45 protein-coding genes, 1 tRNA gene and 12 pseudogenes (1 of these 58 running past the window's edge) are annotated in these 56414 nt (G+C 63.5%); 35 read left to right on the forward strand and 23 right to left on the reverse strand.

The features are described 5' to 3' along the window. Positions 1-12: 12 nt before the first annotated feature. Positions 13-168: a hypothetical protein gene (locus ACFQ4G_RS10925; protein WP_379040182.1), complete on the reverse strand. Its 156-nt coding sequence runs from the start codon at positions 166-168 to the stop codon at positions 13-15. A 147-nt stretch (positions 169-315) separates the two neighbouring features. Between ACFQ4G_RS10925 and ACFQ4G_RS10930 the strand changes: the two genes are divergently transcribed. The 8 genes and pseudogenes from ACFQ4G_RS10930 to tnpC all read left to right on the forward strand — a co-directional run bounded on the left by ACFQ4G_RS10930 (position 316) and on the right by tnpC (position 9152). Then, complete coding sequence (locus ACFQ4G_RS10930; RefSeq protein ID WP_379040184.1) at positions 316-1134, forward strand: DNA adenine methylase; 819 nt, start codon at positions 316-318, stop codon at positions 1132-1134. Continuing rightward, positions 1131-2369, forward strand: coding sequence for a metallophosphoesterase family protein (locus tag ACFQ4G_RS10935; protein WP_238207759.1), 1239 nt, complete (start codon positions 1131-1133; stop codon positions 2367-2369). The genes ACFQ4G_RS10930 and ACFQ4G_RS10935 overlap by 4 nt, the downstream gene beginning before the upstream one ends. Next, positions 2369-4240 carry an ORC-CDC6 family AAA ATPase gene (locus ACFQ4G_RS10940; protein WP_238207757.1) on the forward strand — a complete coding sequence of 624 codons (1872 nt, stop codon included), beginning with the start codon at positions 2369-2371 and terminating at the stop codon, positions 4238-4240. Before ACFQ4G_RS10935 ends, ACFQ4G_RS10940 begins: the two co-directional genes overlap by 1 nt. Next, positions 4233-5180, forward strand: coding sequence for a hypothetical protein (locus ACFQ4G_RS10945; RefSeq protein ID WP_238207755.1), 948 nt, complete (start codon positions 4233-4235; stop codon positions 5178-5180). The genes ACFQ4G_RS10940 and ACFQ4G_RS10945 overlap by 8 nt, the downstream gene beginning before the upstream one ends. A 353-nt stretch (positions 5181-5533) precedes the next feature. After that, a pseudogene (locus ACFQ4G_RS10950) lies at positions 5534-6709 on the forward strand (ISL3 family transposase); the annotation flags it as partial. Positions 6710-6821: 112 nt separating this feature from the next. After that, positions 6822-7196: an IS66-like element accessory protein TnpA gene (tnpA, locus tag ACFQ4G_RS10955; RefSeq protein WP_238207753.1), complete on the forward strand. Its 375-nt coding sequence runs from the start codon at positions 6822-6824 to the stop codon at positions 7194-7196. After that, positions 7193-7540 (forward strand): IS66 family insertion sequence element accessory protein TnpB, encoded by a 348-nt coding sequence (tnpB, locus tag ACFQ4G_RS10960; protein WP_238207751.1) that lies wholly within the window; start codon positions 7193-7195, stop codon positions 7538-7540. Before tnpA ends, tnpB begins: the two co-directional genes overlap by 4 nt. Before the next feature lie 106 nt (positions 7541-7646). Then, positions 7647-9152 (forward strand): IS66 family transposase, encoded by a 1506-nt coding sequence (tnpC, locus tag ACFQ4G_RS10965; protein ID WP_238207763.1) that lies wholly within the window; start codon positions 7647-7649, stop codon positions 9150-9152. Here the strand turns inward: tnpC and ACFQ4G_RS10970 are convergent. Further along, a pseudogene (locus tag ACFQ4G_RS10970) lies at positions 9140-9355 on the reverse strand (hypothetical protein); the annotation flags it as partial. The gene tnpC and the pseudogene ACFQ4G_RS10970 overlap by 13 nt on opposite strands. Before the next feature lie 14 nt (positions 9356-9369). After that, positions 9370-9798: pseudogene (locus tag ACFQ4G_RS10975) on the reverse strand (transposase); the annotation flags it as partial. A gap of 64 nt (positions 9799-9862) precedes the next feature. Between ACFQ4G_RS10975 and ACFQ4G_RS10980 the strand changes: the two are divergent. Continuing rightward, positions 9863-10888, forward strand: a complete 1026-nt coding sequence (locus ACFQ4G_RS10980) for an IS110 family transposase (protein WP_238207749.1) — start codon at positions 9863-9865, stop codon at positions 10886-10888. 260 nt (positions 10889-11148) lie between these two features. Here the strand turns inward: ACFQ4G_RS10980 and ACFQ4G_RS10985 are convergent. From ACFQ4G_RS10985 to ACFQ4G_RS11000, 4 genes and pseudogenes are all read right to left on the reverse strand, one after another. Next, positions 11149-11687: pseudogene (locus ACFQ4G_RS10985) on the reverse strand (IS630 family transposase); the annotation flags it as partial. Between the two features lie 92 nt (positions 11688-11779). Further along, positions 11780-12368: pseudogene (locus ACFQ4G_RS10990) on the reverse strand (transposase family protein); the annotation flags it as partial. A gap of 228 nt (positions 12369-12596) precedes the next feature. Next, the gene (locus tag ACFQ4G_RS10995; RefSeq protein WP_238207747.1) at positions 12597-14582 is read right to left on the reverse strand and encodes a CHAT domain-containing protein; all 1986 of its coding nucleotides are present in this window, start codon (positions 14580-14582) and stop codon (positions 12597-12599) included. Further along, on the reverse strand, positions 14582-16039 hold the full coding sequence (locus ACFQ4G_RS11000) for a metallophosphoesterase (protein ID WP_238207745.1): 1458 nt from the start codon (positions 16037-16039) through the stop codon (positions 14582-14584). The genes ACFQ4G_RS10995 and ACFQ4G_RS11000 overlap by 1 nt, the downstream gene beginning before the upstream one ends. A 1056-nt stretch (positions 16040-17095) precedes the next feature. Between ACFQ4G_RS11000 and ACFQ4G_RS11005 the strand changes: the two genes are divergently transcribed. The 7 genes and pseudogenes from ACFQ4G_RS11005 to ACFQ4G_RS11035 form a co-directional block, all read left to right on the forward strand. Next, complete coding sequence (locus ACFQ4G_RS11005) at positions 17096-17674, forward strand: recombinase family protein (RefSeq protein ID WP_238207743.1); 579 nt, start codon at positions 17096-17098, stop codon at positions 17672-17674. Between the two features lie 4 nt (positions 17675-17678). Then, positions 17679-18116, forward strand: a pseudogene (locus ACFQ4G_RS11010) (HNH endonuclease); the annotation flags it as partial. A gap of 80 nt (positions 18117-18196) precedes the next feature. Next, a complete protein-coding gene (locus tag ACFQ4G_RS11015) occupies positions 18197-19156 on the forward strand; it encodes a toll/interleukin-1 receptor domain-containing protein (protein ID WP_238207742.1) in 960 nt (319 codons plus the stop codon). A gap of 35 nt (positions 19157-19191) precedes the next feature. Beyond that, the gene (locus ACFQ4G_RS11020) at positions 19192-19890 is read left to right on the forward strand and encodes a hypothetical protein (RefSeq protein ID WP_238207741.1); all 699 of its coding nucleotides are present in this window, start codon (positions 19192-19194) and stop codon (positions 19888-19890) included. Between the two features lie 263 nt (positions 19891-20153). Next, positions 20154-20810 carry a hypothetical protein gene (locus ACFQ4G_RS11025; RefSeq protein WP_238207740.1) on the forward strand — a complete coding sequence of 219 codons (657 nt, stop codon included), beginning with the start codon at positions 20154-20156 and terminating at the stop codon, positions 20808-20810. 208 nt (positions 20811-21018) lie between these two features. Next, entirely contained in the window at positions 21019-22578 is a 1560-nt protein-coding gene (locus ACFQ4G_RS11030; protein WP_238207739.1) for an ISL3 family transposase, read from the forward strand. 126 nt (positions 22579-22704) lie between these two features. Next, positions 22705-23163: pseudogene (locus ACFQ4G_RS11035) on the forward strand (transposase); the annotation flags it as partial. Between the two features lie 66 nt (positions 23164-23229). Here ACFQ4G_RS11035 and ACFQ4G_RS11040 read toward each other — a convergent pair. Next, positions 23230-23397 (reverse strand): annotated as a pseudogene (locus ACFQ4G_RS11040) (transposase); the annotation flags it as partial. 201 nt (positions 23398-23598) lie between these two features. On the opposite strand from ACFQ4G_RS11040, the gene ACFQ4G_RS11045 reads away from it, so the two are divergent. Both ACFQ4G_RS11045 and ACFQ4G_RS11050 read left to right on the forward strand, forming a co-directional pair. Beyond that, entirely contained in the window at positions 23599-23808 is a 210-nt protein-coding gene (locus ACFQ4G_RS11045; RefSeq protein WP_238207738.1) for a hypothetical protein, read from the forward strand. After that, a complete protein-coding gene (locus ACFQ4G_RS11050; protein ID WP_238207737.1) occupies positions 23805-24047 on the forward strand; it encodes a hypothetical protein in 243 nt (80 codons plus the stop codon). Before ACFQ4G_RS11045 ends, ACFQ4G_RS11050 begins: the two co-directional genes overlap by 4 nt. A 71-nt stretch (positions 24048-24118) precedes the next feature. On the opposite strand, the pseudogene ACFQ4G_RS11055 reads toward ACFQ4G_RS11050, so the two are convergent. Then, positions 24119-24718: pseudogene (locus ACFQ4G_RS11055) on the reverse strand (EAL domain-containing protein); the annotation flags it as partial. A gap of 74 nt (positions 24719-24792) precedes the next feature. Here ACFQ4G_RS11055 and ACFQ4G_RS11060 point away from each other — a divergent pair. Continuing rightward, positions 24793-25602: pseudogene (locus ACFQ4G_RS11060) on the forward strand (IS5 family transposase). Between the two features lie 214 nt (positions 25603-25816). Here ACFQ4G_RS11060 and ACFQ4G_RS11065 read toward each other — a convergent pair. Next, positions 25817-26594, reverse strand: a pseudogene (locus ACFQ4G_RS11065) (transposase). Positions 26595-26930: 336 nt separating this feature from the next. Here ACFQ4G_RS11065 and ACFQ4G_RS11070 point away from each other — a divergent pair. From ACFQ4G_RS11070 to ACFQ4G_RS11085, 4 genes are all read left to right on the forward strand, one after another. Continuing rightward, positions 26931-27119 carry a hypothetical protein gene (locus ACFQ4G_RS11070; RefSeq protein ID WP_238207734.1) on the forward strand — a complete coding sequence of 63 codons (189 nt, stop codon included), beginning with the start codon at positions 26931-26933 and terminating at the stop codon, positions 27117-27119. 112 nt (positions 27120-27231) lie between these two features. Further along, the gene (locus ACFQ4G_RS11075) at positions 27232-27801 is read left to right on the forward strand and encodes a DUF3489 domain-containing protein (RefSeq protein ID WP_238207732.1); all 570 of its coding nucleotides are present in this window, start codon (positions 27232-27234) and stop codon (positions 27799-27801) included. Between the two features lie 32 nt (positions 27802-27833). After that, positions 27834-28433: a DUF2924 domain-containing protein gene (locus ACFQ4G_RS11080; protein WP_238207730.1), complete on the forward strand. Its 600-nt coding sequence runs from the start codon at positions 27834-27836 to the stop codon at positions 28431-28433. Between the two features lie 8 nt (positions 28434-28441). Beyond that, the gene (locus ACFQ4G_RS11085; RefSeq protein WP_238207729.1) at positions 28442-30049 is read left to right on the forward strand and encodes a recombinase family protein; all 1608 of its coding nucleotides are present in this window, start codon (positions 28442-28444) and stop codon (positions 30047-30049) included. A 334-nt stretch (positions 30050-30383) separates the two neighbouring features. Here ACFQ4G_RS11085 and ACFQ4G_RS11090 read toward each other — a convergent pair. Continuing rightward, positions 30384-30459, reverse strand: a tRNA-Ala gene (locus tag ACFQ4G_RS11090). Between the two features lie 112 nt (positions 30460-30571). Here ACFQ4G_RS11090 and ACFQ4G_RS11095 point away from each other — a divergent pair. Together ACFQ4G_RS11095 and ACFQ4G_RS11100 are read left to right on the forward strand one after the other, a co-directional pair. Then, on the forward strand, positions 30572-30874 hold the full coding sequence (locus tag ACFQ4G_RS11095; RefSeq protein WP_238207728.1) for a YggT family protein: 303 nt from the start codon (positions 30572-30574) through the stop codon (positions 30872-30874). 50 nt (positions 30875-30924) lie between these two features. Continuing rightward, entirely contained in the window at positions 30925-31971 is a 1047-nt protein-coding gene (locus ACFQ4G_RS11100) for a MaoC family dehydratase (RefSeq protein ID WP_238207727.1), read from the forward strand. Positions 31972-32090: 119 nt separating this feature from the next. Here the strand turns inward: ACFQ4G_RS11100 and ACFQ4G_RS11105 are convergent, their stop codons facing one another. From ACFQ4G_RS11105 to ACFQ4G_RS11115, 3 genes are all read right to left on the reverse strand, one after another. After that, on the reverse strand, positions 32091-32324 hold the full coding sequence (locus ACFQ4G_RS11105) for a hypothetical protein (protein WP_238207726.1): 234 nt from the start codon (positions 32322-32324) through the stop codon (positions 32091-32093). A 64-nt stretch (positions 32325-32388) separates the two neighbouring features. Further along, positions 32389-33192 (reverse strand): TSUP family transporter, encoded by an 804-nt coding sequence (locus ACFQ4G_RS11110; RefSeq protein ID WP_238207725.1) that lies wholly within the window; start codon positions 33190-33192, stop codon positions 32389-32391. Between the two features lie 61 nt (positions 33193-33253). Next, entirely contained in the window at positions 33254-33829 is a 576-nt protein-coding gene (locus tag ACFQ4G_RS11115; RefSeq protein ID WP_238207724.1) for a L,D-transpeptidase, read from the reverse strand. 230 nt (positions 33830-34059) lie between these two features. Between ACFQ4G_RS11115 and ACFQ4G_RS11120 the strand changes: the two genes are divergently transcribed. The 3 genes from ACFQ4G_RS11120 to ACFQ4G_RS11130 all read left to right on the forward strand — a co-directional run bounded on the left by ACFQ4G_RS11120 (position 34060) and on the right by ACFQ4G_RS11130 (position 39212). Further along, a complete protein-coding gene (locus ACFQ4G_RS11120) occupies positions 34060-34509 on the forward strand; it encodes a hypothetical protein (protein ID WP_238207723.1) in 450 nt (149 codons plus the stop codon). A 350-nt stretch (positions 34510-34859) separates the two neighbouring features. Next, positions 34860-36044: an efflux RND transporter periplasmic adaptor subunit gene (locus ACFQ4G_RS11125; protein ID WP_238207761.1), complete on the forward strand. Its 1185-nt coding sequence runs from the start codon at positions 34860-34862 to the stop codon at positions 36042-36044. 3 nt (positions 36045-36047) lie between these two features. Next, the gene (locus ACFQ4G_RS11130; RefSeq protein ID WP_238207722.1) at positions 36048-39212 is read left to right on the forward strand and encodes a multidrug efflux RND transporter permease subunit; all 3165 of its coding nucleotides are present in this window, start codon (positions 36048-36050) and stop codon (positions 39210-39212) included. 332 nt (positions 39213-39544) lie between these two features. On the opposite strand, the gene ACFQ4G_RS11135 is transcribed toward ACFQ4G_RS11130, so the two are convergent. Further along, positions 39545-41227 (reverse strand): acyl-CoA dehydrogenase family protein, encoded by a 1683-nt coding sequence (locus ACFQ4G_RS11135; protein ID WP_238206287.1) that lies wholly within the window; start codon positions 41225-41227, stop codon positions 39545-39547. A 190-nt stretch (positions 41228-41417) separates the two neighbouring features. Further along, a complete protein-coding gene (locus ACFQ4G_RS11140; protein ID WP_238206414.1) occupies positions 41418-42281 on the reverse strand; it encodes a DMT family transporter in 864 nt (287 codons plus the stop codon). Between the two features lie 210 nt (positions 42282-42491). Between ACFQ4G_RS11140 and ACFQ4G_RS11145 the strand changes: the two genes are divergently transcribed. Both ACFQ4G_RS11145 and ACFQ4G_RS11150 read left to right on the forward strand, forming a co-directional pair. Beyond that, positions 42492-43376: a YihY/virulence factor BrkB family protein gene (locus tag ACFQ4G_RS11145; RefSeq protein ID WP_238206289.1), complete on the forward strand. Its 885-nt coding sequence runs from the start codon at positions 42492-42494 to the stop codon at positions 43374-43376. A gap of 121 nt (positions 43377-43497) precedes the next feature. Beyond that, positions 43498-44325 carry a transglutaminase-like domain-containing protein gene (locus ACFQ4G_RS11150; RefSeq protein WP_238206291.1) on the forward strand — a complete coding sequence of 276 codons (828 nt, stop codon included), beginning with the start codon at positions 43498-43500 and terminating at the stop codon, positions 44323-44325. Between the two features lie 154 nt (positions 44326-44479). On the opposite strand, the gene ACFQ4G_RS11155 is transcribed toward ACFQ4G_RS11150, so the two are convergent. Continuing rightward, the gene (locus ACFQ4G_RS11155) at positions 44480-46261 is read right to left on the reverse strand and encodes a glucan ABC transporter ATP-binding protein/ permease (RefSeq protein WP_238206293.1); all 1782 of its coding nucleotides are present in this window, start codon (positions 46259-46261) and stop codon (positions 44480-44482) included. Between the two features lie 275 nt (positions 46262-46536). On the opposite strand from ACFQ4G_RS11155, the gene ACFQ4G_RS11160 reads away from it, so the two are divergent. The 4 genes from ACFQ4G_RS11160 to ACFQ4G_RS11175 all read left to right on the forward strand — a co-directional run bounded on the left by ACFQ4G_RS11160 (position 46537) and on the right by ACFQ4G_RS11175 (position 49172). Beyond that, positions 46537-47310 carry a motility protein A gene (locus tag ACFQ4G_RS11160; RefSeq protein WP_238206295.1) on the forward strand — a complete coding sequence of 258 codons (774 nt, stop codon included), beginning with the start codon at positions 46537-46539 and terminating at the stop codon, positions 47308-47310. Positions 47311-47330: 20 nt separating this feature from the next. Further along, entirely contained in the window at positions 47331-48161 is an 831-nt protein-coding gene (locus ACFQ4G_RS11165; protein WP_238206297.1) for an OmpA/MotB family protein, read from the forward strand. Positions 48162-48419: 258 nt separating this feature from the next. Further along, the gene (locus ACFQ4G_RS11170) at positions 48420-48632 is read left to right on the forward strand and encodes a type II toxin-antitoxin system HicA family toxin (RefSeq protein ID WP_238206299.1); all 213 of its coding nucleotides are present in this window, start codon (positions 48420-48422) and stop codon (positions 48630-48632) included. A gap of 135 nt (positions 48633-48767) precedes the next feature. Next, positions 48768-49172 (forward strand): type II toxin-antitoxin system HicB family antitoxin, encoded by a 405-nt coding sequence (locus ACFQ4G_RS11175; RefSeq protein WP_238206301.1) that lies wholly within the window; start codon positions 48768-48770, stop codon positions 49170-49172. An 81-nt stretch (positions 49173-49253) separates the two neighbouring features. Here ACFQ4G_RS11175 and ACFQ4G_RS11180 read toward each other — a convergent pair whose 3' ends face one another. After that, on the reverse strand, positions 49254-49751 hold the full coding sequence (locus tag ACFQ4G_RS11180) for a CAP domain-containing protein (protein ID WP_238206303.1): 498 nt from the start codon (positions 49749-49751) through the stop codon (positions 49254-49256). A 36-nt stretch (positions 49752-49787) separates the two neighbouring features. Beyond that, positions 49788-52466, reverse strand: a complete 2679-nt coding sequence (locus ACFQ4G_RS11185; RefSeq protein ID WP_379040199.1) for a DUF3772 domain-containing protein — start codon at positions 52464-52466, stop codon at positions 49788-49790. A gap of 647 nt (positions 52467-53113) precedes the next feature. On the opposite strand from ACFQ4G_RS11185, the gene ACFQ4G_RS11190 reads away from it, so the two are divergent. Beyond that, the gene (locus tag ACFQ4G_RS11190; protein WP_238206307.1) at positions 53114-53662 is read left to right on the forward strand and encodes an HNH endonuclease; all 549 of its coding nucleotides are present in this window, start codon (positions 53114-53116) and stop codon (positions 53660-53662) included. A gap of 6 nt (positions 53663-53668) precedes the next feature. Here ACFQ4G_RS11190 and ACFQ4G_RS11195 read toward each other — a convergent pair whose 3' ends face one another. The 4 genes and pseudogenes from ACFQ4G_RS11195 to ACFQ4G_RS11210 all read right to left on the reverse strand — a co-directional run. Further along, the gene (locus ACFQ4G_RS11195; protein ID WP_238206309.1) at positions 53669-53971 is read right to left on the reverse strand and encodes a hypothetical protein; all 303 of its coding nucleotides are present in this window, start codon (positions 53969-53971) and stop codon (positions 53669-53671) included. Positions 53972-54073: 102 nt separating this feature from the next. Further along, positions 54074-54973, reverse strand: coding sequence for an outer membrane protein (locus ACFQ4G_RS11200; protein WP_238206311.1), 900 nt, complete (start codon positions 54971-54973; stop codon positions 54074-54076). A gap of 218 nt (positions 54974-55191) precedes the next feature. Beyond that, positions 55192-56052 carry an outer membrane protein gene (locus ACFQ4G_RS11205; protein ID WP_379040202.1) on the reverse strand — a complete coding sequence of 287 codons (861 nt, stop codon included), beginning with the start codon at positions 56050-56052 and terminating at the stop codon, positions 55192-55194. Between the two features lie 258 nt (positions 56053-56310). Beyond that, positions 56311-56414: pseudogene (locus ACFQ4G_RS11210) on the reverse strand (outer membrane protein) (it continues 764 nt past the right edge of the window).

Genomic DNA, 56414 nt, shown 5'->3' on the forward strand with positions numbered 1-56414 from the left:
ATGATCTGCTCTTCACTGAACCGGCTCTTCTTCATCGTCCGTCTCCTGATCGACGGACCCTAGCTTCAGAACGAGGGCAATCCAGGGGGCAAGGTCAGCACCTTCACAAGCATCGTAGCCGGACTCATCATCCTCAGCCAGATCAAACGGTTCGGTCAGGCGCTCCAAGCTACAGCGTCGATCATCGCGTCGAGGAGTGGCACTTCGACCATATGACGCATTAAAATGGAGTCTAGGGCTTGTTCGGCGGCTCCAACTCCTTAACCATAGCGCGCTCAAACCCCAGGATGGTTTGCCAAACTGATCACGAGAACAATGAGCGAACCCTCTCTACTCCGGTGGGCTGGCAGCAAAAGAAAGTCGCTTCCCCATCTCTTTCGATACTGGCGCGGCTCGGAGCGTACGCACTACCTAGAGCCGTTCTGCGGTTCGGCTGCGCTATTCTTTGCCTCAGAAGCTGAAGCTGCTACGCTTTGCGATAAGAACGAATGGCTTATAAATTTCTATAGAGTTGTCGCAGAAGATCCCATTGCAGTATATGAACTTTCGAACTCCATACCCCGTTGTAAAGATACTTATATGTTCATTCGAGCGACCGCAAAGGCTAATAGAACGATAGAGTCTGCAGCTCATTTCGTCTATCTGAACAGAAATTGTTTCAACGGAATTTATAGGACGAACAAGAGCGGAAGATTCAATGTGCCATTTTCCGCAGCGAGGACCGGAGAGCACCCATCGGGTCGGACGTTCCTACTTGCTGCATCCAAACTTCGGGATGCTCAACTGTTAAGCGGTGATTTTGAAGAATTAGTCCAGAACAACTCTACCGCATCGTCATTTGTGTATTTAGACCCGCCATTCGCAACGAAAAATGCAAGAGTATTCACGCAATATGATTCACACTCCTTCGGAACGTCAGATATAAATAGACTTTCTCGATTACTGGATTACCTTGACGAAATAAACGCCAGGTTTCTGGTTAGCTATGCCGACGTCCCCGAAATTTACTCGTTACGAAATAAATGGCAATGGGAGTCGATTCAAGTGCAGCGCCATATCTCGGGTTTCACAGCCCACCGACGGAATGCAAGTGAAGTCCTAATCTCGAATTTTGAACCTGGACAGGCACAATGAACCTGCTCGTTCTGAGCGACTTGCACATAGGACCAGCTGCGCGCTGCCGATCAATGGTTCCAGCGAATGAGCCGTCCATAACCAACTCTGATGAAACAAAACTTACCGATGAAAAATTATTCTCAAATCTAATTCAACACATAAAATCACAAGGTTTAACAATAGATTACATCCTGTACCCTGGCGATATTGCAGACGGTGGTCAACTAGAGCAATACGACCACTTTGACATAATCGCGAATAGACTCCACGCAGAACTGAAAGTCGAAATAGAAAATATTTTTTTCACGCCAGGCAATCATGACGTCGATTGGACCGATCAGAAAGCCGGAACTACCCAAGATCGAAATCCCTCGCGTTGGAATCAGAGATTTCAACCAATGATGTTGTCGAAGGCACTACCGCGGACCGCGATAGGTGCGCTTTATACCGAGCCCTTTTGGACTCTGTGGCAACAAGATGCAATCAGTGTCATATCTGTAAACACAGCAGCTGCGGATGGGCCAAGCACGCAAAATCACCCGGGTACGATTTCTTCCTCAACCTTTGCAGATCTAGATAACCATTTGTCTTCGATAAAAATTGCAGAGAACAATTTGAAAGTGTTATTAATTCACCACCACCCGTTGCAGTACGCCAATTTGTTCACTGGATGGAAAGACTTTAGCGTCGTCCAAATGGAAAATGATCTATTTGATTTCTGTGGTCGGCACAGGGTTGATTTTATTGTGCATGGTCACCGTCACCAGCCGCATTTCACCAAAAATATTTGCGCGAACGGCCACGAAGTATCCGTACTATCAGCCGGCTCGGTGTCCCATAATTTTCCGGCCTACGTCTACGGAAATATCAGCAATCAATACCACATTATTAAAATACGAGATCGGGATCCAAATGTAGGAATTATTCGAGGCGAACTGAACAGTTATTCATTTTCACAGATCCGAAAATGGCAGCCGAGCGTTGAAAGACACGACGGAATACCTGGCGTTATCCCTTTCGGGCCGCACATTGCGCTTCAACAAGTGCTTACGGACTCAAAGAAAATCATATTAAAAGAAATAGCCAATAAAAATTACTGCACTCACGCCGACTTGCTAGCCAAAATTTCATATTACGAATATCTTAATCCATCCGTAATAATTCACGCTATCGACAGTATCTGCAATCAGGAAAATTTGCACAAATTTGGAGCTGAGATATCAAAGATGGTCATTGTGCGGGAGATGAAGTAATGGTGTCCGTATCATCACTCTCGAGCGCCTTCTTAAGCGACAACGCCCGGAACGAAACAGACGAGAACATTGTCAATTGCTTCATCCAGACCGAAGTATTTTGGTCTCTGTTCAACGTCGGCCATACCATTCTGTATGGTTCGCGAGGCGCAGGAAAGACTTTTATCTCGCGTATGGCCTCCTTTCCCTTATTGCGCCAAAGCCCTCACGAGTATGCCAAGGAAATCATTCAAGAAAAGAATTATATCGGAGTATTCGTAAATACGGATATACGCTTCGTTGGATCGGCTCGCTCCGCCATGTGGACTGAAAGCGAATTTAGCGATCTGTATTTCATCTGGAAATTCAACTTAAATTGTTTGAAATCCCTATGTGTTACTATTGAAAGCGTCCTAGAGCACCGCTTCGGTGATACTGCTGCACGTTTTGCTTGTGAATTAGAGATTTGCTCCACCGTCGCGTCGATGCTGAGGATGAAAGAACGACCGCGACTCCTAGAATTTCCGCAAATCATCTCAGCATACGAAAGTGCATTGCGGGAAAAGATGGCGGCAGCTTTTTTATCCCGGGAACCAGTTGAGCGACACCTTATTGGACCATTCTCGATTGAACTGTTGGAGCCGATTCAAGTTCTAATTGACGTTTTCACCAAGTTATGCCCAGATTATTGTAATACAAAGTGGCTGTTCTTCATTGATGAGGCCGAGTTCCTCACAGTTCCACAGCTTAAAGTAATTAACTCTTTTATTCGAACGCATACAGGGAGAATTTCGCTCAAAGTTGCAACTTTACCGTACCACTACCGAACGTTTGAGACAAATATCTCAACAACACTTCAAGAGGGAGACGATTATGGCGTCGAGATTCTTGATGCTAGTCCAATCTATGCCCTCAACTCTGATAATGCCAAATCAATCTATGAATTTGCACGATTACTATACGAAAGACGCGTCCGGCATTTACAAACTCGACGGCTATTACCTTCAGACGACTCGACAAGCATAAATCTCTCTAGTTTGGATTCGGTCTTAGGTGGCTCGCGCTTATTGGCTAAAAAGCCTCGTATCGCTGATAAGAACTTGGCAATGGAGAAACTTAAAGACCATCTTGACTCAACTACTTGCGTACGTGCCGAACGCCTCCTCAATGAGGCCGCTAGCTTCGACGACCAAATTTGGAGAAAAATCTCGGGGCCTATCGCCCTTCGAGAAGAATTTCAGGAAAGCCGCCGAGGCCACAGAGCGACAGATCTATATTCCGGCGTCGAACTTCTTGTTCGATGTACAGATGGCGTTCCTAGACGGATGATCAACGTGTTTCACCTGATCGCTCGAGAGGCTGCAAGAGCAGGCGGTAGGATTGGAGGCGTACAGGGTCAATTTGGCAGTCGCCGTCATCGATCAATTCTGTCGTATCGCGCCCAAAACCGTATACTCAGTAGCTTCGGGGCGAGGCGGCATGCGAATTCTCTTTCTGTCCCGCAACGCGGACCTGAGTTGAATAAATTAATCGAGAGGTTGGGCATGTATTTCCACGAACGGCTGCACTCTGGCCTGATATCAACCGATTTAGTCATATCATTTTCCGTTGAAGATAGCTGTCCTGAAAAGCTTTGGGATACGGTACTTCATGGCGTAGCCTATGGACATCTCTTTCCTAATTGGCTTTCAGGGAGGCCAGATACGTTGTCTAAGATTGGTACATACCGATTGTCATTTTGCTATGCTCCTCACTTTTATCTATATCCAACAAAGGGAAAAGCTCACAGCCTGACCCGCATCATGCATAATCAACCACTGAATGAGCGGAGAGAACACACACCGATCAGCAAAGGGCAACTCGATTTCTTTTTGGACGGTCGACGTGTTTGACATCATCGATATCGAGGAAGACACACTTTTTAGCACGCAATATGACGCGGTACTGTGCTGCTCAGGATACGAACAAAGAGCACGTTTCCTGCCAAAACAGCTATTAAAACGCAAGGCATATGGCGATTCCAAACGCCTGCTTATTTCATTCAACGACTTTCTGGATCACCCAGAAAGAACTGCAAACGATGGATTTTTTGAGAGATTTGGTTTCATTAAATTTTGCGAAAATTGGCAAGTTTATGGAAATATAAGCGAACGCCTTGTTCAATTATGCAGTGAAAAGGACGGGACTTTCAGGCTGCTCGTGGATTATTCTGCAATGCGAAGAACTATATATTCTGAAATTATATATCTTATGAAAGCATTAAAAAATAGGATAAATCTGGAAGTTACGTTTTCATACTCCGTTGGCGTCCCGTCAGGGAGTCACAGACCAAAGGTTATATCAGATTATCTTTTGCTTCCTGGTTTCGAAGGCAATACCGATTCGCAGCGGGAAAAATTCGCAATTTACTGCTTGGGCTTTGAACCCATCATTCTTCGAAGCATTCACGAGTGGATTGAGCCGTCTGCGTCCATAGCATTTTATGCTGAACCAGGCATGGGTCCTAGGTCTGGTTCGAGGTGCCTACAGCTGAATAAGCGCTTTCTCGAGGAAAGTGACTGCCCAGCTTACCCAGCGCCTTTATGGAGCGTTCGCCACTTTGTTCGCCTATTTGTCGAAGCGACGAAACACGCCATCATTGATCGGGATGTAATGGTTTTTTCATGCGGTCCGAAGCCGTTCGTGCTCGCTACACTTCTTGGTAGTTCTCACTTGCTTTCCCCTTCTCATGTATATGCGCGCGGCGTTGAATCACAGGCAGTCGACAGCCGTTCGACTGGAAAGATCGTGGCGACACGGGTTGTCGTCGCTTTGGATCGAGGTTTGCTGTAGCGTCATGATGACATGTTACACTATGCACATATACAGGATCTAATTTTCAGTTTGATCAAGTGTTTGCTTAATTAATCTCATCGATACCCATTGATTAAAAAATATTATTGTAGTATAATTACCAACATCCGACGAGATAGCGTCGTTTTGCATGGTCCATCTCTACAAGCTTGGTAGATCTGATTGACAGATATACGCGAGAGTGACGTGACTGGTATTTTGGACCGAGCCGATTGAGCGATGACCCTGCCCCAGCAAACTGGCTCTTCGCCAAGTTTGGTGGATTGGGTTGGTGGGAGGGATGCCGGAAGGCAGCTCCTGGCTGAACCGGGCGGGGATTCTCAGATCAGGGTATGACCCTTCTCTGTCACATCCCCGGTTGTCGCCTTCTCCACGTCACGCGTGAGGAGAGCACTGCCCTTCGCATTTCCGCTCAAGCGAGGCGCGATCATGCCCGTTACCCACGCTGTCGTACGGTCAGCCGGTCGGTGCATAGTCGCTATCACCGGCGTCCCGCCGACCTGGCGACGAGCGGTCAGGAGGTACGTCTGACCCTGACGATCCGACGTTTTTACTGCCACGACCCTGCTTGCGCCCGCCGAACCTTTGCCGAGCGTCTGCCGGGCCTCCTCGATCACTACGCTCAGAGAACCTGCCGGCTGGCCGATGCCCAGGTTCGGACCGCGCTGGCGCTCGGTGCCACAACCGCCGCCCGGCTGCTGCCGCACCTGGCGATGCCCACCAGTGCCACGACGCTGCTGCGGGGTATCCGCAAATGTACGCTGCCGACCGGATCCAAACCGATCATCTTCGGTGTCGACGACTGGGCTCTGCGCAAGGGCCGAACCTATGGCACCATCCTTGTCGACCTCGAACGCCGCCGTCCCATCGATCTGCTGCCGGATCGTTCGGCCTCGACGCTGGCGGCCTGGCTCCCGCGCGACCCACAGATCCAGGTCGTGGCACGGGACCGCTCGACCGAATATGCGCGTGGGACCGCCATGGGTGCGCCCGATGCAGTTCAGATCGCGGATCGGTGGCATCTCCTGCTCAATACCCGACAGATGGTCGAGCGCTGGCTCGCCCGCGTCCATCCGCGTCTGAAGCTGTTGCCGGTCGCGGCCCCGTCATCGCCATCGATTCGGCGTGTCACGCCCTACCCGCGCGCACCGTCGGAGATGCTCGCGCGGGCCGCGGCCCGCGGTCGATGGGAAGCGGCATATGACGACGTGCGCCGCCGCCATGCGGAAGGACACTCGCTTCGGCGCATAAATCGCGAGACGGGCTTGGCCCGGGCCACGGTGCGCAAGTACGCCTTCGCCGCGAGCTTTCCCCGGAACGGCATGCGCGAGCCGAAGCCGAGCATGCTCGATCCTTATCTCGGGCATCTGCATGGCCGCCTCGATGAGGGCTGCTAGAACGCTGCGCAGCTTTGGCGCGAACTTCAGGGTATCGGCTTTGCCGGCACCTCGAAGCAGGTGCATCGCTGGTTGTCCGAGCGGCGCGCAGGCCCGGCCGGAACGACTATCCGGTCGTCGCCAGCGTAAGCGCTCGGTGACGGCTGCCTTGTGCGGATAGGGCTCGGGTCTGGATACAGGTGATGGCGCCGGATGGCGCTGTATCGGCCCTGTGTCTGGACCTATGACGAACACGCCTCACATCGTCGTCGCGGGAACGCGACGGACTTGGTCGGCCGAGCAGAAGCGCGCGATCCTCGCCGAGGCGGACGATCCGACGACGACGGCCTCCGAGGTGGCACGCCGGCACGGGCTTCATTCGAGCCCGCTGTTCCGCTGGCGGCGCGCGCTCCGGGGCGGAGCGCCTGCACCGACGGCGGCGTCCCGCCCGCGCTTCATCCCGCTTGCGCTGCCGGCTCCACCCTCCAGCGTCCAGGACGAGCCGCTCCGTCCCGGCGCCATCGAGATCGAGCTGGCCGGCGGCCACCGGTTGCGGGCCGAGGCGGGCGCGGACGTCGCTCTCTTGCAGGGCGTGATCGCGGCGTTGCTGGGACGATGATCCCGGTCCCCTCCGGTTCCCGGGTCTGGCTGGCGACCGGCCACACCGACATGCGCAAGGGCTTCGACGGCTTGGCCAGCCTCGTGCAGGATCACCTCGCGCGTGATCCGTTCTCGGGACAGGCCTTCGTCTTCCGTGGTCGGCAGGGGCATCTGATCAAGGTGCTGTGGTGGGACGGCCAGGGTCTGTGCCTGTTCGCCGAGCGCCTGGAGAAGGGTCGCTTCGTCTGGCCGGCGACGGCAGGAGCAGCTGCCGCACTGACGCCGGCGCAACTCGCCATGCTGCTGGAGGGCATCGACTGGCGTGCCCCGGTGCGTACGGACCGGCCTCGTATCGCGGGCTGACGTACTGCTGTCGGAACGGGCTTGCGCGCCGGGCGGCACGGCTTACGCTGTTGGTGTGGCTCTCGATCCTGGCTCACTCCCCGATGACGTCGATGCGCTCAAGCGCATGATCGTCGGCATGGCGCGGGAGGCCGTCCACGCCAACACCCTCATCGAGAAGTTGCGCAGCGAACTCGCCCGGCTCAAGCGGGCGCAGTTCGGCGTCTCGTCCGAGAAGCTGAAGGCGCGCGTCGAGCAACTCGAGCTCGCCATCGAGGCGCTGGAGGTCGACGAGGCCGAGCGCCTGGCCGCCGCTCCGGTCGTGGCCGACGCCGTCGAGGCTGCCCGAACCAGGCCGGCCCGGCGTCCCTTGCCCGATCATCTGCCGTGCCAGAGCGTGATCCATCCCGGTCCCTGCGCCTGCCCATCGTGTGGCGAGACCCTGCGCCGGATCGGCGAGGACGTGACGGAGACCCTCGATTACGTGCCCGGCCGCTTCAAGGTCGTCCGGCACGTGCGCGAGTCGTTCGCGTGCCGATCCTGCGAAGGCATGGTGCAGGCGCCCGCCCCGCATCATGCGATCGCCCGCGGGCGGGCCGGAGCCGGGCTTCTCGCCCATATCGCGGTGGCGAAGTTCGACGACCATCTGACGCTTTACCGCCAGGCCGAGATCTATGCCCGGGACGGCGTGGACCTGGCCACCTCGACCCTGTCGGGCTGGGTGGGTGCGACGGCCGCCGCCCTCTCGCCGCTGGTCGACCTGCTCCGCCACGACGTGCTGGCGGGCTCGGACGTCCTCTACGACGACGACACCCCCGTCCCGGTACTGGCGCCTGGTCTGGGCCGGACGAAGACCGGACGGCTCTGGGTCTATGTGCGCGACGAGCGGCCCCACGGCGGCGTGCGTCCGCCGGCCGCCATGTTCCTGGCCTCCCCCGATCGCAAGGGCGAGCGACCGCTGACGCATCTGGCCGGGTTCCAGGGCGTGCTGCACGCCGACGGCTATGCCGGCTTCAACCGCCTCTACGAGGGCGGCCGCCCAGGCGGTGCCCTGATCGAGGCGGCCTGCTGGGCCCACACCCGGCGCAAGTTCTTCGAGGTGTACGCCAAGACCGGCTCGGCCATTGCCGGGGAGGCGCTGGCGCGCATCGGCGCCCTCTACGCGGTCGAACGCGAGATCGCCGGCCAGCCGCCCGATGAGCGACAGCGGCGGCGACAGGATCGATCCCGCCCGCTGGCCGACGCCTTGAGAGTCTGGGCCGAGACGATCCTGCCGCAGCTCTCCGGCCCCTCGGATCTGGCCAAGGCGTTCCGCTACATGCTCACCCGCTGGCGCGCGCTGACCCGGGTGTTCGACGACGGCCGGATCGGGCTCGATAACAACCCGGCCGAGCGGGCGCTGCGCGGCGTCGCGGTCGGGCGCAAGAACTACCTGTTCGCCGGCTCGGAACGGGGCGCCGAGCGGGCGGCCACCTTCTACACCCTGATCGATACGGCCAAGCTGAACGGCCTCGACACCGAGGCCTACCTGCGGGACGTCCTCACCCGCATCGCCGAATATCCGGCCCGACGCCTCGGCAACCTGCTGCCGTGGAATTGGGTCCCGCTTACAGCGCTCGATCAGGCCGCCTGACCCAGAAGGCCCTTCACCGAGCGCTTACCGATCAACCGAGCTTCGAGCAAGTCGAGCTTGGCCCGGCCGAACATCTGCCGCTTCACGAGCTTCAAGCGGGTGATCTGCCACTCGCTTTGGCCGTTCGACCACGGCTGCGTCAGCGCCGCGGCGACGGCCGCTTTGTCTTTCGACAGGCCGCTGGCGAAGGATGCCAGGAGGCTAGAGCCGTGCCCGCTCAGGTTGGATCATAGGCATCGTATCCAGCGGCGGTGAGATAGTTGCGGCACTCGTCCGGTCGGACGGCGGCGAACGCCTCCGCGATGGCGAGGATCAGGTCCGCTGCGGTTCGCGCTGCAGCCGCTCGGAGAAGGGCTTTGATCTTGGCAAAGACCTGCTCGATCGGATTGAAGTCGGGACTGTAGGGCGGGAGGTAGAGAACTCGTGCGCCAACCGCCTCGATGGCGTCGCGCACGCCGGCGACCTTGTGGGCGTTCAGGTTGTCGAGGATGACGGTGTCACCGGGCCTGAGCACCGGAGCCAGGGTGTTGGTGACGTAGGCGCGGAAGCGCATGCCATTCGTCGCTCCATCGAAGACGGTCCTGGCGATCAGTCCCGTGGCGCGCAGGGCGGCGGTGATGGTCGTGGTCTTGTAGTGATGGGGTGGACGCTCTCCGACGGCATCGATGTGCCAGAGTGGTGGTGTTGTGAACCACCCGAGGGAGGCGTCCGTGACAGAGGTTAGCACCATCGGCCTAGATCTGGCCAAAAACGTCTTTCAGGCGCACGGCGCGAATGCTGCCGGTGCCCCGATTTTCCGCAAGAAGCTACGGCGTGATCAGGTACTCGCCTTCTTTGCGGCCCAACCACCCTGCCTCGTGGCGATGGAAGCCTGCCCCGGCGCGCATCATTGGGGCCGCGAGATCGGCAAGCTCGGTCACACGGTCAAGCTGATCGCGCCTGCCTACGTGAAGCCCTTCGTCAAGCGCCAGAAGAACGACGCGGCCGATGCCGAGGCGATCTGCGAGGCCGCGCAGCGCCCGACCATGCGCTTCGTTGCAGTGAAGAGCGAAGCCAAGCAGGCCTCCGCGGTGATCTTCCGGACCCGCGACGTGCTGGTCGGCCAGCGCACTCAGCTCATCAACGCGATCCGCGGCCATCTTGCCGAGTACGGCCTGATCGCGCCGCAGGGGCCCGCCCACATCGAGCGGTTGATCGGGCAGATCGAGGATTCCGCTTCGGACATTCCTCCAGCCGCCCGCGCCAGCCTTGCCGTGCTCGTCTGTGCGTTCCGCCACCTGCAGGAACAGACCGCAGCCCTTGATGCCGAGATCGCCACACGCGCGAAGGCCTACGATACGGCTCGGCGGCTGATGAGCGTGCCGGGCATCGGCCCGCTGATCGCCACTGCCATCGAGGCCCTGGCCCCGCCCGTAGAGACGTTCCGTTCGGGGCGCGACTTCGCCGCCTGGGTCGGGCTGACACCAGTACAACGCTCGACCGGCGGCAAGGAGCGCCTCGGCCGCACCTCGCGCATGGGCGAGCGGACGCTGCGACGCCTGCTCATCATCGCGGCCAGCGCGGTCGTACGCTGGGCCAAGCGCAAGGGCGTGCCGGCCGACTCATGGCTCGGCCAAATGCTCGCGCGCAAGCCGCCGATGCTGGTCATCGTGGCCGTGGCGAACAAGAACGCGCGCATCGCGTGGGCCCTTCTGACGAAGGGTGGGATCTACCGAGCTCCGGCCGTCACCGCGTAGGCGGGGCGGACGCGAGGCTGTCGGAGGGCGTGAGGAGGTCGACGGACAGGTATGGCGCAACGTCGGTGAGACGGAGTTGAGAGAACCAGGCGCATGGGGAGCGCTTCGAGCGCGCTGTAGTGATGTGGTCCCGACTCTCGCACTCCCATACGGGCCCGCGGCATGTGATCCGCCGCATCAGAGGCCGGACACATGGCAGCACCCGATCACGCGCAGCGCCCGTCCAGAGATTTTACTTGCACCCGAGGGGGCGTCCACACATGCCCATGAGGCACGGTGATCCGGCAGCGCTGACCGCGCGGCGCACGACCATAGCGGCGGACCATCTTCGTCGTGGCAGCCGTCTCGTCGAGGAAGACCAGGCGATCCGGATCGAGGTCGGGTTGCCCATCGAACCAGTCCTCGCGCGCGGCCCTCACATCCGGCCGCTCCTGCTCGGCCGCGTGGACAGCCCCTTTTTACGGGTGATCCCATGCCGGGCGAAGAAGCGCGACAGGCTGCTCGTGCTCGCCTGGACGCCGCGGTCCTGGAGCCTGTCGCGGAGTTCTCGCAAAAATGAGAGCGGGTGTTCTTCGTGGATCCGAAGGATTAGAGCCGCCTGCGCTTCAAGGCGCTGCGAGCTGCGGTCCCCGCCCATGCGCTTGGGCGCGATCTGCCCGTCCTGTCGGAAGCGCTCATGCCAACGGACCGCGCTGGCCGCCCCGACCCCGAAGCGTTTGGCCGCCTGACGCCGTGATGCGCCCGCTTCAATCGCGGCCACCACACGCTCGCGCAGATCGACCGACAGGGCTGAAGGCATCGCACTCCTCCCTCGTAAGCCCATCCAGTGAATCACACGCGATCCAGACCGCCTACCCCAAACGATTCAACCAGCTAGGGCACGGCTCTAGAGGCCGCCGCCTCTATCCAGACATCGACATCGGGTCGCCGCCGCTCGCGGATCATGGTTTGGAAACGCGACAGCAGGGAGCGAGCCTCGTCGAGCGTCGGCACCTCCGCCTCGATCGTCGCCACGGTCCTGGCCTCCGCCTTCGTCAGGCTGTCCCGCCCGGTCGTCATCAGCCGGGAGAGGATGCGCGCCGAGGGGACCTTGCCCGATGCTCCTTCAGGAGCCCGTTCGCTGCGTCGGCGGCGTGTCGCCCATTCCCCGACTGCATTCGAGCCGGGCATTACGCCGGGCATAGGGAGCGGCGAGGTCCGGCCCGAGACGTTCTGCGAAGATCTTGGTCCGGCAGTCCGCTCCGGCGCAACGGAAGCGGCAGACGCGGATATCGATGACGATACGCCGCCCGGCGACCGGCAGATCCGACACGGTGCGCGTGTACCGACTGTGGACGCGTGAGGAGGGCTGACCGCAGCCCGGACATCGAGCCGAGGAGGCGATCGGCCGGGTGGTTAGGGTCAGGCCGGCTCCAGCCTGGACATGATCGACGACGAGCCCGCCCGGGACGACGGAGCTCGAATGCAGGCTGCGAGGCATGGAAGGATCTCCGAAGGCCGAAGCCGAGATCCATCAACCCGCCGGCACCGAAAGTGAGTCAGACCCCTGCTTCAACGCCGAGACACACAGGAGGCGCGCATGACGCGGTGCGGGACCGACCGTGTCAGCTTGCCCAGTCGCTTTCGAAGAGATTTCCGTCCCAATCATCGCATCGAGAAGGGCTCTGCCCCGTCAACCGATCCACAGCTCCCAAAGGCCGACCGTTTCTCAATCGGCGCGCGCTGGCTTGAGCCAATCCTGAATCCTCCGTGCGAACGCCTCGGCCTCGGGCGATACCATCCCCGACGCCAACTTAGCGTACCAATCGGTGTAACGACGCATCTGCCGGCGGGTGGCGTAGACCTCGATGCTGCTGGCTCCGGCGGCCCGCAGGAATTGACGGCACGTTTCCTCCGCGGAGGGGAAAGGCTGGGGATCCGTCGTGATAGCCTGCATCATGGCGAGAAGATTGAGTTCCAAAATGTTCGCGAGCGCCCAGGTGCGGGATTTTCTATCGCATTGCCGACAGTCGATCTCGGATAGGCCGCGGGCGAGCTTCCAGAGATCAGGCAACGAACTCGGAGTGAACGTCGGTTCGGGGCCAATGCCGCAGCGTAGAAGTATCCAGGCCAAGGAGATGTACTGGACGATCCCCCAATGGCTATTGCGATCGCCCTCGAACGACATCCAGTAGAGGTCGCGCGCTTCCGTCATCAACCCGAGCACCTCCTCCGAGGCCTCGCCCAGTTCGGAGCCGGCGAAGGCTATCTCTGCCTGCCGTTTCTTCACGCTGGCAAGCAAGCCAAGGATCCGGGGGCGGTGCCGTTCCAAGTCGTCGACCTCGAGCAGGGCACGCAAGTGTCCAAGAGCCGCGGCGACGCGGGCCATCGCCCAGTCGATGTCTGGTTCGCCGTTTCGGGCGGGAGCCCCGGCCCGACGGGACCGATCCGGCGCGGATAGGCCGTCGATTAGCCTGTCGGCGGTATCCAGCGCGGTTCCGACGGCGGCGAATGCCCGCTCGATGCGGGTATTAGCGAGATCACCTGCGAACCCCTCAGGAAAGGACGCGTAGACGACTAGACCGGCCCAGTCGTGATGGAAGGGTACCTCGGCATGCAGCCGCTTGCGCAACTCGTGCACCGCCCTACGGGGATCGCGGCCCCACAGGAACGCCTCGTAGAGGGTTTCGGCCAACCCCACCGAGCCCTCGAACGAGAAGGGGAACTGGCTCGCGACAACCACGGGTACACCGGCGTCATGCAACGCATGGGCGATGCTGGCGCCGACACCAGCGACGCTTCCTACGTTACCAGAGTCGCAGGCCGCCAGCGTGACGACTTGGGGACGCGCCAAGCCGGGGCGTCCGTCGGGGTCAGCCGAGCAGATGATCGTCGCCAACCGCTCCCCATCGACGACATCGACGCCTCCGTTCTCTCCATGCAGCGCGAGGCCGTACCGCAGGGCGTTGTCTGGTCCGGCCGCTACGCCATGGGCCAGGATGTGGACATGGGTGAATCGACCGGTGGCACAGGCCTCTCTAAGGCTACGCGCGCTGGCAGCGGGCATGAAATGGAGGTGACGCTCGACGGCGACCCGTCGACCGGCCTCGTCATGCGCCGAGCCATCGCGGCCCAGATGGTTGACCCAAGGGTCGATTGCCCGACGGAGCACAAGCAGGTGCGCTTCAGTCGGCACCATCTCAATCCCGGACGGAGCGGCGGCGGCGAAGAGGATGCATGGGTTCCGGGACCGTTCAACTGCGGTCTCGGACACGCGACGCGTCTCCCGCGTCAGGCACAGAGGGGCCTGGGGCTGCAGCAGCAGCGATTGTCCGGCCCCTGGGAAGCCGTCGGGCGCCAAAGCTAACTCGTACGGAAGCAACGCCAGCTCTGAAGCGGACACGACGAGCCGCACGTGAACGAGCGCCCCGTCGGAGGGACCGGCGCCCCGGCCGAGCTCGGCCGTCAGCCCAGGGATCCGGCCGAGGAGGTCGGCGAGCACACGCGCGGTATCTTTGAGCTGGAACGCGCGGGCATCCGGAGCGACTTCGTACCCCAGCGCACGCAGCCTGTAGAGCATCTGGTCGTGCTCGAACGGCATATGGACGGTCGTTGCCGCATGGTTCTCACAGAGGGCGAGGTAAGGCGTGAGGGGCGAGAGGAGCTGGTTGTGCGATGGACCGTGCCGCAGGAGTTCGAGTGTGATCGTGCGCATCAGGTTCCAGCCACCTCGAACTCACCGCCGACGACCTCGAAGGGTTTTGAGGCAGTTCCCACGTGCCGAAGCCCAGCGACGACCCGTCCCCCCTCTTCCCTGACAGAGACCACCGCCGGGCGGGAGATCAGTAGGCCGTCCGCGTCCAATTGATCGAGATCGCGTCCCGCCAGCTTGCCAAGGAATTCCTCGAACGCGGCTGGATCGCGTCGGACCGGTGGTTCGATCTGCATCAGCGAGGCCCAAGTCCCACTGTTGAAATAATATCCCTTTCCATTTCGCCGCCGAAGCACGCGCTCCAGATGCGTGTGCCCCGTCACGACGACGTCGACGTCAGATGGAACTTCCTGATCCGCCCTCCGGAAAGTCGTATCGATCTCTGTACGATCAAAACTGCGGTCGGCGTCCAGGTAATTAATGGCTTCACGCAGCACCTCGGATCGGGGGGCACGCTCGACGAGCCTCCGCAGAGCTCCTCCTATGCCGAGGAGATCGGTCCCCTGTTCGGCCGATGCGAGCGAGCGAGCGTCGACCCCGTCGCGCATGCGGTCTTCGGTTCGGTCGAGAAGCCTCGCAGCGACCTCGCGTCGCTCCCGATCGGTTAAGGGGCCACCCGAGATGTGGGGGCGGGCTTGAAGACTGACGTCGGGGGCTGTACCGGCTCCGGGATCACCGAGGTAGCCGGCCCTCCAGCGCACGGCGTCCCGGGCGAGCCTGGGGATCGTCCCGGCAGCAGCTGAGATGCGTCGTGCCACGGACGGATCCAGCGCCAGGAGTAGTGGGAGGACGGCGCCCGACTCGGGCTTCAGGAGGTCGACGAAGGGATACCGCGTCTTCACCGCGTTCATCACGTCGACGACGAGCCTGGTGCCGGCGTTCGCCGCGTATGGTTCGGTGGCCGCGCCCCATCTTTTGGCGCGTGCCGACCGTCGAAGTGCCTCGTAATCGGTGACGTTCCACTCGTCGAACTCGTTGCCGTGAAGGCACAGGACCTTCGCGGACCCGACACGGGCCGAGATGCCTAAGCCGGCCGTTTCGAGCGTCAGCCGCGATCGTGCCTCCCGATCATGCCCGGATAGCGCCTCCATGAGCACTTCCGCGACCCATGGAAGGGCAAGCTCGACGTCATGGTTTCCGAGCGCTATCGCGACGGAGACGTTCGGCGAGGCTAGCAGCTCGCGAATCCCCGTCGCCACACCCGCGAATGAAGGGTCGGTTAGTATCCGCCGCAGCTTATCCGAGGCGTGCACAGCGTCGAAGTATGCTGCGGGTTCCTCAGCTAGAAAATCAACGAAGTCACCGTTGATGACGAAGCCGACCCTTCTCTCCTTCGCTTCATCCAGCAGGGCCCCGACCAGCACCTCAAATTTAGCTTTCGATCTGAAGATCTGAAAGCCGGCCTTCCCGCCGAGATGAAAGTCAGATACAACGTGGAGGGCGTCAACGACTAGGTTCACCTGCATACGATCGCCCCAGATATAACACACGGTACGATCGCACCCTTGGCGCGCAATCGAAATGACAGCTCACCATCCACATCGCCGAAGACGGATGTCGGCGCAACTTTCCTACCGTTGCGACCGAGCATGCGGCGACGAACCCGAGATGTCCATCGCTGTCGGCGAAGGGCTTGTCGCAAACGCGATAGCGCCTGCTTTTGGCCCGCATTGACTATATAGCCTATACGCTAGGTGCTCCTCTACGCCGATGGTGTCATAAATTTCGTTCAAGGGCGCGGCCCTACCGCGTGCCTGACCGGGCAGATTTCGGAACGATTGGCGAGGACTGGACGCCATCAATGGATCTAATCACCTGAATTATCGCGAGACGCGTGTTCGATAGTTTTCCTTATGGTTTGGCCAATTTTTCGCGGGCAAATTTCATCGCCCCAAGACAAAACTCGACATTCTCAGCTACTGCCATAACACTATCACGTTCTTTGTCAGCAAGTGGGCGCGTATGTATGTGAGACCAAATCTTGTCTATCATTGCCTCTAATACGATCCGGTAGTCTTTACACTCACCCGCAAAAGTTATTCACCTTTTAGCTCAACGTTCCAAATTTAGATCAATCATGGGCAGCGTAAGAACTATTTTTCTAAGAGACGCATCGTATCTGAGTCCAGCATTATTGTAAAAATAGTTGAAAGATTTTCAGTTCACAGCTGTACGCTTATCATTATACCGTATTTGCAAGAAAGATGGCTTGGTTCTGCAGTTTGCATTCCACTTTTACAAAATTTGGCATATTGTTAGGACACGCCCTAATGAGACAGACACCTCAAACGTTCTTAGCGTCTCAACAGGATCGCAACCAAGACTTTAAGACAGCCGACAACGTCACTCTACTTAAAAAGACAGCTGTCCTATTTTTATGCATGTCGGGTATCCGATCGTTTAGGTGACATACCGAGGAGCGCCCTCATCAGCCAGCTCAGCCTTGGCCGTTTTTGTCACCTAAATATGTAACCTTTTCTATTGTTACGAAAACGTAGTTATGCAACTATCGTGACATGTTGATCGGCTACGCCCGCGTCTCGACTGAGGACCAGAACCTGGACCTGCAGCGCGATACCCTGACGGCGGCCGGGTGTCAGAAGGTGTTTGAGGAGAAGGAGAGCGGCCGAGCCGGTACCAAGCGGCCGGCGCTCGACGCCGCTCTCGCCTATCTGCGCGCCGAGGATCAGCTGGTGGTGTGGAAGATCGACCGCCTCGGCCGCTCGCTGCGCGAAATGCTCGACACCGCCCACATGCTCCAGGAGCGCGGGGTACGGCTGCGCTCGCTAACCGAGCAGGTGGACACGGAAACCGCGACCGGCCGGATGATGTTCAACTTCCTCGGCACGATCGCCGAGTACTTCCTCGACCTCAACCGCGAACGCACCCTCGCCGGGCTTAAGGCTGCGGTGGCGCGGGGTCGCAAGGGCGGCCGACCCCGCAAGATCACCGATTCGGACCTGGAGGCCGGACGTGCCCTGCTCGGCGCCGGCACCATCCCGGTGGCCGAGATCGCCAAGCGCCTCGGTGTTAGCCGTAAGACGTTCTACCTCTATTTCCCGCAGGCACGCGCCCGCAGTCAGGCGAAGGTCTGACCCCATGCCGATCAAACCGGAGAACCGCTGGCTCTATCCAATCGACTGGCCGCAGTTGTCCGATGTGATCCGGTTCGAGCGCGCCGGTGGGCGCTGTGAGGGCTGCGGCCGACCGCACGGCCAGATGGTCTGCCACCTCGGTGACGGGCGTTGGTGGGACGAGGCGGCGCAGACTTGGCGCAGTGGCCGGGGCCGGGCCCTGAAACTCGCACTGCCGACTGCCCTCCACGCCTCCGTCAAGATCCGTAGCACGCAGGTGGTGCTGGCCTGCGCCCATCTCGATCACAACCCGCAGAACAACGACCCGAAGAACCTCAAGGCGCTCTGCCAGCGCTGCCACATCATCCAAGACAAGGACGAGCACCTGCGTCAGCGCTGGTTCACCTACCGGCTCAGGAAAGCTGTTGGGGACCTGTTTATGGGACCATATCCGTTCCGCTATATTGCCGTACAAAAGCGTCCACGAGGCTCGCCGAGCGCTGACCGCGAACCAGAAAATGACAAGGCCAGGATTACAACGCCATGATCGATTTTTTCATTAGTTATAATTCAGCAGACGTTCAGTGGGCGGAGTGGATCGGATTTGCGCTTGAAGAGAAGGGTTTTACTACAATCATACAGGCTTGGGATTTTCGGCCGGGTAGTAACTTTGTTATACAAATGCAGGAGGCCGCCACAAAGGCCGAGCGCACTATCATGGTTTTGTCGCCGGATTATTTAACCTCCCAATTCGCGGCGCCGGAATGGGCGGCGGCCTTTGCGCAGGACCCACAAGGCTTAAATCAGAAGTTGGTCCCCGTGATGGTTCGAGCCTGTCGGCCGATGGGGCTGCTGCCGCAGATCGTGCAGATCCGGATCATGGATATGGATGAAGCTGCGGCTCGGGCAGCTCTTCTGCAAGGGGTTGACCGCAAGCGCGCCAAGCCGTCCAGCCCGCCTTCCTTCCCCGGCATGGCGTCGATCAAACCGACGAAAAGCTTCCCCGGTGCGACATCTGCTGAGGCAGCTTCCTCCGCAGCCCGCCCGGCCTCCAACCTGATCCCGAGCCTCAAGCGCGCACCAAGCGACCTCGACAAGCGGCGGTTCATCACAGGTGGCTTTAACACTATAAAGGGCGTGTTCGAGGCGAACTTAAAGCAGGTCGAACAGGACGAACCACGCATCCAGACGGACTTCCAGCTACGTAGCAACACGGATTTTCGCGCGGAGCTTTTCCTAGATGAGAAAAGTAAGTGTAGCTGCCGGATCTGGCAGGGTGGCATGATGTCGACTGATGGCATTAACTATGCAGAGGGGCGTAGCCATTCAGATAATTCTTGTAACGAGATCATCTCACTTGCTGAGGGCGGTCAGCTAGCCTTAATGGCGATCATGGCAATGGGGCATCATTCATTTGAGAAAGAATTCAATCTGCGCAACATGACACCAGAACAAACTGCAGATTATTTATGGCGGCGGTTTGTTAGTGCGCTGCGCTACTGAACGGCTTCCGTCGGTTAAGCGAGGGCGCCTGACGCATGGGTATCATCAATCTCACCGCGGAAGAGCAAAATGCCTTGAGCCGGCTCGACGCTGCCGAACTTCGCAAGCGTATTGATCAGGCGCTCAATGATGAGCAGGCCAATCCTCTGAATGGCTTGTCGCTTTCCGCCTGCGGACCTTACGTGGCCCAGGAGTACAGCTATTTCCAACGGGATCTGAGCGCGTATCGACAGGCAAAATCCGGTCGTAAGCGCGAGGAGACCGGCGACCGTGTGCGTCGGAGCGGCTATCGGTTGTCGCATGCCGTGGACCAGATGCAGCACCGAATGGAGACCGAGGCGGCTGAAGGCCAATTCTTTCACGTGGACGACCAGGTGATGCAGCCGCTGTCGTTCTCCGACCGGCTACGCTTTGTGGTGCATTACCGCTGGCGGACGACCACGGACGATGCTTGGGTTGGTGGAAGCATCGAGTTCACTCATACCGTCCGACCGCGCCCCGCTTACGGGGTCCCGCCCAAGCGAAAACCGAGCGCCGCTAAGCTACGTGAGCAGGAGCAGAACGACCGTTACGACGCTTGGAAAAGTCTGTCAGACGGTGCCTGCCAGCACGTGCGAGACTATCTGCGTGCCGGTAAGGATCCGGCCGCGATCCCAACCAGCTTCGCGATCAAGACCGATGGGCAGGGCTACCTCAACAATTTCAGCACCAGGTTCTGGTCGGAGGAACCCTAATTTGCTTGGATCATGTGCCTGCGGATCTGGCTTGAAGAGAGCCCATCCCGCGCTCATGCTGCTTGATCATACTTGGATAGCAAAAAGCCGCCCAAGAGACGGCCGGAGATTCACTTATCGCCAAGTCTCTGACAAGGCAGTATATATGCAAATATGAAACGAAAAAAACTTACCCCGGCGGTGTGCAGAGCAGGGACCGGCCGGGGCTTACCCACTTATAATGGGCCAACATCCGCAAAAATACAAGCGGCTTGTATCACGCCATGAGTACGTTCGTTGATACGGTCGCCCCTGCCCGCTTCGCCCGCTACCTTGCCTGGGCGGGCAACGATGCCGCGCTGGCCCATCGCCTCTACAACCGCAACGTCGCGCTGGCGGAAGCGTTCTACACGCCGCTGCATACCCTTGAGGTCGTCCTGAGGAACAGGGTTGATGATGCACTCAGCGCCCGGTTCTCAGCGACTTGGTACAGTGATCCCGCCGTGGTTCGCCCCTACCCTCTTCAGCGAAAGGTTCGCGAGGCGCACCAGAAACTGGCATCGCTCGGGCCGCGGCTGACGCGGGGGCATGTGGTGGCGGAACTCAGCTTCGGGTTCTGGACCGGTATGTTCAACCGCCACCAGAGCCACCTCTGGGGTATCCTGCAGCCGATTTTCGTGGGCGCGCGGGGCCTGCAGCGCAAGAACGTGTCCGGACAGCTCGACGACATCCGCGGCCTGCGGAACCGGATCGCTCACTACGAGCCGATCGTGCAACTGGATCTGCAGCACGCCCATCACGAGATGGAGACGCTGACCCGGTGGCTCTGTCCCGATGCCGCCGCCTGGAACGCGGTCCACAGCCGCTTTCCTCTGGTCTGCCCGCCGAGCATCATCATCGTCAACGGGCAGGTCGATCCGGCGCTCGCGCCTAACCTCTGAGAACCATGGCGTCCCCTGCGGGCCGCGCCCTACTCGCCGCCTGCGGCGACTCCCGGAACCCGCCAGGGCGGCGGTTTCCGCCTGCCGATGACGGTCGCTGACGCGATCTGGAGGCCTGCGTGTGGATCGGCGCCGAAGGCGGGCTCTGACTCACTCTCGCTGATACCGACGGCGTTGAGGTTGCGGACATCCAAGATGGAGCCGCAGCATGCGCCCTCGCTTTCGGTCGTCGAGCCTCATACCCTCTGGATTCGTCGTCGATCACCTCGATGTCAGCGCCGACCGGATCGGTTTGGTCGTGAGGTCGGGGGCCACGGTGGCGTCCTGCCCGAACTGCCGGACCCCTTCGCGTCGTATTCAAAGCCGGTACCGGCGTCGTGCCGCCGACCTGCCGCTCGGTGGCCGGCGCGTCGAGCTCCAGGTCGTCGTACGACGCTTCCGGTGCGACGCGGCGACCTGCGAGCGGAAGATCTTCGCCGAGCGCTTTCCTGACGATGTCCTGCCCGCCTTCGCGCGACGCACTGCGCGGCTGGAGCAGATCGTCCATCACCTCGGTCTCGCGCTCGGCGGTCGGCCCGGTGCGGGCCTTGCCCAGCGCCTCATGCTGCCGGTCAGTCGCGACACGCTTCTGCGCGTCATCCGCCGTCGGGCGACCACACGGTCCGATCCGCTCGGCGTCATCGGCATCGACGACTTCGCCTGGCGACGCAACCACCGCTACGGCACCCTGGTCTGCGATCTCGAACGCCGCCGCATCGTGGCGCTCCTACCGGATCGCGAGCAGGCAACCGTGCAGACCTGGCTGGAGCAGAACGCCTCGATCCAGATCGTCGCCCGCGACCGCGGCGGCGGATATGGTGAGGCCATCGCCCGCGCTCTGCCGCAGGCGATCCAGGTCGCCGACCGCTGGCACCTCATGGAGAACGCCAGCCGTGGCTTCCTCGACGCCGTGCGCAGGTCAATGCGTCAGGTTCGCGAGGTCGTCGGCGCGGCCACCCTTGATCCGGCGCTCCTCACCGCAGCCGAACGCATCCAGTACGAGGGTTACCTGCGGAGGGAGGAGGCGGACACGGCCATCCGCGCGCTCGCCGAGGCAGGCGTTCCGATTCGCCGGATTGGCCAGCGCCTGGGCCACAGCCGCAAGGTGGTGCGTGCGGTCCTGCGCGGCGAGCGCACGGACGTCTTCCGGGTCCGCCAAAGCTCGCTCGACGCCTATCTGCCCTGGCTCGACGCCCAGTGGGACGCAGGCAGCCGTAACGCCACCGAGGTCTGGCGAAGGGCGAAGGCGCAGGGCTTCCGAGGATCGCTTCGCGTGATCGGGGAATGGGCGACGCGCCGCCGACGCGCGGAGCAGGCCAACATCGAGCGGCTTCAGCGCGTGCCGTCGGCGCGAACCTTGGCGCGGTTGCTGACGGCGGGTCGCGACCGGTTGACCAAGGCGGAGACGCTGACCGTGGCCGCGGTCGAGGAAAGGGTGCCGGCGCTGGTCGAGGCGCGCGAGGTGGTCGACGCCTTCCACGCGATGGTGCGAGGGAACGAGCCCGGCCGGTTCGAAGGATGGCTCAGGCGGGCCGAGGCGAGTCTCGTCGCCTCCTTCGCGCGCGGCATCGGTCAGGATCGATCCGCAGTTCAGGCCGCGATCACGCTGCCATGGTCGAACGGCCAGACCGAGGGCCAGATCACGAAGCTCAAGCTCGTGAAGCGCCAGATGTACGGCCGTGGCAAGATCGACCTGCTGCAAGCTCGCCTGATCGGCCTCTCCCCTTGATGATCAGCGAGAGTGCGTCAGAGCCTCGATTGAAAGCCGATCCGGGGTCCCGTTCCGGTGCTGTTTGACACTCTGGATCGACGCGACCTACGTGAAGGTTCGCCAGGACGGGCGGATCGTCTCGGTCGCGGTCACTTCATGCGCAACGTCCTCGCCCATGCCGGCCGCTCGGGCCGTCGTGTCGTCTCCGCCTTCATCGCCACCGCGTTTGCCCAGGACGACGCGGAGGCGGCCCGTCAGCAGTGGCGGCGGGTCGCCGACCAGCTCCGGCCCAAGGTCCCCAAGCTCGCCACTCTCATGGACACGGCAGAAGCCGACGTGCTCGCCTACATGGGCTTCCCCGCTCAGCATCGGCTCAAGCTCCACTCGACCAATCCGCTCGAGCGCCTCAACGGCGAAATCAAGCGCCGGACCGAGGTCGTGGGCATCTTCCCCAACGAGGCTGCCATCACCCGCCTCGTCGGCGCGATCCTGCTCGAACAAAACGACGAATGGGCCGTCCAGCGGTCCCGTTACATGACCCTGGAAAGCATCACACCGATCGGCGATGATCCCCTCGTCAGCCTGCCGACACTGGCACCCTGATCCTCCCGGCCAGAGTCGGTCATCGTCGTAGCCCTCAGCAAGCTACACCACGCAAAGGGACACGACCCCGTATTCCGCCGGGCAATCTCGCCAGCGGCAGCCCGAGGTGAGCACATGCAGGATGCCCGAGATGATCTTCCGGTCGTCCTTGCGCTCGGGGCCGGGTTGGTTGACCGGCATGAACGCCCCGATCACCGTCCACTGCTCATCCGAAAGTCAGAACAGGTCCGCCATCATCGCCTCCACGCGGGAAAACAGCGAACGTGAATCATAAAACTGAAGAGTCAGCAATATCTTGGTTCGGTTCAGACCCTAGTGCACATGGATTGCTGATGGCCACGCCAGCCGGTGCGGCGTCACCCTGATCCTGCGCGCACCGGTGCTGACCGCCGCGGAATGGGCCGCCGTCCATGAACCGTGATCGGGGTGCCTGCAATGACGATCGACAGCCTCCGCTGCCGCCTGGATCGGCTTGAAGCGCGCTGCTGGCCGGCAGGGTACTGCGGCGCCATCCGCATCCTCACCGAGGACGATGCTGATAGCGAGCGCCAGGTCGCCGCCCTGCGCGCAGCCGGCCAGCGCGCCTCCGGCGTAATGGTCATAGACCGCCGGATTATAGATCCCGGCCAAAGGAGCACGCTTTGAGCACCATCGATTTGCGCCGCCGCATGGACCGGATCGAGAGCGCCAGTCAAGTCGGCGCACCAACCCGCATCATGGCCGACAGCCCCATCACCGATGGCGAGGCGGACGCTGACCTAGCGAACTGGGGCATCCTCGTAGCCCCAGGCCGCGCAACGGTTTTGAACGGCGTTCTCTACCTCGCTGATGAGGGCGAAATGTCAGAGGCGGAGTGGGCCGCCCAGCACGTCACGGCGCACTGAAGGCCTCTTCCAATCGCCTTGACCAGGAGGTCGCCGAGCACCGCGAGTAGAAATATTAGTTTAAAAATTCTTCAGGCTACGGAATTAAGACGCTCATCAGATGCAGGTGCAATGAGGCCGAACGTCGTTGCAAAAATGGCCGGTGGCATTGGACGGCCGAAGAGATAGCCTTGAGCTTCCTGACAACCCTTACCAAGAAGGCGTTGTTGTTGCTCAATCGTTTCGACCCCCTCTGCTATTACCTCAAGACCAAAGCTCTTACTAAGATCTAGGACTGCCCGTACGATTGCCGCATCCTGAGGGCATTCGCATATCGCGCGGACGAAGCTCTGATCGATCTTAAGTCTAGTAAGTGGAAACTTCTTGAGAAGGCTAAGGGATGCATAGCCCGTTCCGTAATCATCGAAGGCAATGCCTACGCCGATGCTGTGAAGATTGCTTAAGGTTTCAATCAAATGATTGTCATGTTTAAGGATGATATTTTCGGTAATCTCCAACTCAAGGCACGAAGCGTGAATTTGGCTTTCAAAAAGTGCACGGCGAACGATCTCAACAAGATTTCCCTGCCGGAACTGGGCGCTGCATAGATTGACACCCATACGGAAGTTTAGGGCTCCCAACCCATGCCAAGCCGCGGTTTGAGCGCAAGCCGTTCGCAAAACCCAATTGCCAACTTCGGCTGCATAGGGGCTGGCGTCTAGAGGCTGTTATGGACCTGAGCGGTCTGGAATTCAGATGAGGAGGCATGACCTCTTCGCGCCAAGCCTACCCGTCCGATGTTTCCGATGATGAATGGGCGCTGGTTGCGCCGTACCTGACGCTGCTGCGCGAGGATGCGGGGCAGCGTGAGTATTCGCTTCGCGAGGCGTTCAACGGATTGCGCTAAGTGGTGAAGACGGGGGCACCCTGGCGCTGGATGCCCAACGATCTCCCGCCCTGGGAAGCCGTCTACCAGCAGACGCAGCGCTGGCTGGTGGCAGGCTGCTTCGAGCAACTGGCCGACGATCTGCGGGCGCTGCTGCGCCTGGCTTCCGGGCGTGATCCCGAGCCGAGCGCGGCGATCCTGGACAGCCGGACCCTGCGCTCGACGCCCGAGAGTGGCGAGCGGGCCGGCTACGATGGAGCCAAGCGTAAGAAGGGTTCGAAGGTCCATCTGGCCGTCGACACCTTTGGCCACCTCCTGGCCCTGCACGTCACGCCGGCCAATGCCGACGATCGCGCCCAGGTCGGGCGATTGGCCGAGGCCGTGCAGGCCGCCACCGGTGACAGCGTCGATCTGACCTATGTCGATCAGGGCGATGCCGGGGAGAGGCCGGCCAAAGCCGCACGAGAGCACGGCATCGCCCTGGAGGTCGTCAAACTCCCAGAGGCCAAGCGCGGCTTCGTCCTGCTGCCGCGACGCTGGGTGGTGGAACGCTCCTTCGCCTGGGCGACTCGCTTTCGCCGCCTCGTCAAGGATTACGAGCGCTATCCCAGCACGCTCGCCGATCTCCACATCGTCGCCTTCGTCTACCTCATGCTCAGACAGGCCGCTCAACTGGCAAGCGGTTCATAACAGCCTCTAAAGCGGCTCAGTGTGACCTTAGGCCTGTCGAGCTGAACGTCCACTTTGACCACTATCCGACGCTCGTGCCCCTCATCAGACTGCCCGGAAGCGGACGTTGCGAAGGCCTACTTTGGGTCAACACCGGCTGGTCATCAACGTCCGCTATTAATTGGACTCCCGGAAGCGCAAGGACTGCGATCGACCTGACTAAGCTGCTCGCAGATCACCCGACACTTCTCGAAAGTGAACCGCACCGGGTTCCCCAGGGGCCATTTGGTTTGCGGCAGGCCGCCAAGGCTTGGACCTCGGCCAAGGCATAGTCGCGCGCTTCGACTTCGGCAGGAGAGATATTCCCTATCGGTTCGAGCAGGCGGCGGGTGTTGAACCAGTCGACCCATTCAAGGGTGGCGAACTCGACCGCCTCGAAGGAGCACCACGGGCCACGGTGATGGATCACCGCGGCCTTGAAGAGGCCGTTGATCGTCTCGGCCAGCGCGTTGTCGCAGCTGTCGCCGACGCTGCCGACGGACGGCTCGACGCCCGCCTCCGCCGGCCGCTCGGTGCATCATAGCGACAGGTATTGCGAGCCCCTGTCGCTATGATGCACGAGCCCACCATCTTGGTGAGGACGACGAAGAGCACGTAGGCATCGCCGTGCTCGCCGATAAACCCTTTCATCGTTTGAAAGGATGGTCGAACTCCGCCATTGCAAAATGCGCACTGGCCTTTCGAAGGATCGCGTTGGCCTGACGCAACTTGCGGTTCTCCCGCTCCAGCGCCTTGATCCGCGCGCGCTCCTCCGTACTCGGGCCGCCCCGTTGTCTCGTGTCCCGTTCAGACTGCCGGATCCAGTTCCGAAGCGTCTCGCCCGAACAGCCGATCTTAGCCGCTATCGAGGAGACCGCCGCCCATTGCGATGCATGTTCGCCTTGGTGGTCCAGGACCATCCGCACCGTTCGGGCACGGACCTCAGCGGAATACGGTGCTGTTCGCTTCGTCATGGCTCCATCCTCGCAAGAGTTGGAGCCTTCGGGAAACTCGATGCGGTTCAGGGGCTCGAACCCATATGGCCCCGTGCCGTCATGAATTGGTTGCCAGTTTGATCGTGGCAGGCAGATACGGGGAGAGTCCAGACTACCCTATCTGAATGAGCACTCCGATTAGTGGCTTCATGCATCATAGCAGAGGTCTTTGAGCTTTTATTGGATATCAGAGAAGATTTCATTCGACTGCCGCGCCGATCCGAGCATGTGTGTGGTGGCAGATCGAAACGGAGGACGGCGATGAGCCAGACGGGCTTAAGTATAGTTGCATGCCTGCATGAGATTAGCACACGCTTGAACGATGCAGCCGCGGTCTCGAAGGCAGCTTTGGCCTGCGCCGATGCTGGCTCGGAGCGCGAGGCCCTGCAAATCATCATGGATCTCGATACGTTCCTACACGAGGCCACAACCTTGCACGGTGCCGTATGCCTGATTGGTCGCATCACCCGCGCCGACGAACGCAGGAAGACGCCGGACGACTGATCAATCGCGCGCTTCGAGTTCGCTCCGAACCTCCGGGTTCGCCCAGCCCCGCCGGCATGTCGCCGATCGCGGGGTTGGGGTGATGGCACCTCTGCCACACCTGGAGCTTTCCATGTCGATCGTGATCCACCCGGCCCTCTCCCGCAATGATGCCGCCCTCCTGATCGCGGCAGCCAACCGGCCTGATGGCCGGGTCGTTCTCCCCGAGACGATCACTCCGCTCGCCTGCAAGCGCACTGTCGGCCGGCTCTTAAAGCGCGGGCTCATCGCGGTGAGCGAGGCCCACGAGCTGGCTGGCGAGACGGCACATGACCTCACGCCGGCCGGATATGCGGCGGTCGGGATGACGCCGCCTGTGCCAGTCATTCCCGCGGTGGAGGATGGCGCCACGCTGCCACCGACCACGGTTAGCAAACGTGAGTTTGTGCTCGGGCTTCTCAGTCGGGCCGAAGGCGCTTCCCTCGCTGAGTTGATCGCCATCACCGGATGGCTGCCACACACGACGCGAGCAGTGCTCTCTCGCCTGCGATCGGCCGGTCGGATCTTGGCTAAGAGCAAACGGGCGGACGGCGCGACGGCTTATCGGATCATGCCCGAAGAACCTGAGGCGCGGCCTAAGTCCAGCCGCGGGCCGGCTCGGCGCAAGGACGGCGAGACCCACGCCGTGGCCGCGGCCGTCTGATCAAGGGAAGGGCGAGAGTAGCGAGCACACCAATGACCAAGCCGATGACCGCCATCACCTTAACCGCTACGTCTTCGAGCGGCGTAGCGGTCCCCTGTGCGGGCCGCGAGGATCGCGTCGAGGCCGAACTCGCCCGGCTCGCTTCCCTGGATCTTGCCGGTCTGCAAAGGCAGTGGCGCAGAGTGCTCGGGCGCCCTGCGCCCGAGCATCTCAACCGCCCGCTGCTGCACGGGATCTTGGCCTACCGCGCTCAGGCCGCCGCCTTCGGCGACCTGGATCGTGAGACGGCGCGTCAGCTAAACCGCCTCGCTCGGGGCGAGACCGATCGGCGCGGCGAACATCACGACGCGTCGGGTGCATCCGCGACCGATGCGATCCCCCTCCCCTCTGCGCCGGCGAGCCGTCCCGGGACCGTGCTGGTGAGAGAGTGGCGGGGGGAACTGCAGCAGGTGACGGTGCTTGAGCAGGGCTTTGCCTGGAACGGCACCGATTACGACAGCCTGTCGAAGGTTGCCCGGGCGATCACCGGTACGAACTGGAACGGGCCCCGCTTCTTTGGCTTGCGCGGGAAGGCTACGGGGACGGAATCTGCGAAGGTGCGTGCGGTACAGGATCAAGGGATCGCTCGATGAAGCCCTCGATGAGGCGGACGAGGGAGCCCGCGCCAAAGCCGTCTTCGCTGCGATGCGCGATCTATACCCGGGTCTCGACTGAGCATGGGCTCGAACAGGAGTTCAACTCCCTCGATAACCAACGCGAAGCAGCCGAGGCCTACATCAAAAGCCAGGCGCACGAGGGCTGGCGTTGTCTGCCCACCCGATACGACGACGGCGGCTTCTCGGGCGGTTCGCTCGATCGCCCTGCCCTGCAGCGGCTTCTCGCCGAGATTCAGGCCCGTCGCATCGACGTGGTGGTGGTCTACAAGGTCGATCGCCTTACCCGGGCGCTTTCCGACTTCGCCAAGCTCGTCGAGACCTTCGATGAGCACGGGGTCTCGTTCGTATCGGTGACACAGGCCTTCAACACCACGAGCAGCATGGGCCGGCTCACCCTCAACGTGCTGCTCTCCTTTGCCCAGTTCGAGCGCGAGGTCACCGGCGAACGCATCCGCGACAAGATCGCCGCGAGCAAGCGCAAGGGTCTCTGGATGGGCGGCGTCGTGCCGCTCGGCTACCGGGCTGCGGACCGGGCCCTGCACGTCGTCCCCGATCAGGCAAAGGTGGTGCGGATGATCTTCGAGCGTTATCTCGCGCTCGGGACCGTCATTGGATTGAAGGCCGAACTGGAACAGGCCTGTGTCAGCGTGCCTGAACGCCTCGATGGCAAGGGTCGCACGGTCGGGGGCGGCGTCTTCACCCGCGGCCACCTCTACCAGATCTTGGGGAGCCCGATCTATATCGGCCGGCTTACGCACAAGGGGCAGGTCCACGAGGGCCAGCATGCCGGCATCGTCGATCCGGCGATCTTCGCTGCGGTGCAGGCGCGGGTCGCCCGCAACCATCACGGCCACACCGCGAGACGGCAGGATTGCGCCCATCTCCTCGTTGGGCGCATCCGAGACGACCGCGGCAACCTCATGACCCCAACCCATACCGCCAAAGGCTCGCGTCGTTACCGATACTACGTCAGTCAGGCGGTGCTGCAGGGAAAGCCCTCCGGCACGATCCGGCGCGTCGCCGCCCACGCGATCGAGGCCCTCGTGCTAGCGGCGCTGCGAGCCCTACCGGCTTCCGCCGCTATCTCGTCCGCTGCCTCCATATCCCCTTCAGCATCCGCCGAGCCACTCAGCGACGCCGAGATCATCGCCGGACGGCTGAGACAGGTGACCGTCCATCCCGACGCCCTACACATCGACCTTCTCGGCACTGAGGAACGCGAGCCTATCCGGATTGCATGGGCTGCGAAGCGCGCTCACAACCGCCGGGACATCATCGTCCCTCCGGGATCGGAGCGTGCCGGCCTGCGACCGATGAAGCCCGAGGATCGCGCGCGCATCCTCAAGGCCATAGCCCGCAGCCGCGCCTGGATCGACGACCTCGTCGCCGCGCGGGTCACCGCCACCGATGCCATCGCCGCCCGCGAGGGCTGCAGCGAGCGCTCGGTCCGGATGTTGCTGCCGCTGGCGCATCTCTCGCCGCGGATCGTCAATGCGATCGTAGACGGACGTTTGCCCCGCGGCATCGGCGTGCGTGATCTTGTAGCGCTCCCCGTATCCTGGGCCGAGCAGGAACGCTCATTCGGGATCTGAGCGCAAAGCGCCGTCGATCCCCCATCGGTCATCGACAGCCAGACCCGCACCACGCCCAACCGCTTTTGCCATCGCTGCGTTTGCGACCGTTCGCAGCTGTGATGCGATGCGTAAAACGAAGGAAGCAGACTGTCGTGAAAGACGCGATCATCACCCGGCGAGGCGCATCCGCGGAAACGAGATCGAGGGCCGCTGAGACCGCGTCGATATCTCGCTGATCATCTCGGGTCTCCAACGACTGAGACCGGTGCAGACTCTAAGGGGTCTAGCTAAGCCACGGACAGTTCGACGCTTTTTACGAAGACCACCAGATAAGCAGTTTTTGCAGACTGCCTGGTGGAGCTGAGCGGGATCGAACCGCTGACCTCCGCAGTGCGATTGCGGCGCTCTCCCATCTGAGCTACAGCCCCGTTCCGAGGTGCCGGCCTTGTAGGCGCGCGTGCCTCGGCCTGTCAATTCCGGAAATCCCGACGTTAGACCCGAGCCTGACAAGGCGGGGCGAACGAGGACATCAGACCGCGCATGTACGCTCTTCTCTGGCTCTTCGACACCGTCGTGCAGCTCTTCATCTATGTGCTCATCGCCAGCGCCGTGCTGAGCTGGCTCGTGGCGTTCAACGTGGTCAACGTGCGCAACCCGATCGTGTCCCAGATCGGCGAGGTGCTGTATCGGCTGACCGAGCCCGTCCTCCGCCCGATCCGCAACATCCTGCCCAATCTCGGCGGCATCGACCTGTCGCCGATCGTCCTCGTGCTCCTGCTGCTCTTCGCGAGCCGCCTCCTGCACGAGTTCATCCCGCCCCAGACCGTCGTCTACGGCGGCTGAGTCCCCGTCGGGCTGAAGGCACGAGACCCAATCCGAGGAACGACCAAGTGATGAAGACCAATCCCGGCCGCTTCTTCGAGGATTACCGCCTCGGCGAGACCATCCGCCATGCCACGCCGCGCACCGTGACGAGCGGCGACGTGGCGCTCTACACGTCGCTCTACGGACCGCGCTTCGCCGTGCAATCCTCGGACGCCTTCGCCAAGGCGATCGGCTATCCGCAGAGCCCCCTCGACGATCTCCTCACCTTCCATGTCGTCTTCGGCAAGACGGTGCCGGACATCTCCCTGAACGCGCTGGCCAATCTCGGCTATGCCGAGGGCGGCTTCCGTCGGTCGGTCTATCCCGGCGAGACCCTGTCCACGGTCTCCGAGGTGATCGGCCTCAAGGAGAGCTCGAACCGCCAGACCGGCGTGGTCTACGTGCGCTCCACCGGCTCGGATGCCAATGGCGAGACCGTGCTGAGCTATTGCCGCTGGGTCCTGGTGAAGAAGCGCGACCCGCAAGCCAAGATCGAGCAGGAGCACGTGCCGACCTTCGCCAAGGTCGTCGACCCGGCCGATCTCGCCGGTGCGCTGCCGCCGCTGAACACCGGCGCCTACGATCTCGACCTCGCCGGCAGCCCGCATCGGTTCGGCGACTACGTCGTCGGAGAGAAGATCGACCATGTCGACGGGATGACGGTCGAGGAGGCCGAGCACCAGATCGCCACGCGTCTCTACCAGAACACCGCCAAGGTGCATTTCGACGGGTTCGCCGCGAAGGACACACGCTTCGGCCGTCGCCTGATCTATGGCGGCGTCGTCATCTCGCTGGCGCGCGCGCTCAGCTTCAACGGCCTCGGCAACGCCTTCGCGCTGGCCGGCATCAATGCCGGCCGTCACGTGGCGCCACTGTTTGCCGGCGACACGGTCTATGCCTGGAGCGAGGTGCTGGAAGCCGCCGAACTGCCGGGCCGCAGCGATATCGGCGCCCTGCGCCTGCGCACCGTCGCCACCAAGAACCAGCCCTGCGGCAACCATCCGGACAAGACCGGCGACGGCTACGACCCCGCCGTGATCCTGGACCTCGATTATTGGGCGTTCATGCCGCGCTGAGGCGCCGGCTTGCGGTCAGGGTTTGGATCGCGCGTCGTACGCACCGAAGCCATAGATGATGAGGCCGGCGCTGAGGGCGATCGCCGGCCCGAGCAACAGCAGGAAGATTTCCGGGCCGGTCATTCGATGAGCCTTCCGAGAGGTCGGATCGCGAGTGGATGTAGGCCGACACCGATCACAAAGAAAGCCAACGCGGCCCCCGCGGCGGGAGGCAGGTCGCGGGACGTCGCTCCCTGAACGCCGAATGCCAACGCCGCCAGCGGCGTAATGAACCCAGCAGCGATGGAAGCCACCGCAACGCTGTTCAGCGCTGTAGCGCGGAGCTGGGTGCGCTCGTTGTGAACGAGATTCATGGACGGTTATCTATCACAGGTAGTCTCGGTTCGCAGCGCCCGCCGTTCGGCTCTGCGGATCGCCCTACCCGCCCGCAAACAGCCCCATCACCGCCTGTCGCAGCGGATTGTCCGGATTGGACAAGAGCCGGATCGCCATCGCGCAGGCGATGGTGACCAGCAGCGGCCGGATCAGCCTGGCACCGAGGCGGATCGCCAGGATCGAGCCGATCTGCGCGCCGATGAAGGCGCCCACCGCCATGGCGAGGCCGATGGGCCAGACCACGTGGCCGCCGGCCGCGAACAGAGCGAGGCTGCCGAGATTGCTCGCGGCGTTGGCGAGCTTGGTATGGGCGGTCGCCCGCACCACCCCGAGGCCGAGTAGCGTCACGAAGCCGATCATGTAGAAGGCGCCCGCGCCGGGGCCGAACACGCCGTCGTAGAAGCCGACGGCGGGCGCCCAGGTCAGGGCGAACAGGCCGGGCCGCATCCGCGCCGTCGCGTCCTCGCTGCTCATCCGCCGGGCGAAGGCGAAGTAGAAGGCGATCCCGATGAGGAGGATCGGCACGGCCGCGTCGAGGACCGGCCGCGGCAGCAGGCTCACGCATAGAGCCCCGCCGATGGAGGCGAGACCGGCGCTGAGCGCGATCTTCCAGGCCGCCGGCCAATGGATATGCCCGCGCCGCGCGAAGGCGATCGTCGACGAGACCGCCCCGGCACTGCCCTGCAGCTTGTTGGTGGCGATGGCGCTCACCGGATCGAGGCCGGAGAGAAGCAGGGCCGGCACGGTGATGAGGCCGCCGCCGCCCGCGATGGCATCGACGCATCCGGCCGCGACGGCCACCGCGAACAGGCCCGCGACGAGACTGAGATCGACACCGAGGATCATTCCGCTTCCCATCCCCTCCGGTCGCGACCGACCGGAGACCGGCGGGAGGCGGATCGGGCCTTCAGTTGCGCACGATCACCTTCGTGCCGACCTTCACCCGGTCGTAGAGATCGACCACGTCCTTGTTGGTCATGCGGATGCAGCCCGAGGAGACCGCCGCCCCCATCGTCTCCGGCTCGTTGGAGCCGTGGATGCGGTAGAGGGACGAGCCGAGATACATCGCCCGCGCGCCGAGCGGGTTGTCCTGGCCGCCGGCCATGAAGCGCGGCAGGTCGGGCCGGCGCGCCAGCATCTGGGCGGGCGGACGCCAGGCCGGCCATTCCTTCTTCATCGTCACCGATTTCTGGCCGGACCACGAGAAGCCCTGACGGCCGACGCCGACGCCGTAGCGCACGGCCGCGCCGCCGCCGAGGACGTAGTAGAGCCGGCGCTGGCTCGTAGAGACCACGATGGTGCCGGGCTTCTCCGCCCCCTTCCAGGCCACGGTCTCGCGCGGGATCGCCTGCTCCTTGAAGATGTTCATGAAGTCGGCGATCGGCCCGCTGTCGAACGGGTTGCCGGCGCTGGCTTGGCCGGCCGCCGCGAAGCTCAGGCCCAGCGCGAGCGCCGTGGCGGGAAGAAAGGAGCGCATGCCCATGGTCGTCGTCTCCGGCCGGACCTGGAAGAGCCGGCGCAGGCGCGCCTAGGCTTCCATCACGGCGAGGTCCAGGCCCGTCGAGCCGGACGTCAGGTGATCGGGCGCGAAGACTTGGCCGGATGGCCGAGGGCGGTCAACCCGGATCGAAACGAACGGAATCCCCTGTGGGATTGAAGCAACGGCACCGATTCGCACTCCGCTCAGCGCATTTGACAGGATGTCGCAGGTTATTGCGTCGCGGGAACTTTCGCACCACCCTCTCTGACGTGACAATCGTACCGTTCAGAATTGCCGTCTCCACGCGCGATGCGGCAGCCATTGCGTCGGACCCTGCGCGTCCCCAGACCGGCGCCCGCCCGCGCTCGGCGGCATCGATCCTTCTCATCCTCCTCTGCCTCCTCACGCTCGTGCTTCCGACCGTTCCCCCCGGCCCATGGGCCGACGGGATGTCGGGGCCGGTCACGAGCCAACGGACGGACACCGTCACGGGTCAGGCCGAGGCGCCTTCGACCAGCGTCGTCTCGCGTCTCGACATGGACGACGCGCTGACGCTGGTGCCCCTCCCCGTCTCGCAGACCCTCGGGGTCGTCTCGCCTCCGACGTTACGCGGGCGCTCGGCGCTCTCGCTCGGTATCAGCGCGGAGGCGCCGCTGCATCGCCCGCCCAGGATCGCCGCCTGAGAGCGTAGCCGCGGCTTTTTGACCAAACCGCGATCAATACGCTTCTTTGCCGGCTCAGGTCGCGCGATTGCCAAGATCGTGAGTGATGGCTGAAGCCGTACCGTGTCCGGATGACCGTGTGACGGCCTCCGCACGACCAACGACGCCATGGCCGCCCCCGCGTGGCCCAGCGATTGCCACGGTGGTGAGGCCGTCTCGCGGGTCTCCCCCCGTGACTTGAGTGTCAGAGCTGCCAATCCGCGACGCGGGTTGCGATCGACCGCGTATCGCACAGGAGCGAAATCATCGTGACGACCACTTCCCACCGCGTCCGACGTGTCTGGCCGGCCTCCCTGGCTGCCGCCTCCGTCATGGTCGCCCTGTCCGCCTGCAACCAGAAACAGCAGGCCGCGGCGCCGGTTCCCGGTCCCTCGCCCGAGGTGAGCATCGTCACCGTCCGCGAGCAGCCCATCCCCTACGTGCGCGACCTTCCCGGCCGGGTGGCGCCCCTGCGCATCGCCGAAGTGCGGTCCCGCGTCTCCGGCCTCGTGGTCAAGCGCACCTTCGAGCAGGGCAGCTTGGTCAAGGAGGGCGACATCCTCTACAAGATCGACCCGGCGCCGTTCGAGGCCGAGCTCGCCAGTGCCGAGGCGGCGCTCGCCCGCACCGAGGCGGCCCAGGTCCTGGCAGGCCAGCAGGCCGACCGTCTGGAACAGCTGCTCTCGCGCCAGACCGCCAGCCAGGCGCAGTACGACAGCGCCTATGCCGGCCTGAAACAGGCCCAGGCGGAGGTGGCCGGCGCCAAGGCCACGCGTGACCGGGCCAAGCTGAACCTCAACTACACCGACGTGCGGGCTCCGATCTCCGGCCGCATCGGACGTGCGCTCCTCACCGAGGGCACGCTGGTCGAACAGGGCGCGACCGCGGTCCTCGCCACGATCCAGCAGCTCGACCCGATCTACGTGGACATCACCCAGTCGGTGGGCGAGCTGAACAAGCTGCGCCGCGATCTCGCCAGCGGCGAGCTCTCGCGCCTCTCCAAGGACACCGCCAACGCGCATCTCATCATGGACGACGGCTCGCTCTACGGTTCGGCCGGCAAGGTCCTGTTCTCGGACGTCACCGCCGATCCGAGCACCGGCCAGGTCACCCTGCGGGTGCTGTTCCCCAACCCGCATGACGAGCTGTTCCCGGGCATGTATGTCCGCGCCCGCATCAAGCAGGGCATCGACGTCGATGCCATCGCCGTGCCGCAGCAGGCGATCCAGCGCACCAACGACGGCAAGGCCGAGGTCTGGGTCGTCGGCAAGGACGACAAGGTCATGCTCCAGCCGGTGGAGGTCGGCCCGGTCGTCGATTCCAACTGGATCATCCGCGACGGCCTGAAGGCCGGGGACCGCGTCGTGGTCGAAGGGGTCCAGAAGATCTCGGTCGGATCCACGGTCAAGACCGTCGAGTTGAAGATCGCCTCCGCGCATGCCGAGATGAAGCCGGTCGATACCGATCTCGACGACCGGGCGCCCAGCCCGCAGCCCGCTTCTGCCCAGGTGCGCTGAACCATGGCCCGTTTCTTCATCGATCGCCCGATCTTCGCCTGGGTCGTCGCGCTGTTCATCTGCCTGGGCGGGATCCTGTCGATCCCGAGCCTGCCGGTGGCGCAGTATCCGGTCATCGCGCCGCCCTCCATCGCCCTCTCGACGGCCTATCCCGGCGCCTCGGTGGAGAATCTCTATACCGGCACCACGCGCCTCATCGAGGACGAGCTCAACGGTGCCGCCAACATCCTGAGCTTCGAATCCGCCAGCGACGCGTTCGGTGTCGTCGAGATCACGGCCCAGTTCCAGCCCGGCACCGATTCGAGCCTCGCCGGCGTCGAGGTGCAGAACCGCCTGAAGCGCGTCGAGGCCCGCCTCCCCGCCGAAGTCCGCCAGCAGGGGACCCTGGTGGAGGAAGCCTCCGCGGCGACGCTGAACATCATCACGCTGATCTCGCCCGACAAGTCGATGGACGAGATCGCGCTCGGCGACTTCCTCATCCGCAACGTCATCAACGAGATCCGCCGCATCCCCGGCGTCGGCCGCGCGACGCTCTATTCCACCGAGCGCAGCCTCCGCATCTGGATCGATTCCGACAAGCTGCGCGGCCTCTCCCTCAACGCCTCCGACGTGTCGAAGGCGATCACCAACCAGAACGTCCAGATCGCCTCCGGCGCGGTGGGCGCGATGCCGAGCCCGGCCTCCAACACCGTCAACTTCCCCATCATCGTGAAGGGCCAGATGACGGCCCCCGAGGAGTTCGGCGCCATCGTCCTGCGCGCCAACCCGGATGGGTCGAACGTGCGCCTGCGTGACATCGCCCGGATCGAACTCGGCGGCGAAGATTACAAGTTCACCACCCGCCTGAACGGCGGCGAGGCCGCCGGCATCTCCGTGACCCTGGCGCCGGACGGCAACGCCCTCGAGACCGCCTCCGCGATCCGCGCCAAGATGGAGGAGCTGTCGCAGTTCTTCCCCTCGAACGTGCAGTGGGACATCCCCTACGACATCACGCCCGCCGTCGAGGCCTCGATCAAGAAGGTGCTGATGACGCTGGTCGAGGCCGTCATCCTCGTCTTCGTGGTGATGTTCCTCTTCCTCCAGAACATCCGCTACACGCTGATCCCGACCATCGTCGTGCCGATCGCCCTGATGGGCACCTGCACGGTGATGCTGCTCGCCGGCTTCTCGGTGAACGTGCTGACCATGTTCGGCATGGTGCTCGCCATCGGCATCCTCGTCGACGACGCCATCGTCGTGGTGGAGAACGTCGAGCGCATCATGAACGAGGAAGGTCTGTCTCCGAAGGAGGCGACCCGCAAGGCGATGAACCAGATCACCGGTGCCATCATCGGCATCACCCTGGTGCTGATCGCGGTGTTCATCCCGATGGCGTTCTTCCCGGGCTCCGTCGGCATCATCTACCGCCAGTTCTCCATCGCCATGGTGACGTCGATCGGCTTCTCGGCGCTCCTCGCCCTGACGCTGACGCCGGCCCTCTGCGCGACCCTGCTCAAGCCCATCGAGAAGGGGCACGGCCATTCCAAGGGCGGCGTGTTCGGCTGGTTCAACCGGGTCGTCGACCGCGAGACCGCGCGCTACGGGCGCGGCGTCGCGGGGATGATCAAGCGGTCCGGCCGGGTGATGATGATCTACCTCGCCCTCGTCATCGGCCTCGGCTTCGCCTTCGTGCGGATGCCGGAGGGCTTCCTCCCGGTGGAGGATCAGGGCTTCTTCACCGTCGACATCCAGACCCCGCCGGGCTCTTCGTTCAACCGCACGCTCAAGGCGGTGAAGGCGGTGGAGGAGCATCTCCTGGCGCAGCCCGGCGTCGCCACGGTGACGATCGTCAACGGCTTCTCGTTCTCCGGCCAGGGCCAGGTGACGAGCCAGGCCTTCGTGACCCTGAAGCCCTGGGGCGAGCGCGATGCCGCCAACTCCGCGGCCGCCCTCGTGGAGGGGACCAACAAGGCGCTCTCCACCTACAAGGACGCGGTGATCCAGGCGCTCGAGCCGCCGCCCATCGACAATCTCGGCAACGCCTCGGGCTTCAGCTTCCGCCTGCAGGACCGCGCCCAGAAAGGCTACTCGGCCCTGATGGCGGCGCAGGAGCAGCTGCTCTCCCTCGCCAAGAAAAGCCCGATCCTGCAGAAGGTCTATGTCGAGGGTCTGCCGCCGGCGCCCCAGGCCGAGCTGGTCATCGACCGCGAGAAGGCCGCGGCGCTCGGCGTCGATTTCGAAGAGATCAACAACACGATCCAGGTCAATCTCGGTTCGGTCTACACCAACGACTTCCCGAACCGGGGCAAGATGCAGCGTGTCATCGTGCAGGCCGAGGACAGCCAGCGTCTGAAGGCGGCCGACCTCCTGAATTACGGCGTCAAGAACAGCCAGGGCACCATGGTGCCGATGTCGTCCTTCGCCGACCTGAAATGGAGTGTCGGACCGGCGCAGATCATCGGCTTCAACGGCTACCAGTCGGTGCGCATCACCGGCGAGCCGGCGCCGGGCTACACCTCCGGCGACACCATCGCCGAGATGGAGCGCCTGATGCAGCAGCTGCCCAAGGGCTTCGGCTACGTCTGGACCGGCCAGTCGCTGCAGGAGAAGCAGGCGGGAAGCCAGGCATCGCTGCTGCTCGCCCTGTCGATCCTGATCGTGTTCCTGTGTCTCGCGGCCCTCTACGAGAGCTGGTCGATCCCGTTCTCGGTGCTGCTGGTGATCCCGCTCGGCGTCATCGGCTCGGTGGCGGCGGTCTATCTGCGCGGCCTGCCCAACGACGTCTATTTCAAGATCGGCCTGATCACGATCATCGGTCTCTCGGCCAAGAACGCGATCCTGATCGTGGAATTCGCCAAGGACCTGTGGAAGCCGGGCAAGTCCCTGGTGGACGCGACGATCGAGGCGTCGACCCTGCGCTTCCGGCCGATCGTGATGACCTCGCTGGCCTTCATCTTCGGCGTGGTGCCGCTGGCCATCGCCTCCGGCGCCGCCTCGAAGAGCCAGCAGGCGATCGGCACCGGCGTGCTCGGCGGCATGATCTCGGCGACCATCCTCGCGGTCCTGTTCGTGCCGGTCTTCTTCGTCTTCGTGATGCGCCTGTTCCGCGTGAAGCCCGTCGCGGAGAAGTCCGAGACCGGTACCATCGACGGGGGCGTCCCGTCTGGTCATCACGCGCCTGCGGAGTAAGACGATTCCTCCGCATGACCTCACACGGGTCGGCGGAGGGCGCTCCGTCCGGACACAAAAACAGCGGGGTCGAACCGGACGCTCATCCGGTTCGACCCCGCTGTTTTTGTCGTCATCTGAAAGCATTCGTCCCGACAGCGACCTCTTCCTGAGGTGCCGCGAAGTGGCCTCGAAGGAGGCCTCCAGGACCCGGTGCGCGAACTGGAGGCCTCCTTCGAGGGCTTCGCTGCGCTACGCCGCCTCAGGATGAGGGGAGGATTGGAGGGACGATGCCCTGTTCGTAACCCTCACACCGCCCGCCGGATGTCATCTCCGGCAGGCGGTGTCGGGCGTCAGGCGGTCTCGAGCAGGCGGCGGGCGATGACCTGGGCCTGGATCTCGGCGGCGCCTTCGAAGATCGAGAGGATGCGCGCGTCGCAGAGCACGCGGCTGACGGCGTATTCCAGGGCGAAGCCGTTGCCGCCATGGATCTGCAGGGCGTTGTCCGCCGCCGCCCAGGCCACGCGGGCGCCGAGGAGCTTGGCCATGCCGGCCTCGAGATCGCAGCGCTTGCCCTCGTCCTTCTCGCGGGCCGAGAAATAGGTGAGCTGGCGGGCGATGTTGATCTCCACCGCCATCATGGCGATCTTGTCGGCGACGCGGGGGAAGTTGATCAGGGCCTTGCCGAACTGCACCCGGTCCTCGGCGTAGCGCAGGCCGAGGTCGAGGGCGTTCTGCGCCACGCCGATGGCGCGGGCCGCCGTCTGGATGCGGGCGGATTCGAAGGTCTGCATGAGCTGGGTGAAGCCCTTGCCCTCGACCTCGCCCAGCAGGTTGGCGGCCGGCACCTCGAAATTGTCGAAGGCGAGCTCGTATTCCTTCATGCCGCGATAGCCGAGCACGTGGATCTCGCCGCCCGACAGGCCCTCCACCGGGAACGGCTCCGCATCGGTGCCGCGCGGCTTCTCGGCGATGAGGAGCGACAGGCCCCTGTGGCCCTTTTCCTCGGGCTTGGTGCGCACAAGGCAGGTCATGATGTCGGCGCGCACGGGGTGCGTGATCCAGGTCTTGTTGCCCGAGATCTTCCAGACATCGCCGTCCTTCACCGCCTTGGTACGCAGGCTCGCGAGGTCCGAGCCGGTGTTCGGCTCGGTGAAGACGGCGGTGGGGAGCGTGTCGCCCGACGCGATGCCCGGCAGGAAGCGGTGCTTCTGCTCCTCGGTGCCGCCGCACAGGATCAACTCGGCGGCGATCTCCGAGCGGGTGCCGAGCGAGCCGACGCCGATATAGGCGCGGGACAATTCCTCGGAGACGACGCACATGGAGATCTTCGGCAGGCCCATGCCGCCGTATTCCTCGGGGATGGTCAGGCCGAAGACGCCGAGCTCGGCCATCTTGGTGACGATCTCCATCGGGATGTAGGCGTTCTGGCTGTGCCACTCATGGGCGTGCGGCACGACCTCGGCGAGGCCGAAGCGGCGCATCTCGGAGCGGATGGCCTCCATGTCCTCGTCGAGGCCGGACTTGCCGATGGTGGCCGAGCCGCCGTTGTCGCGGATGCGGGCGACGAGCGCGGCGCGGTTCGCCGCGGTGTTGCCTTCCGCGATCATCGCCTCGACGGTGTCGGTCCGGAACTTCGCGACCTCGCGGGCGGAAAGACCGAGCGAGCCGGTGGCACGCACCATCTCGCCCTGGCTCATCGGGATGCCGGAGAACATCTGGTCGAGATACTCGCCGATGCCGATCTTCACGAGGAGCGCTTCGGTCTCGCCGAACTCTCCGCTCTCGGTGAGGCGGGCCGCATAGGCGCCGAGTTCGCGCACGCCCTCGGCATAGGTGGCGAGCCAGGCGAGCCCGTGAGTGGCGTGCTGTTCGAGCTCCAGCTTCTCGGTCGAGATCTTGCCGTCGGCGGAGAGGACCTTGGCCCGAACCCGGGTGGTGGCCTCGGCGACGAGGGCCTTGGCGGCTTCACCGGCGCTCTGAGCGAGGGTCAGGAGATCCTGCGGTTCGATGGAGACGGCCGGGGAAGCGGACATGGATCAGATCTCTCAAATCAGGAGGTGGATTGGCCGTCATTATAGGCAGGTTTGCGGAGTCTGTAGAGGCGTCTCGCCGCAGCGCGGCAATATCCCGCCTGAATTCATTATTTCTTGAAGCGAAAGTCCCGTCTTTCCTTCGGGGAAACTGGTCAGTCGAATTTTATTGAGAGATGATTCAAAGAAAAAGTCATCTCCGACTGGCGATGGCGACACCGATCGCCGCCAATCCCATGCCGCCCATCTGCAAGGGGACCAGCGCCTCGCCGAACAGGCCATAGGCCATCGCCGCCGAGACCGGCGGCACCAGGAAGAGCAGGGAGGCGACGCCGGCCACCTCGCCACGCTTGATGAGGGCGAGGAGGAGCAGGATGCCCGCCACCGAATTCACGAGGATCGACCAGGCGAGCCCGCCCCAGAGCGGCATCGAGGCATCGAAGCGGCCGGTCCCGAACAGGAAGGCCGCCGGGACGGCGAGGAGCGAGGCGCCGACGAACTGGATCGCCGCATTCGGAAGCAGATCGGCCTGCCCCGAACGGTTCTTCTGCCACAGTGTGCCGACGGTCATCGCCACCATGGCCCCGAGGCAGGCGACGAGGGGAAGGGCCGGGATGCCGGAGGCGTCCGCCGCGCCGACTTTCGGAGCCAGGACCAGGAGCGCGCCGGCGAAACCCGTGGCGATGCCGAGCCAGCGGCGCGGGCTCACGATCTCTCCCAGGAAGGGCCGCGCCATCGCCGCGGTGAGCAGCGGCTGAAGGCTGCCGACCAGGGCCGCGATGCCGGAGGGCAGGCCGCGCTCCACCGACCAGAACACGCCGATGACGTAGAGGCCCTGCATCAGCACGCCGGCGACCAGGGCATCGCGCCATCCCGCCCCGCCGCGCGGCCATCGCGCCCCGAGGCCGAAGGCGATGGCCGTGAGGACGAGGGAGACGCCGACCACACGGATCGCCACGAAGGTGAAGGCCTCCGCATGGGGCGCCACGAAGCGCGCCGCGACGAAGCCCGACGCCCAGATCAGGACGAAGACCGACGACACGACCGAGGCGGGCATGGTGCGCTTGGTGCGGATCGAGGGCGTCGGCGGTTCGGCTGGCATGACGGTGGCGCAGGCACCACACCGAACCACCGAACACAAGTCGCTGCGAGGACGGACAGCAATGCATCGGCGCGGGGCCGACCTGGGCGTTGCGCCGGCAGCCCGCCTCGCGTTTAGACAAGAGGATCGTCGAGATCCACAGACACGAGAAGTGCCCGACCCGCCGTGAGCCGCCTTCGCAACAGCGCCAGCATCGCCAGCCTCGCCGCCCAGCGCTTCGTCGCCCATGACGGCTGGGCGATCGCGAGCCACATCGCCCTGTCGATCCTGACCTCGCTGTTCCCGTTCCTGATCCTGCTCGCGGCGCTCGCGGGCCTGTTCGGCACCAAGTCGCTGGCCGACGAGGCCGGGGTGCTGATCTTCGAGGCGTGGCCGCGGGAGGTGGCGAAACCCATCGCCGGCGAGGTCCACCGGGTGCTCACCGAGCAGCGCGGCGGCGTGCTCACGATCGGCGCCGTGCTCGCCCTCTACTTCTCGTCCTCTGGCGTCGAGAGCCTGAGGGTAGGGCTCAACCGCGCCTATGGCCTGCGCGAGATCAGGCCGTGGTGGCTGACCCGGCTCGAATCGATCGGCTACGTCGTCTGCGGTGCCTTCGCCATGCTTGCCTTCGCGCTGCTGGTGGTGCTCGGTCCGCTGATCTGGCGGCGGGTCATCGACGTGGCGCCGGGGCTCGAACCGCTGAGCCTCACTGTCGCCATCGGACGAATCGGCATCACCGCCTTCCTGCTCGCGACGGTCCTCGTCATCGCCCACAAATTCGTGGCGGCGGGCCGTCGGGCCATCCTGTCGGTGCTGCCCGGCGTCGCGGTGACGCTGGTCCTGTGGTTCCTCGCCGGCCTCGGATTCGGCTTCTATCTCGACCGGTTCTCCAACGCCTACGCTTCCACCTATGGCGGTCTGGCGACGGCGATGGTGTTCCTCGTCTTCCTCTACTGGCTGGCCGCGATGTTCCTGTTCGGCGGCGAGGTCAATGGCACCGTCATTGCAGCACGGCGCCAGCGACTCCAGGCCCGGATGCTGGCGAGGCAGGCCGAGGCGCGGCGGCAGTGAAGGTTGGTCGCACCCTGCATGCCGACATCCATCTGTGACCTTCGCGGCCTATGCCGAACGGTCTCGCGCGGGCATTAGGGCGCCGGGGTTGGCGCGAGGGTCGGCCGGAGGTTCACGGGTAATGCGCATCAGGTTCGGTTGCGAGATGGGCTACGACTTCGCGTATCCGACTCCGATGATCGCCCGATTGACGGCGCATCCGAGCCGGTTCGCCCATCAGGCCGAGCCCGACCGGCTCACGGTCTCGCCGGGCACCGAGAACGAACTCTTCCTCGACGATTTCGGCAACCGCTGCTGCCGCCTCGTGGCGCCGGCGGGCGCGGTGACGCTCTCGGTCGAAGGCTGGCTCGACGACGACGGCGCGCTCGATCCTGTGGTGCCCGACGCGATCCAGCACCCGATCGAGGATCTGCCGCTGGAGGCCCTGCCCTTCCTGGTGGCGAGCCGCTACTGCGAATCCGATCTTCTCTCCAACGAGGCGTGGCGCCTGTTCGGCGACGTACCGGCGGGCTGGAGCCGCGCCCAGGCGGTCTGCGACTGGGTGCACGGCCATATCAGCTTCGGCTACGGCTATTCCAACGTGGATCGCACCGCCGCCGATGCTCTGGCCGTGGGGCGCGGGGTCTGCCGCGACTTCGCCCACCTGTTCGTCGCCTTCTGCCGCGGCCTCAACATGCCGACGCGCTACTGCACCGGCTATCTCAGCTTCATCGGCGAACCCGAGCCGCATCCGCCGGGGGATTTCGCGGCCTGGACCGAAGTCTATCTCGGGGGCGCCTGGCACGTGTTCGATCCGCGCAACAACGCCCCGCGCCGCGGCCGCATCCTCGTCGCCCGCGGCCGCGATGCGGCGGACGTTCCACTGACCCACACGTTCGGCTCGAACGTCCTGACCAAGTTCAGGGTCTGGGCCGAGGAAGAGATCGAGGACGTCCACCCGCTGCGATAGTGGAACGACAACGGACTTTCCTTCTCCCCCCTGTGGGAGAAGGTGGCCCGCGAAGCGGGTCGGATGAGGGGTGCGCGTTATCTGGAGAGGTCGCTCCCTCTCCCGCCTGCTCCGCAGGCACCCTCCCCCGCGGAGGGGGGAGGGTTTTCTTATCTCAAGCTGCGAGAGCGAGGTTCTGCTCGGACGGCTCCGCGCCGGCCATGAACTGGGCCCGGGCGAGGTCGGCGAAGCGGCCGTTCTCAGCCACAAGTTCCTCGAAGGTCCCCGATTCGACGATCCGGCCCTCGTGGAAGACGAGGATGCGGTCGGCGTTGCGGATCGTCGCCAGGCGGTGGGCGATGACGAAGGTGGTGCGGCCTTCCATCACCGCTTCGAGAGCGCCCTGGAGCTTGCGCTCGGTGGTGGCGTCGAGCGCCGAGGTCGCCTCGTCGAGGATCAGCACCGGCGGGTTCTTGAGCAGGGCGCGTGCGATCGACAGGCGCTGACGCTCGCCGCCGGAGAGCGAGCGGCCGCGCTCGCCGATGATCGTGTCGAGGCCGTCGAACTGGCGGTCCATGAACTCCGTCGCCTGGGCGCGGTCCAGGGCGTCGAGCATTTCGGCATCGGTGGCGTCGGGACGGCCGACCTGAAGATTCTCGCGGATCGAGCGGGCGAACAGCATCGGCTCCTGGAAGACCACGCCGATGTTGTGGCGCAGGGAGGACAGACCGATGTCGCGGATGTCGGTGCCGTCGATGCGGATCGCGCCGGTATCGGGGTCGAAGGCGCGGTGCAGCAGGCCGAGCGTGGTCGACTTGCCCGAACCCGTGGTGCCGACGAGGGCGATGGTCTGCCCGGCCTCGGCCGTGAAGGACACGCTCTCCACCGCCTTGCGGCGCGGGGTGTAGGAGAAACCGACCTGATCGAACGAGACCTCGCCCTCGAAACGGGCCACCTGCTTGGCACCGGGACGGTCGTGCACGGCCGGGGTGGTGTCGAGGATCTCGAAATACTCGGCGATCTTCGGCATCTGCTGGAACAGGCCGTTGATGCAGGAGGCGACCTGTTCCAGGCGGGCGACCAGCATGGTGGCGAGGCTCATGAAGGCCACGACTTCGCCGATCGAGGCCAGGCCGTGCTGCTGCAGGGCGATGCCGGTGATGAAGATCGCCGTCATGGTCAGGGTGGCGGAGGCGCGGGTGGCGACGTTGGCCAGCGCCCACCAGGACAGGACCGGGATCTGGGCGGCGAGGAGGTTGCGGATGATGCCGTGCATCGCTTCCTTCTCGGCCTTGGCGCGGGTGAAGGACTGGATGACCGCGACGTTGCCGAGCGCGTCCGAGGCATGGGCGGCGAGGCCCGACTGATAGGCCTCGACCTTGTCCTGGAGCGCCTCGGTGCGGCGCATGACGAAGGTGGTGAGCCCGGTGAACAGGGTCACCAGCACCACGAGGATCATGCCGAGCTGCCAGTTCACGAACAGGGTCATCGGCAGGAGCACGATGAGCGAGACGAAGGCGACGAAATGGTCGCGGAAGAAGCCGAGCCACAGCCAGAACATGCCGTTCGAGCCTTCCAGCATTGCCTTGAGGACGCGGCCGGAATGGTTCGAGGAATGGAAGGCCAGGGGCAGTTCGAGCACGTGCTCGAAATAGTTCGCCATGGAGGAGAGGCGGTTGCGGTGGGCCAGCCGATCGGCGTGCAGCGCGATGGTGACGCCGGCCGCGATGGTGAACAGGCCGAACGCGACCCAGGCGCCGATGAGCGGCGCCAGCGTCGAGAAGGCGTTGGTGTTGCTCTTGAGATGCGTCAGCTGATCGATGATGCGACCCATCAGGAGCGGCTCGGCGAAAGCCGCCACCGCGAGGGCCACATTCGCGAGAGCGAGCAGGACCGCCAGACGCCGATCGGCGCCGAGAAGGCCCATGACACGCGCATAGAGACGAACCAACGGCATGACGACGTGTGCTCCGATGCCAACTTCGGCGCGGTTCCTTTTGCCGGAACCTTCGCCTCGACCCTTCGCCCCAGGATCGTCCCCCGTGTTCGGGAGGCCATAAATCCTTTGGCGTGATCGGCTTATCGCAAGGCCACCCTGAACGGCGAATGACAGGAATGGGCCGGGCGGGCCGTTATCCTTTACGGTTCGTTTAGCGCGTCTGCCTAAGGCTGGACGGGTCGCTTTCCGCACGGGCCGATTCCGTGGTGCCGGGAGGCTGACCAGGGTTCACCATGGATCTCGCAACCGGTATCGGGCTGCTCGGCGGCTTCGGGGTCGTCTTCACCCTGATCATGATCGATGGCGGCAACTTCGCCGCCTTCTTCGACAAGCATGCGGTCATCGTCATCTTCGGCGGCTCCACCGCTGCGACGATGATCCGCTTCCCGTTCGCGACCATGATGCACGGCCTGCCGATGGGCATGCGCTACGCCTTCACCATGCGGGCGATCCGGCCGCGCGAACTCATCGAGGAGATCACCAAGATCGCCGATGTGGTCCGCAAGTCCGGCCCGATGGCGCTGGAGAGCATGGAGATTTCCGACCCGTTCCTGGCCCAGGGCGCCCGCTACATCGCCGACGGCTACGACCGTGAGTTCATTAGAGACACGATGGAGCGGGACCGCGACAACTTCCTGATGCATCTCGACGAGGGCTCGAAGATCTACCGCGCCTTCGGCGACTGTGCCCCCGCCTGGGGCATGATCGGCACCATCCTCGGCATGGTGACGATGTTCGCCAACATGTCGGATCCCTCGAAGCTCGGCCCCGCCATGGCCACCGCGCTGCTCGCCACCCTCTACGGCGCGCTGATCTCCAACATGATCGCGCTGCCGCTGGCCGACAAGCTGCACGTGAAGCTCGAGGAGGAGGACGTGTCGCGTTCGCTCATCATCGACGGCATCCTCCTCATCCGCGATTCGAAGAGCTCGTCCCTCGTGCGCGAGATGCTGATCGCCTACCTGCCGCACAACCATCGCGACGAGCTCGCGGCGGAAGCGGCCTGACGGCAGGAGGGTAGGCGACCGTGGCAAGGAAGAAGCGCGGAGGCCATGGCGGTCACGGTTGGTTCGTGACCTTCGCCGATCTCATGGCCCTGCTGATGAGCTTCTTCGTCATGATCGCGGCCTATTCCACCCAGGACCAGAAGAAGATGCAGGCGGTGGCCGGCTCCATGCGCGACGCCTTCGGCGTCAACCGCGAATCGCGCTTTTCCGGCATCATCGAGAAGGACGGTCTGCCCGCCCCGGGCTTCATCAAGAACCGGCGCGACATCCCGCCGGAGCAGGCCACCGACCGGCCGAACCCGCCCAATGCCGAGGCGACGGAAACCGACGGAAACCCCGATAGCGGGTACCCGGACGCGTTCGGCCTGGCCGCGGCGAGCCTGCGCCAGGCGATGCAGGACATGCCCGAAATTGCGGAACTGTCGAAGAACATCATCATCTCGCCGTCCCAGAAGGGCGTCGACGTCTCCCTGGTGGACCAGGACGGCAGCACGATGTTCCCGGACGGGTCGAGCCGCCCGAACGACCGGACCCGGCGATTGCTGGAGAAGCTCGCCCCCGTCATCCGCAAGATGCCGAACCGCATCGCGGTGACCGGCTATACCGCGACCAACCGGCCCGGCACGCGGCCCCCTGCCCCGCCCTGGGAGCTCTCGGCCAGCCGCGCCATCAGCGTGCGCGAGATCCTCGCCAATGCCGGCGTGTCCGACGACCGCTTCGCCTCGGTCTCGGGCAAGGCCGACACCGAGCCACTGTTCCCGGACAACCCGTATCTGTCGTCGAATCGTCGCGTGACGGTGACGCTGATGAACGAGCAGGCGCCGACGCCGCGCTCGATGAAGCTGCCGTAGGGCCGTCGCGCTCGATCGACGGCTTCGTGCGCGTAGGAGGAGCCCACCTGCACGGCAGCGCATCGTGCCCTTCGCGCAAGCGCCGAGACATCACGGCTTGCCGATCCCCTTGCGATGCCGACAGCGCCTTCGAGCGCATCGCGCCCGATGACGACGATGCACCCGTCATTGCGCAATCTTGTGTAGATACCCTTGCATGATCCCATTTGTTGTGTAATTGTGTGTATATCGGAGACGATTAGGCAAAGGACCGGCTCCATGCCTCCACCCAAGGGCCATAGTCGAAGAACGCGCGACGTCATCGCCGACCTCTATGGTGATGGGTGGAACATTGATCGGAAAGGGCCTGGAGATCACGTGCAGTTCAAGCATCCGAGCAAGCCTGGAAGAGTAACGGTCGATACCGGTGAGCCGGAAATTCCGACAGGAACGCTTCGCAGTATCTATCGCCAAGCTGGCTGGGAGTGGTGAGACCACCTACGTGCTTCAACCCAAGTGGCATCCCGCCGCTTGGGTTTTCGGCTCTTTCGGAAACGCTCCGATGAAGTTCGGCACGCTTCGCGACCGGCAAGTCTCATTGCAACACGGTTTCAAGAGGGTTCGCAGATGGCACTCATCGTTATGCTGATCCATGAGGAGAACGGCTCCTTCGGGGCCTCCTTCCCCGATTTTCCCGGAGCGACCACCGTTGCCGGCGATCCTGACACGCTGTTCCGCAAAGCGGCAGAGATGCTGGCCTTCCACGTGGTCGGCATGGTGGAGCATGGGGACGAAATGCCGGCCGTGCGGTCCCTCGACGAACTGCGTCGCGACGCGGCGTTTCGCGAAGACAGTGACGGGGCCGTAGTCTGTCTTCTCGAAATCGACCTGCCGGGCAAGGCCGTACGGGTGAACATCTCCGTCGAGGAGAATTTGCTCAAGCGGATCGATCGTGCCGCGGAAGCCGCGGGCGAAAGCCGATCCGGCTTTCTGGCGCAGGCGGCGAGATCACGGTTGTTTCGCGCGGCCTGAAACGGCCGGTGCCATCGTTCGCCTCGCCGGGCTGTCGATGACGGATAGGGCGCCAGGACACTGTTGCCGTCCGAGCCGGCATCACTCTGCGACGAGGAGCGCCCAGTACACCTTGTATTTCGAGTTCGGCGCGTAGGCCGTGGCGATGCCCATGCGCGTGGCGGCGGGGGTGAGCATCACGGCGTTGTGCGCCGGACTGTCGCGCCAGCCAGAGAAGGCTTCCGCCAGGGTGTGATAGCCGGCGGACAGGTTGGCCTGCGCCCCGGCATAGCCGAGGCGCTGCACCGCGACCTTCACGGTCTGCGCCTGGCTCGGCTTGTCGGCGGCGGCCATCGCTGCGGCCTCAGCTTCCGCGAGACGCTGCAATTCGGGGTCGATCCGCAGCGGCGCACCGCCGCTGCGGGCGCGATAGGCCGAGATCATGTCGCGGGCGGTAGCCGAATCGACCAGCGCACCGGAGGTGGTCATCGGCCAGTACAGGCTGGGGAGCGCTCCGGTCGTCGGCGCGTCGGTGGCGCATCCGGACAATGTGGCACTTCCCAGAAGCACGAGGCCGATCGCCCGAAATCCCACCTTCATCGTTCCCGCCTCGCGCTCGTCGTCCGTCGTGCCGGTCTAGGACACCTTGGCAGGACTCTTACGCCGTGCCGGTTCACGAGGCGTTGCCGACCGGATCGGTTCGGCCTCCTCGTTCGCCGACGGTGCGCTCTCGCCCTCGCCGGCATCCGGATCCTGCGCCGGCCGATCCTGGCTCCGGCTCTGCGCGAACACCCCGGCGATCTGCCCGAGCGCCGTCTGGACGGGCTCGAGACCCTGGACCGTGACGACGCTCGATCCGGGGCCGAGGGCCGGAATGAACCCTGCGCCGGACAAGGTCTGAAACACCGAAAAGTTCAGGTCGCTCGTGACTTTGAGGCTCATGCTGACGTCGACGATCATCGCGATCAGCTCGAATTCGAGGAAGGGATCGCCGATCTTGCGGAACACCACCCGGGGCGCCGGCTCCTTCAGCACGTCCGGATGGGCCGAGGCGCAGGCGATCAGCATCTCGGCGGCGCGCACCGGGTCCTGGTTGCGCAGGACGTTGACCGTGATGGTCACCCGGCCGGTGCGGTCGCCGCGGACCCGGTTCTTGACGATGCCGGAGATCAGGTTCGAGTTCGGCACGATCACCGCCGAGCGGTCGAAGGTCTGGATCTCGGTGGAGCGCACGGAGATGCGCTTCACGATGCCTTCCGAGTCGCCGATGAGCACCTGGTCGCCGACGCGGATCGGGCGCTCCCACAAGAGCAGCAGACCGGAGACGAAGTTGTTGACGATGGATTGAAGGCCGAAACCGATACCGACGGAGAGGGCGCCGGCCACGATCGTCAGCTTCTCCAGGCTCAGGCCGAGATAGGAGAAGGAGAGCGCCAGGGCGAGCAGGAAGCCGCAATATCCGGTGATGGTGGAGATGGAATTGCGCAGGCCCGCATCGAGATCCGTGGCCGGCAGGTAGGTCTGTTCCAGCCAGCGCTGGATCGCCCGGGTGATGACCACGCCGATGAACAGGAGCCCCACCGCATAGGCGATGGTGGAGAGCGAGATCGTCACGTCGCCGACCTTGAAGCCGAAGAACGCGCTCCGCACGGAGGTGAACACGTCCGTGGAATCGAGGCCCCAGGGCGCCAGCGCCAGCAGGGCCGCCACCACGATCAGCAGCACCCTGGCGATGCCGGTGGTGAGCACGGCGATCTGGTTGATCGAGCGCTTGCGCAGGCCGGTATTGGCCTGGAGCGCCGTGGCGAAGCGCGTCTCGTCCTTAAGCGTGCCGCCGATGAAGGTGTCGGCGCTGGAGATCAGCAGGTAGAGGAGCACGATCAGGCACGCCGTCCAGACCAGCTGGTCGATGAGGAAGGCGGCGAAGGCGACGTAGCCGACCAGCGGGGCGATGCCGATGACGATGACGGCGGCCCATCCGAGGAGCCGGGCCGGACCGCCGATCGTCGTGGTGGATTCGGGGGCGACGTAGGGGCCGAAGCAGGCCTCCTCCTTGTCCGCCGTGTCGGCGAAGCGATGCAGGCCGATGGCGAGGATGAGGATCGTCGCCAGCGCGCCGATGCCGCGGGTGGCGATGGAGATCGACAAGGCGGCGTAGATGCCGGAATTGAGCGCCTCGATGGATTTCACCACGGTGATCACCGTGGCGATGCTCACCGCCAGGGTGGTCAGGCGCCAGGCGGTCGAATCGCTCACCGGTGCGGGACGCCAGGACGGCTTCTCCGGCGAGAGCAGCGCGTCGCACAGGGCTTCGACGAAGGCGATGAAGGCGAGGCCGCCGAGGATGGCGCCGGCCACCGGCATGAGCCGTTGCGGCAGCAGGTCGGTGGCGTCGAGGGCGTAATAGACCGCGTAGCTGCCCACCACCGCCGGCACTGTGCCGAGGAGGAAGACGCGCCAGGCCGCCATCAGCTTCATGCGCTGCGTGGGGTCGACCACGCTCTGGCTGCGCCGCCCGAGGCGCGGCGCGATGTTGCGGCGCCCGAAATACAGCGCCACCGAGATGCCGAGCGCGATGCCGAGAAGGAGGAGGTTCCAGATCGACCCGTTGCGGGTGAACAGCCCCGCGATATCGCTGACGGCAGCTTGAAGGGCGCGCACGTCGCGCGGGATGTCGTCGGCGATGCGCATCCACAGATCGGGATTCACCAGCGCGGACGACCGCTCGAACAGGCCGCGGGTGAAGGCGGCCCGGCGCTTGTTGGTGATCTGGTCGATGATCTGGTCGCTCTGGACGAGCAGCGATTTCGCAAGCCGCTGGGTCTCGTCGATCTCGGCCACCGCGTGCTCGCGCTCGGAGCGCTCCTTCGCGACGTCCTCGCCCTCATCGCCTTCCTTCGGCTTCGGGCCGAGCTGCGCCAGCCGCTCGCGGGCCGCGTCGAGGCGCGGGGTGGTCGCGTCGATGATCAGGCGGATGCGGTCGGCGATGGCGTCGAGCCCGTCGCGGGCTTTCAGCAGGTTGGCCGGATCGACGTTGCGGCCCGCGAGCATCTTCTCGCGCTCGTCGAGATTGGCCTTGGCCTCGTCGAGGCGGTTTCGGACGTTCTGGATCGCCTCCGACACCGCCGGCTTCGGCGCCGTCGGCTTCGCGGCCGGGGCGGGAGCGGGGGCAGCAGCGGGCGCCGCGGCCCCGGTGGGCGCCGGCTTGGCCGGTTCGGTCTGCGCGGGGGCGGCGGGTGCTCCCTGCGCCAGGGCCGGGATGGGATTCAGAAGGGATGCACCCATCCACGCGGCGAGGAGCGCTGCAGGTCGCATCCTGCCCTTCGAGAAGCCCAGTATCATGTCGTTCCTTTCGTCGGCACGCGGCGCCGGCCCGTCATCGGCACCCGCCGCCCGAAAGCCTGCCTGCGCGAAGCGGGCCAGTCGGGGCGGAATGGCGTCTCCGGCACGGACGGATACCATGTCCGGATCACGACCCAAGGCGCCGAGCGCAGGGGCGAAAATCGGGCCGCCACATGGCCCATCAATGGGGCGAAAGGGTGCCGCCGAGGTCTTTTTCGTCCCGCCCGCGCGAAGTTTGTGGGCCGCGACGTCGCGGATCCACCGGGCAACCTTCACAAGCGTGTCACGCTGATATTAGACTAAGCGACGATGGACAGGGCCTTTTCGTATCGACACGAGGAGGTGGCGTTGGCCGTCCAAGTCGATGTGCCTCGCCACGAACCGGGCGTTTCCGCCCGATGCGACCGCTTTTGGCTAAGCCCAGGCGGGCCGGCCCTGCCCGACATCCCGCGCTCTTCGCGTCGCTCGCCGACCCGGCCACCGGCATCCGGTCGCTGCGTTCCGGCGCCATGGTCGAAGCCGCGACTGCCGGGACCACCGATCTTTCATCATCCGGGGACGACGCCGCAGCGATACGGGCCGTGTCGTCCCCCTGTCGATCCGTCAAGAGAGTAGCGCCGATGCTGGATCTCCAAACGCTCGTCCTGAACGCGGATTACCGGCCGCTCTCCTACAATCCCTTGTCGTTATGGTCCTGGAAGGACGCCTTCACCGCCCTCTTCCTCGACAGGGTCACCCTGGTGGCCAGCTACGATGTCGAGGCGCGCTCCCCGAGCCGGGCCCTGCGGGTACCGAGCGTGGTCGCCCTCAAGAACTACGTCACACTGGCACGCAGCCCGGCCTTCACCCGCTACAACATCTACCTGCGCGACACCTTCTCCTGCCAGTATTGCGGCCTGCGGATGCCGTCCGGCGGATTGACCTTCGACCACGTGGTCCCGCGCTCGCGCGGCGGATTGTCGAGCTGGGAGAACGTCGTCGCGGCCTGTTCCCCCTGCAACCTGCGCAAGGCGAACCGCACTCCTGCCGAGGCCGAGATGCCGCTGCTGCACGAGCCGCACCGGCCGACCCGCTACGAGCTGCATCGCCGCCAGCCGGAATTCGACCATCGCGAATACCACCACAGCTGGCTCGACTACCTCTACTGGGACAGCGAGCTGGAGAGTTGAGGCGGGTCAGTACGGCAAGAAGCGCGGCGGCGGCTCGTTGTAGACCGGCGCATTGAGGTTGCGCGGCTGGACGAAACCCTGGACCACCGGCGGGCCGTAGACCGGTGCGAAGGCGCGGCGAACGGGGCGATAGGCCGGATCGCGGTATGGGATGTGCGGAGGCAGCATCGCCCGGTGACGCTGGGCATGGACATGCGGTCCGTATTGGTGGCTCGCATGGAGGCGGCGATGATGGTCGCCCGCCTCGGCACCCGGGATGGAGACGAGGCTCAGCGCGACGGCACCGGCGGCGAGGGCAAGGCGGATCATGGTCTGTCGTCCCGGCGGCTCTGCGGGCTGTCTCGCCCGACGCCCGCGATCATAGCGGCAGAGATACGAGGAAGCGCTTAACGCGCGTTCCCCGGTGCGGGCTCAGAACTTCACGGCTGCGCCGCCGCGGACGGTGTTGATATTGACCGTATGTCCGTCGAAGTCGTTGAACAGAACATACTGATATTCACCGCGCAGGAGGATGTTCTGCGTCAGGGCGAATTCCAGGCCGCCACCGAGCGTTACGCCGCCGACGACCTTCGTCTTCGTGCGGGTTAGAGGAGTATCGCCGGGTATAGAACTATTGGGATTGTTCTGGTTAAAAAATTGATATCCAAAGTTATAAATATCTGAGTTTTTTCCTGAGGTTTGATTGGCCAAATATGCGGCCTGATCAAATCCATAATCTTTATAGTTGACTTTATCTTCAACTTTTGCACGACCAATGGCAAGTCCTCCGGTGATAAATGGTAGAAAATTGCCTATCACGTAGCCAGCTCTTGCGCGAATAGTGCCGTAATCATTTATTTTTGTCGACGATTTTGCTCCAACTTCGACGGCTTCAAATAGGCCGCTTTCTAAAATCTTACTTCTACCAGTCACGCCAGATACAGTGCCAGAGCCATTGAAGCTTGTATAATCGACTTCAATGCCGATTACGATTTCATCGAATTGGTAGTTATATCCGGCAAATCCACCGAACGTTGTTGAATCAATTCGCCTGGAACCTTGACGTAGAAGAGTTGATGCGTTGAAGATAGTTTCGCCGGTCGTGTCGTGGATCTCGTCGAGCAGCATGTCCTTGTAGGCATTTTTGAAGCCGAGCGATGCGGAGCTGTAGCCCGCATGAGCGCCGAAATAGAAGCCGTTCCAGTCGATCTCGGCGGAGGCGGGCTCGTAATCGGGGCCGCGCAGGACGCCGTAATCGAGATCGGCGGCCTGGGCCGTCGAGAACCAGACGAGGGTCACGCTGGTCAGAAGTGCGAGAGTGGCGGTACGCATCGAGGTCGTCCTCAGGGCTAGAGCCCAACTGTTCTTTCCGAACCCTGCCTCCTTACTACTTGAGTAACCTTAATAGTCCGTTTCTCCCGCGCCGGGAGACTTTGAAAGGCGGGTATTTTCAGATCTTCGGTCATGAAGAAGCCCGCTCGGCACGGGCCGGCGGGCTTTCTGCATTCGAAGGTCCCGGTGCGTGCGGAGAGGCCGGGTCCCGGCCTCCGCTACTCGTAGGGATTCCCGCCGCCATAGCCGCCACCGAGCGGGCTCGTGCCGCCGGCGAAGCTGTAGCGCAGGCCGACACGGACTTCGTTGGCCGTGATGTCCTTCAGGCGGGTGCCGTAGAAGTAATCGTCGAGGCCGGTCTTGGCGCGGCCGAGATTGACGTAGCGATAGCTCGCATCGAGGGCGAAGCCCGCACCGATCTCGTAGGAGACGCCGCCGGTGAGGGCCCAGGCCAGCGACGTGACCGAGCCGTCGCGGCGCTTGGCCGCCGGGCGGGCGCCAGCGCCCGGAGAACCGTCGCAACCGGGAATGATGCAGGTGGTCTGCGTGTAGGCGTTGTTGAAGCTCTTGTCCGCCACACCGATGCCCGCGCCGATATAGGGCGTGAGACCCCACCAGGTGCCGAGATCGGCATAGACGTTCACGAGCCCGGTGAGCACGTCGAGCTTGCCGGCCTCGATATTGTAGCCGGTGACGAAGTTGGAGCGCGAGGAATAGGTGCTGAACCGGCTCGCCCCGCGCTGGTCGATGGTGGCGTCCATGCGGAGCCAGTTGTTGAAGCGGTAGCCGACGCCACCGCCATAGCCCGCCTCGTGGCTCAGCCGCAGGCGCACCAGCGGAGGCATGCCCGGGTCGTTGGGGTCGGGCAGCGTCGAGTCCTTGGGATGGTTGTAGTAGCTCTCGGTGAAGTCCGCCCGCAGGTACCAGCCGCTGCCGATCTGCACCGGGGCCGGCGCCGGCGGAGGCGGGGGCGGCGGCAGGAGATCGGCGGCGAAGGCCGGCGCGGAAATGCCGATCGCCAGGCCGGAAAGGATCGCGGCGACGGCTGCGGAACGGTTCGTGCGGGGCGCGGTCATCATGATCCTCAAGGAGGCATCGGCCGGAGAGTGCATGGTGCGGATTCATGCCGGCACGGAACTCGACTGAGCAACACCATGATTTTAAAAGGTTATGATCGCCTTAACCCTAACGGCACATTCGCTTCGGCCGCAGGATTCGGGTGGCGCCGGGTTCGTTCGGAATGAACGGAAACGGCGCGGATCGAAATCCGCGCCGTGTCTTCGAGCCGTTTCTGCGAAACCGTCGGGACCGATGATGGATCGATCCGTGAGCGGGTCTCAGTACTTGCGGACGATGGGGCCCGGCATCGGCTGGTAATCGACCAGCGGGGCTTCCACGCCGCCGAGAAGCCAGCGCATGCCGATCTTGACGTCGTGGGAGG

This window comes from Methylobacterium marchantiae (assembly GCF_042679825.1).
Classification (GTDB): Bacteria; Pseudomonadota; Alphaproteobacteria; order Rhizobiales; family Beijerinckiaceae; genus Methylobacterium; species Methylobacterium marchantiae.

What these genes read in the sequence shown, in the direction of transcription:
- ACFQ4G_RS10930 (WP_379040184.1), top strand. Translation starts at nt 316, where the DNA reads ATGAGCGAACCCTCTCTACTCCGGTGGGCTGGCAGCAAAAGAAAGTCG.
- ACFQ4G_RS10935 (WP_238207759.1), top strand. Translation starts at nt 1,131, where the DNA reads ATGAACCTGCTCGTTCTGAGCGACTTGCACATAGGACCAGCTGCGCGC.
- ACFQ4G_RS10940 (WP_238207757.1), top strand. Translation starts at nt 2,369, where the DNA reads ATGGTGTCCGTATCATCACTCTCGAGCGCCTTCTTAAGCGACAACGCC.
- tnpA (WP_238207753.1), top strand. Translation starts at nt 6,822, where the DNA reads ATGACGAACACGCCTCACATCGTCGTCGCGGGAACGCGACGGACTTGG.
- tnpB (WP_238207751.1), top strand. Translation starts at nt 7,193, where the DNA reads ATGATCCCGGTCCCCTCCGGTTCCCGGGTCTGGCTGGCGACCGGCCAC.
- tnpC (WP_238207763.1), top strand. Translation starts at nt 7,647, where the DNA reads ATGATCGTCGGCATGGCGCGGGAGGCCGTCCACGCCAACACCCTCATC.
- ACFQ4G_RS10995 (WP_238207747.1), bottom strand. Translation starts at nt 14,582, where the DNA reads ATGCGCACGATCACACTCGAACTCCTGCGGCACGGTCCATCGCACAAC.
- ACFQ4G_RS11005 (WP_238207743.1), top strand. Translation starts at nt 17,096, where the DNA reads ATGTTGATCGGCTACGCCCGCGTCTCGACTGAGGACCAGAACCTGGAC.
- ACFQ4G_RS11015 (WP_238207742.1), top strand. Translation starts at nt 18,197, where the DNA reads ATGATCGATTTTTTCATTAGTTATAATTCAGCAGACGTTCAGTGGGCG.
- ACFQ4G_RS11020 (WP_238207741.1), top strand. Translation starts at nt 19,192, where the DNA reads ATGGGTATCATCAATCTCACCGCGGAAGAGCAAAATGCCTTGAGCCGG.
- ACFQ4G_RS11025 (WP_238207740.1), top strand. Translation starts at nt 20,154, where the DNA reads ATGAGTACGTTCGTTGATACGGTCGCCCCTGCCCGCTTCGCCCGCTAC.
- ACFQ4G_RS11030 (WP_238207739.1), top strand. Translation starts at nt 21,019, where the DNA reads ATGCGCCCTCGCTTTCGGTCGTCGAGCCTCATACCCTCTGGATTCGTC.
- ACFQ4G_RS11045 (WP_238207738.1), top strand. Translation starts at nt 23,599, where the DNA reads ATGACGATCGACAGCCTCCGCTGCCGCCTGGATCGGCTTGAAGCGCGC.
- ACFQ4G_RS11075 (WP_238207732.1), top strand. Translation starts at nt 27,232, where the DNA reads ATGTCGATCGTGATCCACCCGGCCCTCTCCCGCAATGATGCCGCCCTC.
- ACFQ4G_RS11080 (WP_238207730.1), top strand. Translation starts at nt 27,834, where the DNA reads ATGACCAAGCCGATGACCGCCATCACCTTAACCGCTACGTCTTCGAGC.
- ACFQ4G_RS11085 (WP_238207729.1), top strand. Translation starts at nt 28,442, where the DNA reads ATGAGGCGGACGAGGGAGCCCGCGCCAAAGCCGTCTTCGCTGCGATGC.
- ACFQ4G_RS11095 (WP_238207728.1), top strand. Translation starts at nt 30,572, where the DNA reads ATGTACGCTCTTCTCTGGCTCTTCGACACCGTCGTGCAGCTCTTCATC.
- ACFQ4G_RS11100 (WP_238207727.1), top strand. Translation starts at nt 30,925, where the DNA reads ATGAAGACCAATCCCGGCCGCTTCTTCGAGGATTACCGCCTCGGCGAG.
- ACFQ4G_RS11105 (WP_238207726.1), bottom strand. Translation starts at nt 32,324, where the DNA reads ATGAATCTCGTTCACAACGAGCGCACCCAGCTCCGCGCTACAGCGCTG.
- ACFQ4G_RS11110 (WP_238207725.1), bottom strand. Translation starts at nt 33,192, where the DNA reads ATGATCCTCGGTGTCGATCTCAGTCTCGTCGCGGGCCTGTTCGCGGTG.
- ACFQ4G_RS11115 (WP_238207724.1), bottom strand. Translation starts at nt 33,829, where the DNA reads ATGGGCATGCGCTCCTTTCTTCCCGCCACGGCGCTCGCGCTGGGCCTG.
- ACFQ4G_RS11125 (WP_238207761.1), top strand. Translation starts at nt 34,860, where the DNA reads ATGGTCGCCCTGTCCGCCTGCAACCAGAAACAGCAGGCCGCGGCGCCG.
- ACFQ4G_RS11130 (WP_238207722.1), top strand. Translation starts at nt 36,048, where the DNA reads ATGGCCCGTTTCTTCATCGATCGCCCGATCTTCGCCTGGGTCGTCGCG.
- ACFQ4G_RS11135 (WP_238206287.1), bottom strand. Translation starts at nt 41,227, where the DNA reads ATGTCCGCTTCCCCGGCCGTCTCCATCGAACCGCAGGATCTCCTGACC.
- ACFQ4G_RS11140 (WP_238206414.1), bottom strand. Translation starts at nt 42,281, where the DNA reads ATGCCCGCCTCGGTCGTGTCGTCGGTCTTCGTCCTGATCTGGGCGTCG.
- ACFQ4G_RS11150 (WP_238206291.1), top strand. Translation starts at nt 43,498, where the DNA reads ATGCGCATCAGGTTCGGTTGCGAGATGGGCTACGACTTCGCGTATCCG.
- ACFQ4G_RS11155 (WP_238206293.1), bottom strand. Translation starts at nt 46,261, where the DNA reads ATGCCGTTGGTTCGTCTCTATGCGCGTGTCATGGGCCTTCTCGGCGCC.
- ACFQ4G_RS11160 (WP_238206295.1), top strand. Translation starts at nt 46,537, where the DNA reads ATGGATCTCGCAACCGGTATCGGGCTGCTCGGCGGCTTCGGGGTCGTC.
- ACFQ4G_RS11170 (WP_238206299.1), top strand. Translation starts at nt 48,420, where the DNA reads ATGCCTCCACCCAAGGGCCATAGTCGAAGAACGCGCGACGTCATCGCC.
- ACFQ4G_RS11175 (WP_238206301.1), top strand. Translation starts at nt 48,768, where the DNA reads ATGGCACTCATCGTTATGCTGATCCATGAGGAGAACGGCTCCTTCGGG.
- ACFQ4G_RS11180 (WP_238206303.1), bottom strand. Translation starts at nt 49,751, where the DNA reads ATGAAGGTGGGATTTCGGGCGATCGGCCTCGTGCTTCTGGGAAGTGCC.
- ACFQ4G_RS11185 (WP_379040199.1), bottom strand. Translation starts at nt 52,466, where the DNA reads ATGCGACCTGCAGCGCTCCTCGCCGCGTGGATGGGTGCATCCCTTCTG.
- ACFQ4G_RS11190 (WP_238206307.1), top strand. Translation starts at nt 53,114, where the DNA reads ATGCTGGATCTCCAAACGCTCGTCCTGAACGCGGATTACCGGCCGCTC.
- ACFQ4G_RS11195 (WP_238206309.1), bottom strand. Translation starts at nt 53,971, where the DNA reads ATGATCCGCCTTGCCCTCGCCGCCGGTGCCGTCGCGCTGAGCCTCGTC.
- ACFQ4G_RS11200 (WP_238206311.1), bottom strand. Translation starts at nt 54,973, where the DNA reads ATGCGTACCGCCACTCTCGCACTTCTGACCAGCGTGACCCTCGTCTGG.
- ACFQ4G_RS11205 (WP_379040202.1), bottom strand. Translation starts at nt 56,052, where the DNA reads ATGATGACCGCGCCCCGCACGAACCGTTCCGCAGCCGTCGCCGCGATC.